Origin of the sequence: Staphylococcus caprae (assembly GCF_002902725.1) — a bacterium.
GTDB classification, from domain to species: Bacteria; Bacillota; Bacilli; order Staphylococcales; family Staphylococcaceae; genus Staphylococcus; species Staphylococcus caprae.
Map to the genome: position 1 here is coordinate 1 of NZ_PPRT01000005.1, position 57,671 is coordinate 57,671.

At 33.1% G+C, this 57,671-nt stretch carries 50 protein-coding genes and 3 pseudogenes (1 of these 53 running past the window's edge); 36 read left to right on the forward strand and 17 right to left on the reverse strand.

The features are described 5' to 3' along the window. The 4 genes and pseudogenes from CD155_RS13015 to queC all read right to left on the reverse strand — a co-directional run. Positions 1-202, reverse strand: a pseudogene (locus CD155_RS13015) (hypothetical protein); the annotation flags it as partial. A 96-nt stretch (positions 203-298) separates the two neighbouring features. Continuing rightward, positions 299-1,012, reverse strand: coding sequence for a 7-carboxy-7-deazaguanine synthase QueE (gene queE, locus CD155_RS00640; RefSeq protein ID WP_002441452.1), 714 nt, complete (start codon positions 1,010-1,012; stop codon positions 299-301). A 3-nt stretch (positions 1,013-1,015) separates the two neighbouring features. Beyond that, complete coding sequence (gene queD, locus CD155_RS00645) at positions 1,016-1,435, reverse strand: 6-carboxytetrahydropterin synthase QueD (protein ID WP_103212250.1); 420 nt, start codon at positions 1,433-1,435, stop codon at positions 1,016-1,018. A gap of 1 nt (position 1,436) precedes the next feature. After that, the gene (gene queC, locus CD155_RS00650; protein WP_103212251.1) at positions 1,437-2,108 is read right to left on the reverse strand and encodes a 7-cyano-7-deazaguanine synthase QueC; all 672 of its coding nucleotides are present in this window, start codon (positions 2,106-2,108) and stop codon (positions 1,437-1,439) included. A 306-nt stretch (positions 2,109-2,414) separates the two neighbouring features. On the opposite strand from queC, the gene CD155_RS00655 reads away from it, so the two are divergent. From CD155_RS00655 to ltaS, 7 genes are all read left to right on the forward strand, one after another. After that, positions 2,415-3,002 (forward strand): anthranilate synthase component II, encoded by a 588-nt coding sequence (locus tag CD155_RS00655; RefSeq protein WP_103212252.1) that lies wholly within the window; start codon positions 2,415-2,417, stop codon positions 3,000-3,002. Next, positions 2,992-4,152 carry an aminodeoxychorismate synthase component I gene (pabB, locus tag CD155_RS00660; protein WP_103212253.1) on the forward strand — a complete coding sequence of 387 codons (1,161 nt, stop codon included), beginning with the start codon at positions 2,992-2,994 and terminating at the stop codon, positions 4,150-4,152. Before CD155_RS00655 ends, pabB begins: the two co-directional genes overlap by 11 nt. Before the next feature lies 1 nt (position 4,153). Next, entirely contained in the window at positions 4,154-4,762 is a 609-nt protein-coding gene (locus CD155_RS00665; RefSeq protein WP_037541173.1) for an aminotransferase class IV, read from the forward strand. 44 nt (positions 4,763-4,806) lie between these two features. Further along, a complete protein-coding gene (locus CD155_RS13180) occupies positions 4,807-5,013 on the forward strand; it encodes a hypothetical protein (protein ID WP_037541174.1) in 207 nt (68 codons plus the stop codon). Positions 5,014-5,031: 18 nt separating this feature from the next. Further along, the gene (locus tag CD155_RS00675; protein WP_002441464.1) at positions 5,032-5,748 is read left to right on the forward strand and encodes a 5-oxoprolinase subunit B family protein; all 717 of its coding nucleotides are present in this window, start codon (positions 5,032-5,034) and stop codon (positions 5,746-5,748) included. Continuing rightward, positions 5,726-6,730 carry a 5-oxoprolinase subunit C family protein gene (locus CD155_RS00680; RefSeq protein ID WP_103212254.1) on the forward strand — a complete coding sequence of 335 codons (1,005 nt, stop codon included), beginning with the start codon at positions 5,726-5,728 and terminating at the stop codon, positions 6,728-6,730. The genes CD155_RS00675 and CD155_RS00680 overlap by 23 nt, the downstream gene beginning before the upstream one ends. Before the next feature lie 600 nt (positions 6,731-7,330). Beyond that, complete coding sequence (gene ltaS / locus CD155_RS00685; RefSeq protein ID WP_103212255.1) at positions 7,331-9,271, forward strand: polyglycerol-phosphate lipoteichoic acid synthase LtaS; 1,941 nt, start codon at positions 7,331-7,333, stop codon at positions 9,269-9,271. 175 nt (positions 9,272-9,446) lie between these two features. Here ltaS and CD155_RS00690 read toward each other — a convergent pair whose 3' ends face one another. Further along, positions 9,447-10,262: a ZIP family metal transporter gene (locus CD155_RS00690; protein ID WP_103212256.1), complete on the reverse strand. Its 816-nt coding sequence runs from the start codon at positions 10,260-10,262 to the stop codon at positions 9,447-9,449. Positions 10,263-10,383: 121 nt separating this feature from the next. Here CD155_RS00690 and CD155_RS00695 point away from each other — a divergent pair, with 121 nt between their 5' ends. The 6 genes from CD155_RS00695 (at position 10,384) to CD155_RS00720 (ending at position 18,737) form a co-directional block, all read left to right on the forward strand. Beyond that, complete coding sequence (locus CD155_RS00695; protein WP_172605874.1) at positions 10,384-12,273, forward strand: ABC-F family ATP-binding cassette domain-containing protein; 1,890 nt, start codon at positions 10,384-10,386, stop codon at positions 12,271-12,273. Between the two features lie 10 nt (positions 12,274-12,283). After that, on the forward strand, positions 12,284-14,065 hold the full coding sequence (gene recQ, locus CD155_RS00700) for a DNA helicase RecQ (RefSeq protein ID WP_103212258.1): 1,782 nt from the start codon (positions 12,284-12,286) through the stop codon (positions 14,063-14,065). Between the two features lie 305 nt (positions 14,066-14,370). Further along, positions 14,371-15,348 carry an ABC transporter ATP-binding protein gene (locus CD155_RS00705; RefSeq protein ID WP_103212259.1) on the forward strand — a complete coding sequence of 326 codons (978 nt, stop codon included), beginning with the start codon at positions 14,371-14,373 and terminating at the stop codon, positions 15,346-15,348. Beyond that, complete coding sequence (locus CD155_RS00710; protein WP_103212260.1) at positions 15,341-16,855, forward strand: ABC transporter permease/substrate-binding protein; 1,515 nt, start codon at positions 15,341-15,343, stop codon at positions 16,853-16,855. The genes CD155_RS00705 and CD155_RS00710 overlap by 8 nt, the downstream gene beginning before the upstream one ends. 142 nt (positions 16,856-16,997) lie before the next feature. After that, positions 16,998-18,053, forward strand: coding sequence for a histidinol-phosphate transaminase (gene hisC, locus CD155_RS00715; RefSeq protein ID WP_103212261.1), 1,056 nt, complete (start codon positions 16,998-17,000; stop codon positions 18,051-18,053). Between the two features lie 150 nt (positions 18,054-18,203). Continuing rightward, complete coding sequence (locus tag CD155_RS00720; RefSeq protein ID WP_002441473.1) at positions 18,204-18,737, forward strand: 5' nucleotidase, NT5C type; 534 nt, start codon at positions 18,204-18,206, stop codon at positions 18,735-18,737. A 168-nt stretch (positions 18,738-18,905) separates the two neighbouring features. Here the strand turns inward: CD155_RS00720 and CD155_RS00725 are convergent, their stop codons facing one another. The 4 genes from CD155_RS00725 to CD155_RS00740 form a co-directional block, all read right to left on the reverse strand. Continuing rightward, entirely contained in the window at positions 18,906-19,829 is a 924-nt protein-coding gene (locus CD155_RS00725) for a diacylglycerol/lipid kinase family protein (RefSeq protein WP_103212262.1), read from the reverse strand. Positions 19,830-19,974: 145 nt separating this feature from the next. Beyond that, a complete protein-coding gene (locus tag CD155_RS00730) occupies positions 19,975-21,480 on the reverse strand; it encodes a peptide MFS transporter (RefSeq protein WP_103212263.1) in 1,506 nt (501 codons plus the stop codon). A 241-nt stretch (positions 21,481-21,721) separates the two neighbouring features. Beyond that, positions 21,722-22,222 carry a preQ(1) synthase gene (gene queF, locus CD155_RS00735; RefSeq protein WP_002441476.1) on the reverse strand — a complete coding sequence of 167 codons (501 nt, stop codon included), beginning with the start codon at positions 22,220-22,222 and terminating at the stop codon, positions 21,722-21,724. 13 nt (positions 22,223-22,235) lie between these two features. Further along, positions 22,236-23,102: a DMT family transporter gene (locus tag CD155_RS00740; protein ID WP_002441478.1), complete on the reverse strand. Its 867-nt coding sequence runs from the start codon at positions 23,100-23,102 to the stop codon at positions 22,236-22,238. Between the two features lie 1,028 nt (positions 23,103-24,130). On the opposite strand from CD155_RS00740, the gene nrdI reads away from it, so the two are divergent. From nrdI to CD155_RS00775, 7 genes are all read left to right on the forward strand, one after another. After that, complete coding sequence (nrdI, locus tag CD155_RS00745; protein ID WP_037541178.1) at positions 24,131-24,529, forward strand: class Ib ribonucleoside-diphosphate reductase assembly flavoprotein NrdI; 399 nt, start codon at positions 24,131-24,133, stop codon at positions 24,527-24,529. Further along, positions 24,492-26,597: a class 1b ribonucleoside-diphosphate reductase subunit alpha gene (gene nrdE / locus CD155_RS00750; protein ID WP_037541181.1), complete on the forward strand. Its 2,106-nt coding sequence runs from the start codon at positions 24,492-24,494 to the stop codon at positions 26,595-26,597. The genes nrdI and nrdE overlap by 38 nt, the downstream gene beginning before the upstream one ends. 120 nt (positions 26,598-26,717) lie before the next feature. Continuing rightward, positions 26,718-27,686, forward strand: coding sequence for a class 1b ribonucleoside-diphosphate reductase subunit beta (gene nrdF, locus CD155_RS00755; RefSeq protein WP_002441483.1), 969 nt, complete (start codon positions 26,718-26,720; stop codon positions 27,684-27,686). A 261-nt stretch (positions 27,687-27,947) separates the two neighbouring features. Then, a complete protein-coding gene (locus CD155_RS00760) occupies positions 27,948-28,922 on the forward strand; it encodes an ABC transporter permease (RefSeq protein WP_103212264.1) in 975 nt (324 codons plus the stop codon). Then, the gene (locus CD155_RS00765) at positions 28,906-29,865 is read left to right on the forward strand and encodes an iron chelate uptake ABC transporter family permease subunit (protein ID WP_070832354.1); all 960 of its coding nucleotides are present in this window, start codon (positions 28,906-28,908) and stop codon (positions 29,863-29,865) included. Before CD155_RS00760 ends, CD155_RS00765 begins: the two co-directional genes overlap by 17 nt. Then, complete coding sequence (locus CD155_RS00770) at positions 29,862-30,641, forward strand: iron ABC transporter ATP-binding protein (protein ID WP_103212265.1); 780 nt, start codon at positions 29,862-29,864, stop codon at positions 30,639-30,641. Before CD155_RS00765 ends, CD155_RS00770 begins: the two co-directional genes overlap by 4 nt. A 110-nt stretch (positions 30,642-30,751) precedes the next feature. Continuing rightward, the gene (locus tag CD155_RS00775) at positions 30,752-31,798 is read left to right on the forward strand and encodes a ferrated catecholamine ABC transporter substrate-binding lipoprotein SstD (protein ID WP_103212266.1); all 1,047 of its coding nucleotides are present in this window, start codon (positions 30,752-30,754) and stop codon (positions 31,796-31,798) included. A gap of 86 nt (positions 31,799-31,884) precedes the next feature. On the opposite strand, the gene CD155_RS00780 is transcribed toward CD155_RS00775, so the two are convergent. The 3 genes from CD155_RS00780 to CD155_RS00790 all read right to left on the reverse strand — a co-directional run bounded on the left by CD155_RS00780 (position 31,885) and on the right by CD155_RS00790 (position 33,807). Then, entirely contained in the window at positions 31,885-32,199 is a 315-nt protein-coding gene (locus tag CD155_RS00780; RefSeq protein WP_002441494.1) for a CHY zinc finger protein, read from the reverse strand. A 24-nt stretch (positions 32,200-32,223) separates the two neighbouring features. Further along, the gene (gene murB, locus CD155_RS00785) at positions 32,224-33,156 is read right to left on the reverse strand and encodes a UDP-N-acetylmuramate dehydrogenase (protein ID WP_002441495.1); all 933 of its coding nucleotides are present in this window, start codon (positions 33,154-33,156) and stop codon (positions 32,224-32,226) included. Between the two features lie 132 nt (positions 33,157-33,288). After that, positions 33,289-33,807, reverse strand: coding sequence for a GrpB family protein (locus CD155_RS00790; RefSeq protein ID WP_103212267.1), 519 nt, complete (start codon positions 33,805-33,807; stop codon positions 33,289-33,291). Positions 33,808-33,927: 120 nt separating this feature from the next. Here CD155_RS00790 and CD155_RS00795 point away from each other — a divergent pair, with 120 nt between their 5' ends. The 3 genes from CD155_RS00795 (at position 33,928) to CD155_RS00805 (ending at position 36,709) form a co-directional block, all read left to right on the forward strand. Then, the gene (locus tag CD155_RS00795; protein ID WP_037541183.1) at positions 33,928-34,818 is read left to right on the forward strand and encodes an EMYY motif lipoprotein; all 891 of its coding nucleotides are present in this window, start codon (positions 33,928-33,930) and stop codon (positions 34,816-34,818) included. 147 nt (positions 34,819-34,965) lie between these two features. Beyond that, positions 34,966-35,286 (forward strand): bacillithiol system redox-active protein YtxJ, encoded by a 321-nt coding sequence (gene ytxJ / locus CD155_RS00800; RefSeq protein ID WP_002441501.1) that lies wholly within the window; start codon positions 34,966-34,968, stop codon positions 35,284-35,286. A 298-nt stretch (positions 35,287-35,584) separates the two neighbouring features. Beyond that, positions 35,585-36,709, forward strand: coding sequence for a glycerate kinase (locus tag CD155_RS00805; RefSeq protein WP_103212268.1), 1,125 nt, complete (start codon positions 35,585-35,587; stop codon positions 36,707-36,709). A 65-nt stretch (positions 36,710-36,774) separates the two neighbouring features. Here CD155_RS00805 and pepT read toward each other — a convergent pair whose 3' ends face one another. The 4 genes from pepT to gdpS all read right to left on the reverse strand — a co-directional run bounded on the left by pepT (position 36,775) and on the right by gdpS (position 40,609). Continuing rightward, positions 36,775-38,007 (reverse strand): peptidase T, encoded by a 1,233-nt coding sequence (pepT, locus tag CD155_RS00810; protein WP_103212269.1) that lies wholly within the window; start codon positions 38,005-38,007, stop codon positions 36,775-36,777. A 20-nt stretch (positions 38,008-38,027) separates the two neighbouring features. Then, positions 38,028-38,522, reverse strand: coding sequence for a threonine/serine exporter family protein (locus CD155_RS00815; RefSeq protein ID WP_002441510.1), 495 nt, complete (start codon positions 38,520-38,522; stop codon positions 38,028-38,030). Positions 38,523-38,537: 15 nt separating this feature from the next. Further along, positions 38,538-39,299 (reverse strand): threonine/serine exporter family protein, encoded by a 762-nt coding sequence (locus tag CD155_RS00820; RefSeq protein WP_002441511.1) that lies wholly within the window; start codon positions 39,297-39,299, stop codon positions 38,538-38,540. Between the two features lie 239 nt (positions 39,300-39,538). Next, positions 39,539-40,609 (reverse strand): GGDEF domain-containing protein GdpS, encoded by a 1,071-nt coding sequence (gdpS, locus tag CD155_RS00825; RefSeq protein ID WP_002441514.1) that lies wholly within the window; start codon positions 40,607-40,609, stop codon positions 39,539-39,541. A 412-nt stretch (positions 40,610-41,021) separates the two neighbouring features. On the opposite strand from gdpS, the gene CD155_RS00830 reads away from it, so the two are divergent. Then, positions 41,022-42,107 carry a glycosyltransferase family 4 protein gene (locus CD155_RS00830; RefSeq protein ID WP_037541531.1) on the forward strand — a complete coding sequence of 362 codons (1,086 nt, stop codon included), beginning with the start codon at positions 41,022-41,024 and terminating at the stop codon, positions 42,105-42,107. A gap of 80 nt (positions 42,108-42,187) precedes the next feature. Here the strand turns inward: CD155_RS00830 and CD155_RS00835 are convergent, their stop codons facing one another. Further along, positions 42,188-42,829, reverse strand: a complete 642-nt coding sequence (locus CD155_RS00835; protein WP_103212270.1) for a YigZ family protein — start codon at positions 42,827-42,829, stop codon at positions 42,188-42,190. 144 nt (positions 42,830-42,973) lie between these two features. Here CD155_RS00835 and fakB1 point away from each other — a divergent pair, with 144 nt between their 5' ends. From fakB1 to uvrA, 12 genes and pseudogenes are all read left to right on the forward strand, one after another. Beyond that, entirely contained in the window at positions 42,974-43,840 is an 867-nt protein-coding gene (gene fakB1, locus CD155_RS00840) for a fatty acid kinase binding subunit FakB1 (protein WP_103212271.1), read from the forward strand. Positions 43,841-43,989: 149 nt separating this feature from the next. Continuing rightward, positions 43,990-45,246: a DEAD/DEAH box helicase family protein gene (locus CD155_RS00845; protein WP_172605853.1), complete on the forward strand. Its 1,257-nt coding sequence runs from the start codon at positions 43,990-43,992 to the stop codon at positions 45,244-45,246. Next, entirely contained in the window at positions 45,239-45,919 is a 681-nt protein-coding gene (locus CD155_RS00850) for a ComF family protein (RefSeq protein WP_103212272.1), read from the forward strand. The genes CD155_RS00845 and CD155_RS00850 overlap by 8 nt, the downstream gene beginning before the upstream one ends. A gap of 61 nt (positions 45,920-45,980) precedes the next feature. Then, positions 45,981-46,556 (forward strand): ribosome hibernation-promoting factor, HPF/YfiA family, encoded by a 576-nt coding sequence (hpf, locus tag CD155_RS00855; protein ID WP_103212273.1) that lies wholly within the window; start codon positions 45,981-45,983, stop codon positions 46,554-46,556. Between the two features lie 557 nt (positions 46,557-47,113). Then, a pseudogene (locus CD155_RS12855) lies at positions 47,114-47,692 on the forward strand (N-acetylmuramoyl-L-alanine amidase); the annotation flags it as partial. A 620-nt stretch (positions 47,693-48,312) separates the two neighbouring features. Further along, the gene (gene secA / locus CD155_RS00865; protein ID WP_103212274.1) at positions 48,313-50,847 is read left to right on the forward strand and encodes a preprotein translocase subunit SecA; all 2,535 of its coding nucleotides are present in this window, start codon (positions 48,313-48,315) and stop codon (positions 50,845-50,847) included. A gap of 379 nt (positions 50,848-51,226) precedes the next feature. After that, a protein-coding gene (gene prfB / locus CD155_RS00870; protein WP_103212275.1) for a peptide chain release factor 2 occupies positions 51,227-52,343 on the forward strand; the annotation gives its coding sequence in 2 pieces (ribosomal slippage) (positions 51,227-51,298 and positions 51,300-52,343; 1,116 coding nt in all). A gap of 480 nt (positions 52,344-52,823) precedes the next feature. Then, a pseudogene (locus CD155_RS00875) lies at positions 52,824-53,471 on the forward strand (COG3942 and LysM peptidoglycan-binding domain-containing protein); the annotation flags it as partial. A 394-nt stretch (positions 53,472-53,865) separates the two neighbouring features. Next, the gene (locus CD155_RS00880) at positions 53,866-54,507 is read left to right on the forward strand and encodes a YfbR-like 5'-deoxynucleotidase (protein WP_037541189.1); all 642 of its coding nucleotides are present in this window, start codon (positions 53,866-53,868) and stop codon (positions 54,505-54,507) included. A gap of 5 nt (positions 54,508-54,512) precedes the next feature. Then, on the forward strand, positions 54,513-54,749 hold the full coding sequence (locus CD155_RS00885) for a CsbA family protein (protein ID WP_002441536.1): 237 nt from the start codon (positions 54,513-54,515) through the stop codon (positions 54,747-54,749). Between the two features lie 290 nt (positions 54,750-55,039). Further along, positions 55,040-57,025, forward strand: a complete 1,986-nt coding sequence (gene uvrB / locus CD155_RS00890) for an excinuclease ABC subunit UvrB (protein ID WP_103212276.1) — start codon at positions 55,040-55,042, stop codon at positions 57,023-57,025. A 7-nt stretch (positions 57,026-57,032) separates the two neighbouring features. Further along, a protein-coding gene (gene uvrA / locus CD155_RS00895; protein WP_103212277.1) for an excinuclease ABC subunit UvrA crosses the window boundary here: on the forward strand, positions 57,033-57,671 show its 5' end (the start). Its footprint extends 2,196 nt past the window's final position; 639 of the gene's 2,835 nt are visible here — the first part of the coding sequence; its start codon is at positions 57,033-57,035; its stop codon lies beyond the right edge, outside the window.

Sequence of the window (57,671 nt, forward strand, 5' to 3'; positions counted from 1 at the left end):
AAAATGTCCATATTAAAAATAACAATACAGTAGATAAAGTAATGAAATTAAACTTATCTATCACATAAATATCAATAATACTGTTAAGCGATATCGCTAATAATATGGAGCTAAACTTAAGTTGATTGAATTGATGCCGATAAAGGTCAAAGCCAACAATAAGCAAGACGACGGCTATATTAACTAATATATATATAATCATGTTGAACTCCTATCCACAATTCTTCATTTCAACATTATATCAATTAACATAAACTTAATCATTACAAAACACTCAATAAGTCTTAACTTAATTATTTTAAACGCCTTTTTTATTACTCCACAATAATGTATGTAATTGTGGAAGTACATATACATGATTCATATCACTACTTTCCATGACACGGTCAACTAATTTTTCATATCTCTCTAGTAGTTTGTAAGTATGATGCTCGACGTCATCCTCTAAATAAGGATTACCCACTTGGAGATAAAATGGAATGGATGGGTAACGATGGTGAATCATTTTCGCAAATTCATAATCTTCCTCATTAAATATGACAACTTTTAGATTGAGAGTATGGTGTACACATTGTTCTATTACTGAATCTAAAATATCTAAATTAGGTTTCATTGTGGAACTTGGTGGTTTAGGACTGATCGTTAAATCATTAATTTGTGTCATCCACGGTTGGAATTTACTGCCTTGCGTTTCTAGAGCTGTATAAATATTCTTTTCCTCGAATAAGTCGACTAAATCTTGAATACCTTTAATCAAGGCAGGATTTCCACCTGAAATCGTGACATGGTTAAAATTATCTCCACCAACTTCGCGTAATTCTTCATATATTTCTTCGGCAGAGAGAAGGCGTATATCTTCTTTAGCGCTTCCATCCCAAGTGAAAGCAGAATCGCACCAACTACAGCGGTAATCACAACCTGCTGTACGCACAAACATGGTTTTACGTCCGATCACACGACCTTCTCCTTGTATTGTAGGGCCGAATACTTCTAAAACAGGTATTTTAGCCATGATTTACTTCGCTTCCTTTGGTTGGTAGACAACATAACTTGTAGGAGTTTCGCGTAAATATACTTGTACACATTGAGGTTGGTTATCACGATCGCTTAAATAATCTTGTACCATATTGTAAATCGTTTGTGCGACGATTTCTGTAGAAGGACTTTTTCCTTTAAAAGGTGTTAAGTCATTCAGCAAGTAATGGTCAAATTGATCATGTATTAACTTTTTCAAATCACTAAAATTCACTAAAAAACCATTATGATCCAACGTATCTCCTGCAATTGTTATATTAACGAAATACGTATGGCCATGCGTTCTCATGCATTTACCAGCATCTTCACTTGGAATGTAATGTGCTGCAGAAAAGTTGAAATCTTTATTTAATTCAAATTGATAGGGATGTGTGACACTTGGATAAATTTGTTGCATCATGCTATTCAGCTCCTTTACTTTCGAGGTAATGATGTAAACCACGGGCTCTTAATTTACAAGCAGGACACTCGCCACAACCATCACCGATGATACCGTTGTAGCATGTCAGCGTATTGTAACGAATATAGTCTAATACACCTAATTCGTCACTTAATTCCCAAGTCTGGGCTTTATCCAACCACATCAGTGGTGTATGGATGACAAAATCTTTATCCATCGAGAGGCTAAGCGTAACATTCATAGATTTAATGAAGCTATCTCTACAATCTGGATATCCTGAGAAGTCAGTTTCACAAACACCAGTAATGATGTGTTTTGCGTTGATTTGATAGGCTAATGCACCTGCAAAGGATAAGAATAATAAATTACGTGCTGGGACAAATGTATTGGGGATACCGTCTTCATTTTCTTCAATGTCTAAATCATGTTGTGTAAGTGCATTGGGTGTGAGTTGAGATAATAATGACATGTCTAAGATGTGATGTTTTAAACCTTGCTCGTTGGCAATTTTTTTCGCTACTTCAATTTCGGTATCATGTCTTTGACCATAATTAAATGTAACGAGTTCAACTTCTTTAAAATGTTTCTTAGCATAAAACAAACATGTCGTACTATCTTGGCCGCCACTAAATACGACAATTGCTTTATCTTTGTTTAAGTCACTTTCAGTCATTAGTATAGCTCCTTATCGTTATTAATTTTGTGCATAAAAAAAGTCTATCTCTATAAAAAAGATAGACGTGAAGATGTAAGGACACATATCATTTTAATGTTATAACTAAAAGTATATGTATACTCGCATTCATAGTAGTAGAATACTTGTCTAGTTTTTTATAGAGGGTTTCTGCTAGGAACCTCTTTTTATTTATTTTTGTACGCAAAATAGAATAAACGATATACTATATAAAATCAAGTCACGTTCTGTGATAATAGAGTGACAAAAGTAAAAATGATTAAAATTTAACTACGGAGCACATTTATGATAGTAATGATAGATAACCATGATTCATTTACATATAATTTAATAGATTATCTTACAGTCCAAACAACTGATGACGTTCAGGTCATATCCGTTGATCAAGTCACGATTCCAATGCTTAAACAATTAGACCCTCAGGCAATTGTTATTTCTCCTGGGCCTGGTCGTCCAAGTGATTATCCTATACTTTCAACTATACTCACGGAATATTATCGAGATGTGCCTATATTAGGTGTATGTTTGGGTTTTCAAGTCATCGTTGAACACTTTGGCGGGCAAATTATACATAATGATAAACCAGTTCACGGTCATACCACAACGTTGCATCATTCAAATGAAGGAATCTTTAAGGACCTTCCTTTGTACTTTAATGTAATGCGATACCATTCGCTTATGGCCGACCCATTACAAATACCTCATTCACTAAAGGTTACTGCTTATAATAATGAAGGAATTGTTATGGCCGTACAGCACCGCGATTTTCATGTTTATGGTGTTCAATATCATCCAGAATCTATATTAAGTGAGTATGGACACGAACAGCTTAAGTTATTTTTAAATGAGGCAGGCGTTCAATATGCATATTGAATTCAATTATCGATATTACGAAGATGAGAATCAATCTAAAGATTATCATTTAATTATGGAAGAATGTTTAGACTCTGCAATTGCTTATCACCTTGATGAAGTGGGAGAGGTTGTTAATTTTGCGGAAAATGAACAACAAAAAGGGCGTTATGTGGCATTATATATGACGTACGAAGCGGCACCTTATTTTAATGATAAAATGAGCGTCAATATAATAGAAGAAAATCAAATATTGGCAGTAGCTTATTCATTTAAAGATATTCGGCATAAAAAAGAAAATGCTAGTGCAAGTCACAACAGAAAATTAAATTCCACAAAACAAAAGCATCATTTTAAATTTCATGAAAGTGATGATGTTATGATGAGAAAAATTAAATTAATACAACAAGCAATTGTAGAAGGGCACACCTATCAAGTGAATTATACGACACGTTTGTATTCGGCCATTCATTTTCCTATAACAGCATTATATGACAAACTAACAGCACATCAGAATGGACACTACACAGCTTTATTAGATACACCAGAGATACAAGTGGCTTCGATTTCACCAGAGTTATTCTTCCAAAAAGGAGATTTCAAAGAGCATGACAATGTCATCTTAAGTAAACCGATGAAAGGCACGATGCCAAGAGGTCGGTCAATCGAGGAAGATGAACAGTTATACTACGCTTTGAAGCATTCAGCAAAGGATAGAGCCGAAAATGTCATGATAGTGGATTTACTTCGAAATGATATTACTCGAATTTCGCAAAGTGGCACGATAAACGTTGATCAACCATTTATGATTGAATGTTATGATACCGTATTTCAAATGACGAGTATGGTGAGCGGTCAATTAAAGCCACAGACAAATTTAGTCGATATCATGCGCGCACTATTTCCATGTGGTTCTATCACTGGTGCGCCTAAATTAAGTACCATGAAGTATATTCAACAGTTGGAAACATCGCCTCGATCAATTTATTGTGGCACGATTGGTGTGTTGTTGCCAGATGGCCGTATGATATTTAATATTCCTATACGTACAATTGAATATAGAAATCAAGAGGCGATTTATGGGGTGGGCGCTGGTATTACCATTGATTCTATCCCTGAAAATGAAGTGCAAGAATTTCACGATAAAACTAAGATTTTGGAGAATTTATAAGATGCAATTATTTGAAACAATGAGACTTGAAAATGGTGATATTCCAAGATTAGATTATCATTTTAAAAGAATTCAAAAGTCTAGTGCAGATTTAAAATTTAATTTAAATACTCAAAAATGGCATGAATTAATACAATTGATAAGAGAAACATATCCAAAAGGCGAATATCGGTTAAAAGTAACTTTGGAGCGCGATGGACACTTAGATTATATTATTGCACCTTTACCGGAAAAGACACTATTCACTGCTCGTTTAGTTCAAAGAACACATCACGTTAATCAGAAATATTTAGTGAATAAAACTTCAGAACGTCATTATTTAGAACATAATCATGAAACAGATTTAATTCTATTATATGATGAAACAGGAAAAATATTAGAATTCGATATTGGCAATATTATGATAGGTGAGGGGAATGACTTATACACTCCAACTTATCATCAGGACTTTTTACTTGGATGTATGAGACAATCTCTTCTTGATCAAGGTAGAATGATAGAGAAAGATATTTATGTTGATGATTTAAAAAAGAAGATTCAAGCAAATCAAATTAATCTCTACTTAATTAATAGTTTACGAGAGGTTGCCGATGTCAAAATTTATATATAAAATTAGAATGAAAGATAATTTTAATAATTAAAAAGAGGTAGCCTATGGCATTATTATGGTTCGTTATATTGGTAGTGCTGGTAAGTCTAAATAAATATATTATACAAAAGTTGATGGCGAAACAGAGACACCTAAGTGCAAGAATGACTGCCACTATAACTTGCCTTTGTGCGTGTGTATTGGTTTATCTTTTAATAAAATCACTGATGCCACATGTCATTGATTTAATGAATGTGTTTTATCATCACTAATATGTATGAGGTGGAAATATGAAAGTATACAGTCAAGGCGATCAAGCCATTGTTGTATCTATAGAAAAAGATGTATCTCAAAAACTTACAGAAGATTTAATAGCGCTTAGATCATACTTAATTGATAAAGCATATCCATTTATTACTGAAATTGTACCTACTGAGTCTGATTTAATGATTTGTTATGATGCGAGAGATATGATTAAACATCACAATATACAATCACCATTTCTATATATGAAGGCTTTAATTGATTCTGTGCAATTAGAAATTAAACACAACGATGAAGCCCAACAACCATTAGAAGTGCCTATTGTTTATGGAGATGAGTTTGGACCTGATTTACCTGAATTATTGAAATACCTTAAACTTAAATTATCCGATTTTATCCAGTTACATACTGGCGAACAATATTTTGTTTCAATGATGGGATATTCTCCTGGATTTCCTTATTTAACAGGAATGCATAAAAAATTACACGTGAATCACACAAGTAAACAGAAAAAGTTTATTCCTGCTGGTTCTGTGATAATTGAAGGGAAAAAATGTGGCATCGTTACAACTGATACATACAACGATTGGTTAGTGATTGGTTATACGCCACTTCAGTTATTCTTTCCTGACCGTGAAGACTTCACATTATTAAAATTAGGAGATAATGTAAAGTTCGTTGCGAAAGAGAAAAATGAAATAGAGCTAGGAGATTTTAAATATGTCGATCATAATAGAAAATAGTGGTCTATTCAGTAGCTTTCAAGATTTTGGGAGAAATGGTTATGAGCATGATGGTGTAATCCCAGGTGGTGCGCTCGACGATTTAGCACATGAGATTGCAAATCGACTTGTAGCAAATGATAAGAATGAAGCTACACTTGAGATGACGCATAAAATGGCTGAAATTCGTTTCACTGAACCTGCACTTATTGCTTTGACAGGTGGAAACTTTAAAGCCGAAACACAAAACATCACAATCTATCCTAATAAATTATATCTTATAGAAGAAGGCGAAATACTCAAATTTAGAGAAACAAGTCGTACTTCACGAGTTTATTTAGCTGTTGGTGGGGGTTTCAAGTTAGATAACTGGCTCAATTCTACGTCGACTGATTTTAATGTGAAAATTGGTGGTTTCAAAGGAAGAAAGCTTGAAAAAGGCGATGAGATTGAACTTAAACGAGCATATTCAAAGCGACATAAAAAGTTATTTGAAAATTTAGGTGAAACACGTACGACTGATTGGGGAATAGATGGATATGCATTATCCTTCAATTATATGTCAGATGTCTTCCATATTATTAAGAATAAAGGCACAGAAGACTTTAAAAAAGATGTAATTAATCGTTTTACTCTATCCGAATATAAAGTGTCGAGTAAGACCAATCGTGTAGGGATGTTGTTAGACGGCCAAAAAATTAAAGCTTATTACGACGATATGCCAGCGCATCAGTCTGTAAAAAAGGGAACAGTGCAAGTTAAAAGAGATGGTACGCCCATTGTGTTATTGAATGATCACTATACATTGGGCAGTTACCCACAAATTGGAACCATCGCAAGCTATCATTTAACGAAGTTAGCTCAAAAGCCACAAGGTTCAAAATTGAAATTCCAATTTATAGATATTGAAACCGCAGAAAAGAATTTAGTTAAATACAGTAATTGGTTAAATCAACTATTTCATGGGATAGAATATCGCATGCAGTTGGAAATGATGAAATAAAGCGCGCATGGTTTAAAAAAATTTATTGATCACTAATAATATGCTAGTCCTAAAGTATGATGAAATGATAAACATTAATCATTATAATTAGATATTGTTTTTATAAAGAAACTAAGCAAGTTGTTTAAGGGTATAGACTCCCTTGAACTTTAAAATTACACTTTTATATCATGTTTTTGCTTGATATTTGTGTGACATTACTATATATTTATAAATTGAACTATGTATTATTATTACAATTTGGTTACAAACTTCATTATTTCTTAATAATAAGTTAACAACCTTAAAGTATAAGTGAGTTCACTCGTGTAGTGTTACTCGCTTGCATTGTTGTGTTAAAAGGTTAAATAACCTAATGAACGATGATGATCACAAATAAAACTGAGCCAATGGAACATAAAATTTTGTAAAACAACCAATAAAAATTGAATTGTCCGAAAGCGACAATATATCATTTTGATAATTAAATAATCATCTCAAAGTGACGTATCAAGTTTTGTAATTAATTTTTATCTAAAAACTTTGAAACTTTTTATTTAATTACATGACATTGGGATAAATGTTCAAAATGATTTATTACTATTAACGGAGGAAACAAACATGAGTTTACCCAAAAAGAAAATTAGTCTTTTTGCGTTTTTCTTATTAACGGTATTCACCATTACCTTAAAGACGTATTTTTCATATTATGTTGATTTTTCTTTAGGTGTTAAGGGGCTAGTACAAAACTTAATATTACTTATGAATCCTTACAGTTTAATCGCACTTACATTGAGTGTGCTATTATTCTTCAAAGGTAAGAAAGCTTTCTGGTTCATTTTTATTGGAGGATTTCTATTAACATTTTTACTTTATGCGAATGTCGTGTACTTCCGATTCTTCTCAGATTTTTTAACTTTTAGTACACTGAACCAAGCTGGTAACGTTGAGTCAATGGGTGGCGCTGTAGGTGCTTCGTTTAAATGGTATGACTTTGTTTATTTCATTGACACAATTATCTACCTTATTATTTTAATTTTTAAACGTAATTGGTTAGATACTAGAGCATTTAGTAAGAAATTTGTTCCAGTTGTTATGGCTGCATCAGTAGCTTTATTCTTCTTAAATTTAGCATTTGCTGAAACAGATAGACCAGAATTATTAACAAGAACGTTTGACCATAAATATCTTGTTAAATATTTAGGACCATACAACTTCACTGTTTATGACGGTGTAAAAACAATCGAAAATAATCAACAAAAAGCGCTTGCATCAGAAGATGATCTAACAAAAGTACTTAACTACACGAAACAAAAGCGTACTGAGCCAAATAAAGAATATTATGGTGTAACGAAAAAGAAAAATATCATTAAAATTCACTTAGAAAGTTTCCAAACTTTCCTAATCAATAAAAAGGTAAATGGTAAAGAAGTCACACCATTCTTGAATAAATTATCAAGTGGTAAGAAAGACTTTACTTATTTCCCTAACTTCTTCCATCAAACTGGACAAGGTAAAACATCAGATGCCGAGTTTACAATGGATAATAGTATGTATGGATTACCACAAGGTTCTGCATACTCACTAAAAGGCGATAACACTTACCAATCGTTACCAGCCATTTTAGACCAAAAGCAAGGTTACACATCTAATGTTATGCACGGTGACTATAAAACATTCTGGAACCGTGATCAGGTCTATAAACACTTTGGTATTGATAAATTCTACGATGCAACATATTACGATATGTCTGACGATAATATTGTTAACCTTGGTCTTAAAGATAAACCATTCTTTAAAGCATCAGCGGATTATCAATCTAAGATGAAACAACCGTTCTACTCACATATGATTACATTAACAAATCACTATCCATTTACATTGGATGAGAAAGATGCTTCAATCGATAAACCTAATACAGGTGATGCAACAGTAGACGGTTATATTCAAACGGCACATTACTTAGACCAAGCATTAGAAGAGTACATTACTGATCTTAAGAAAAAAGGTCTTTATGACAAGTCAGTAATTATGATTTATGGTGACCACTACGGTATCTCTGAAAATCATAACAACGCAATGGAAAAACTATTAGGTGAAAAAATCACTCCAGCTAAATTCACAGACTTGAACCGTACTGGTTTCTGGTTGAAAATACCTGGTAAACCAGGTGGCGTGAATAAAGAATATGCTGGTCAAATGGATGTAATGCCGACAGTACTACATTTATTAGGTATTGATAGTAAGAATTACTTAATGTTTGGTACAGACATGTTCTCAAAACAACATAATGATGTTGTTCCATTTAGAAATGGAGATTTCATTACCAAAGATTATAAATACGTAAATGGTAAGATTTACTCTAATAAAGACAATGAATTACTCACTAAGAAACCTAAGGACTTCGACAAGAATAAGAAACAGGTTGAAAAAGATCTTGAAATGAGTGACAGTGTTCTTAACGGTGACTTGTTCAGATTCTATAAAAACCCTGACTTCAAGAAAGTAAACCCATCTAAGTATGAATACAAAGCAGGTCCTAAAGGTAACGAGAAAAAATAATAATCTAACATCAATCTGGATTGAGTCGCTTAACTAAGTTTACTCAATCCAGATTTTTCCTTTCTACACAAAAGAGGACTATCAGATCCTTCGCTATTCGCGAAACATGTTATCTGATAGTCCTCTTTTTTTAATATAAGCGATTTGCAATCTAGCAAGAATGAATCATAACCACTTAACCAAGTGCAACATCAAGAATCATCATAATCGTAAATCCAAACATGAGGCTCATTGTAGCTAAATCTGTATTATTACCAGATTGAGAATCTGGAATAAGTTCTTCAACGACAACGAAAATCATTGCACCTGCAGCAAAGGCTAATGCATAAGGTAAAACAGGATTGACCACTAAAATAGCCGTAGCACCAATTGTTGCAAAGATAGGTTCAACAATTGCCGAAGCTTGTCCGTAATTAAACGATTTCCAGCGAGATGCACCCGCAGCTCTAATTGGCATAGAGAGTGCTGCACCTTCTGGAATATTTTGGATACCGATACCGATGGCAAGTCCAATGGCACCTAGAAATGTAGCTTGACCATTTCCTGATGCAACGCCACCAAAGGCGACCCCAATAGATAATCCTTCAGGAATGTTATGAAGCGTGATTGCTAAAACAAGCAATGCATTTTTACTGAGAGAGGTTTTAACACCTTCTCGTTGTTGGTTTTTATCCTGAGCATTTTGATGAATATGAGGAATCACATAATCTAATACTCGTATAAATATACCTCCAAGTACAAAGCCAATAGCGGCTGGAAGCCATGGTAATGAACTTCCTTTACTTGATTCGATTGCTGGTTGTAATAATGACCAAAAACTTGCTGCAATCATAATTCCGGCTGCAAAACCCTGCATAGAATTTAAAACTTTGTCATTTACTTTCTTAAACACAAACACAGCTGCAGCTCCAAGTGCAGTAAGTAACCATGTGATGATACCAGCTATGAGTGCTTGAATGTAAGGAGGCAAGTTTTCGAAGATTTGTGCCATAAGTAGGTCTCCTTGTATCATTTAAGCTTAAAAAGGTGTATAATATATAGAACTGAATTAAGCTTAACAAAATTATTTTAAAAATTCGATAGTTGACAAAATTCGATATTTGAAAAGGAAGATAAGCATGGAAGCATACAAAATTGAACATTTAAAAAAATCCTATGCAGACAAAGTGATATTCGATAATTTGAACTTATCCATTTCTGAACACGAGAGAATTGGACTTGTTGGCATCAATGGAACAGGTAAGAGTACATTGCTCAAAGTCATTGGTGGATTAGATGAAGATTTTACTGCGGATATTACACATCCCAACCATTATCGAATTCGTTATTCTTCTCAGAAGCAAGATTTAGATGGGGGAATGACTGTGTTTGAAGCGGTATTAAGTTCAGATACGCCAACTTTACGAGTGATTAAAGACTATGAGAAAGCTGTGAATGCTTACGCAATCGACCAAAGTGAAGCACAATTCAATGCGATGATGAAAGCTCAAGAAGCCATGGACCAAAGCGAGGCGTGGGATTATAATGCTGAAATTAAAACGATATTATCTAAATTAGGTATTAATGATACGACTAAATATGTTCGGGAACTATCAGGTGGACAACAAAAGCGAGTAGTTCTTGCCAAGACATTGATTGAACAGCCTGATTTATTATTACTAGATGAACCGACTAACCATTTAGATTTTGAATCGATTAACTGGCTAATTAATTATGTGAAACAATACCCACATACAGTTTTATTTGTAACTCACGATCGTTACTTTTTAAATGAAGTATCGACAAGAATTATTGAATTGGATAGAGGTAAGTTAACAGCATACCCAGGTAACTACGAGGATTACATAGCAATGCGTGCTGAAAATGAAGTGATTGAACAAAAACAACAAGAAAAACAAAAATCACTATATAAGAAAGAACTAGCATGGATGCGCGCAGGCGTTAAAGCTAGAACTACAAAGCAACAAGCACGTATCAACCGATTCAATAATCTTGAAAGTGAAGTGAAAGGTCAGCATACTCAAGATAAAGGTGAATTGAATCTCGCGTATTCTAGATTAGGTAAACAAGTTTATGAATTAGAGCATGTGACGAAATCGATTAATGATAAAGTGCTATTTAAAGACATTACGGAAATTATACAGAGTGGACAACGTATAGGTGTTGTAGGGCCAAACGGCGCAGGTAAAACGACACTACTTAATATCTTAAGCAACGAAGATCACGACTTTGAAGGTGTATTAAAGATAGGTCAAACAGTAAAAGTTGCCTATTTTAAACAAACGGAAGAAACACTGGATCGTGATATACGAATGATTGATTATCTTCGTGAAGAAAGTGAAGTGGCTAAGGAGAAAGATGGCACTTCAATTTCAATCACACAACTATTAGAGCGCTTTTTATTCCCAAGTTCAACACACGGTAAGAAAATTTATAAACTTTCAGGTGGCGAACAAAAAAGGCTCTATTTATTAAGATTGTTAGTCCATAAACCTAATGTACTTTTATTAGATGAGCCTACAAATGACCTAGATACTGAAACGTTAACAATATTAGAAGATTATATTGACGATTTCGGTGGTTCAGTTATTACTGTAAGTCACGACCGTTATTTCTTGAATAAAGTTGCACAAGAATATTGGTATATTCATGACGGTTACATGGAAAAGATTATAGGCACATTTGAAGATTATGAAAAGTATAAAAAAGAACAAGAACGTCAGGCTGCATTAGCTAAACAATCAGCACAACAGTCAAAGCAAAAAACACAAGTAAGAAAGAAAACAGGGCTTTCTTATAAAGAGAAATTAGAATACGAAACATTAATGACACGTATTGATGAAACGGAAACAAGATTAGAAGAAATTGATGAAGAAATGGTGGCAGCAAGTGCTGACTATGCAAAGATTAAAGAATTAAATGAAGAAAAAGAACAGCTTGAACAAACATATGAAACAGACATCACAAGATGGAGTGAACTTGAAGAAATAAAAGAACAATAAGGGGACTGTAATCATGCAAGAAACTTTATCGCATTATTTTGGTTACGAAACATTTAGGCCAGGACAAAAGGAGATTATAACCAAAATATTAGACCATCGTAATACACTCGGAGTACTTCCAACCGGTGGCGGTAAATCAATATGTTATCAAGTACCTGGACTCATGCTTGGTGGTACAACTATAGTCATTAGTCCACTTATTTCATTAATGAAAGACCAAGTTGATCAGCTTAAAGCAATGGGGATTGAAGCTGCATACTTGAATAGTAGTCTAACTCAGAAGCAACAAAAAGATATTGAAGATAAACTTAAGCAGGGTGACATTCAATTTTTATATGTTGCACCAGAGCGATTTGAGAACACATTCTTCTTAAATTTACTTAGAAAGATTGATATTCATCTTATTGCTTTTGATGAAGCACACTGTATTTCAAAATGGGGACATGATTTTAGACCAAGTTATCAAAGTGTGATTCATAAAGTATTCACTTTACCTCAAGATTTCACGATAGTAGCCTTAACAGCTACTGCTACTGCTGAAGTTCAACAGGATATTATGGAAAAGTTAAATATCGGCAAGTATGATGAAATTAAGACAAGTACGAAACGCCGTAATTTAATTTTCAAAGTGAATCCAACCTACCAACGCCAAAAATTTGTTGTCGACTATGTCACTAGCCATGATGGACAAGCTGGGATTATTTATTGTTCTACACGTAAACAGGTAGAGGAACTTAATGAAGCATTAGAAAATGAAAAAGTTAAAAGTACAATTTATCACGCAGGTTTAACGAATAAAGAGCGTGAGGCTGCACAAAATGATTTCTTATACGATCGTGTGGATGTTGTTGTAGCAACGAATGCGTTTGGTATGGGTATTGATAAATCTAATGTGAGATACGTGATTCATTATAATATGCCTGGAGATATTGAATCATATTATCAAGAAGCGGGACGTGCTGGTCGTGATGGATTGAAGAGTGAATGTATCCTTCTTTTTAGTGAACGTGATAAGGGATTACATGAATATTTTATTACAGTTTCTCAAGCAGATGATGATTATAAAGATAAAATGGGCGAAAAACTCACAAAGATGCTTCAATATACGAAAACTAAGAAATGCTTAGAAGCTACGATTGTCCATTATTTTGAACCAAATGAAAAGTTAGAAGAATGCGAACAATGTAGTAATTGCGTGCAAGAAAATAAAACATATAACATGACACGTGAAGCTAAAATGATTATTAGTTGTATTGCAAGAATGAAACAACAAGAAAGCTACAGTGTGATTATTCAAGTTTTAAGAGGCGAAATCACAGATTACATTAAATACAATGATTACAATCAACTCACAACACATGGCTTAATGAAGGATTATACAACTTCAGAATTAGCACATCTGATAGATGAATTACGATTTAAAGGTTATCTTAACGAAAATGATGAAATACTCATTTGCGATAACTCTGTGAAAAAGCTACTTAACGATAGTACAAAAGTTTATACCACACCATTTAAACAAAAGAGTAAAGAAAAAGTATACATCAATACTGTTGAAGGCGTAGACCGAGCACTCTATGGTGAACTTGTAGCAGTGCGTAAACAGTTAAGTGATAAATTAGGCATTGCACCGGTCAGTATCTTCTCAGACTATACACTTGAAGAGTTTGCGAAACGTAAACCCGAATCTAAACAGGAAATGATTTCCATCGATGGTGTAGGAAGTTATAAATTAAAACATTACTGCCCTAAATTTTTAGAAAAAATCCAAACCTATAAAACAAGTATTTAAAATGACGATAAAGTAAAATAAATGAACGTTTTATCAACTTAACAACGGCTAGATCTAATATATTTTAGATTCAGTCGTTGTTTTTTATTAGAGCGACTTTTAGAAATAGAAATGAACCATCTAATTTTTCGCTAAAATTTGGGACTTTCCATTTGTGTTTTTATACTATTTTCAATATGTGTAGAAGATTTAGAATCTTTAATAATATAATTCACGTTAAAATGTTATTTTTTAATTAAAAGTGATTTAATAGGGAATATAGTTTAAAATTGTCTACTTTTTGTAGGACGAATGAAGGTGAAATTGTGATTGAATTTAAGAATGTTACGAAACGATATGGAAATAATATTGCAGTAGATAATGTGAGTTTTAACATAAAAGAAGGGGAATTTTTTGTATTAATTGGACCATCAGGTTGCGGAAAAACAACCACACTCAAAATGATTAATCGCCTAATCCCATTAAGTGAAGGGTACATCTATTTTAAAGAGAAACCAATCAGCGATTATCCAGTTTATGAAATGCGTTGGGATATTGGCTATGTACTCCAACAAATTGCATTATTCCCACATATGACTATTAAAGAGAATATTGCTCAAGTTCCTCAGATGAAAAAATGGAAAGATAAGGATATTGATCAACGCGTCGATGAATTATTAAGTATGGTTAATTTAGAACCTGAGAAATTCAAAAATAGAAAGCCAGACGAATTATCAGGCGGTCAACGTCAACGTGTAGGTGTTGTGCGTGCATTAGCAGCTGACCCACCTGTAATTATTATGGATGAGCCTTTTAGTGCACTAGACCCTATTAGTAGAGAGAAACTACAGGATGATTTAATTGACTTACAAACAAAAATTAAAAAGACGATTGTTTTCGTGACACATGATATTCAAGAAGCAATGAAGTTGGGAGATAGAATTTGTTTGTTGAATAATGGTCATGTTGAACAGATTGATACCCCACAAGGTTTTAAAGATCATCCGCAGAGTGAGTTTGTTAAACAATTTATGGGAAGTCACCTTGAACAACAGAATGGCGATTCACTTGCACAAATTCAAATTAAAGATTTAAATGTTCACCGTCCGCTTAATGAAATGTCTGCTACTTCCAACTACCCTGAAGTAAATGAAAGTCAGAATATCGAAAGTATTTATCATTTATTAGCACAAAATGATGGTGTGATTATTTTAAATAGTAACAATCAAGCGCAGTACTTATTAAAACGTGAAGACATTTTCAATTATTTATCGGAAAGAAAGGAGCGTATCACACATGCATGAATTTCTAAGCACGTTAAGTGATAGAAAAGGACAACTCCTTTCTACGATTATTGAACATATTCAAATATCTTTTATCGCATTACTTATTGCAACAATTATTGCGGTACCTCTAGGAATACTTTTAACAAAAACTAAAAAACTATCAGAAATCGTGATGAATATTGCTGCGGTGCTCCAAACTATACCTTCATTAGCATTATTAGGATTGATGATTCCTATATTTGGAATCGGACGTGTACCTGCAATCATCGCGTTAGTCGTTTATGCATTATTACCAATATTGCGGAATACATATACTGGTATTAAAGAGGTTGATCCGTCATTAGTCGAAGCGGCTAAAGGTATTGGTATGAAACCATTCAGAAGACTGACTAAGGTAGAATTACCTATAGCGATGCCGGTCATCATGGCAGGTATTCGCACTGCAATGGTATTAATTATTGGTACTGCTACGTTAGCAGCTTTAATTGGTGCTGGTGGTTTAGGGGACCTCATTCTATTAGGTATTGATCGTAATGATAGTTCGCTTATTTTAATTGGTGCGATTCCAGCAGCTTTATTAGCTATCATTTTCGATTTAATTCTTAGATATATGGAGAAGCTTTCTTACAAAAAACTATTAATCACACTAGGTGCGATTGTGTTAGTGATTCTATTAGCAATTGTGATTTCATTATTCGCGCAAAAGGGTGACAAAATTACCCTCGCAGGTAAACTCGGTTCAGAACCTTCAGTGATTACTAACATGTACAAAATTCTAATAGAAGAGGAAACAGATGATACTGTGGATGTTAAAGATGGAATGGGGAAAACATCGTTCCTATTCAATGCATTGAAATCTGATGATATCGATGGTTATCTCGAGTTTACTGGAACAGTTCTTGGAGAATTGACAAAAGAAGATTTAAAATCTAAAAAAGAGCCAGCCGTTTATAATCAAGCGAAAACAAGCTTAGAGAAAAAGTATAAGATGACAATGTTAAAACCAATGAAGTATAACAACACATATGCGTTAGCAGTGAAGCGTGACTTTGCTAAGAAAAATAATATTAAAACAATTGGCGATTTACAAAAAGTTGAAGATAAGCTTAAACCAGGGTTCACTCTAGAGTTTAATGATAGACCAGATGGCTTTAAAGCAGTGAAAAAAGCCTATGATCTCAACATTTCAAATGTGAAAACAATGGAACCTAAATTACGTTATACTGCTGTTGAAAAAGGCGATATTAACTTAATCGACGCTTATTCAACAGATGCTGAATTAAAACAATATGACATGGTTGTATTGAAAGATGATAAACATGTATTCCCACCATATCAAGGTGCACCAATGTTTAAAGAGAAATTCCTTAAAGAGCATCCAGAAATTAAGAAACCGCTCAATCAATTAGCTGGTAAAATTACGGATGAACAAATGCAAGAAATGAATTATAAAGTAACTGTTAAAAAAGAAGACCCTTATAAAGTGGCAAAAGCTTACTTGAAAAAAGAAGGGCTTGTTAAATAATCAAGTTGAAATTCCTGGCATTGAATTGTCAGGAATTTTATTTATAAATAGGTTGAATGTCATTGATTTTAAATTACTTCATTGTATATAATGGGTATTAAGTTTTTTAAAATTTCAGTCAATTCAAGGGGAGAATTCGATTATGAAGAAACAATTAGAGCAACTATCAGCTTATGAACCTGGACTTTCTCCAGAAGCATTGAAAAACAAATACGGCATTGAAAGGGAGCTATTTAAATTAGCGTCTAATGAAAATTTATACGGTCCTACGCCTAAAGTGAAAGAAGCAATTAAACAGCACCTAGACGAATTATATTATTATCCTGAGTCAGGCTCACCAGGTCTTAGAAAGGCATTGAGTGAGCATTTAAATGTTGATGAATCACGTATTCTTTTTGGAGCAGGTTTAGATGAAGTGATATTAATGATTTCAAGAGCAGTGTTAACTCCAGGTGATAAAATCGTGACAAGTGAAGCTACGTTCGGTCAATACTATCATAACGCTATTGTTGAATCCGCAGATGTAGTACAAGTCCCGCTTAAAGATGGTGGATTTGATTTAGAGGGAATTTTACAAAGCATTGATGAACATACTGCGTTAATTTGGCTATGTAATCCTAACAATCCTACTGGTACATATTTCAACCATGAAACCTTATTCCATTTCCTAGAACGTGTTCCGAGTCATATCCCAGTGTTAATTGACGAGGCTTACGTCGAATTTGTAACTGCTAAAGACTTTCCTGATACATTAAAGTTGCAGGAAACATTTGATAATGCGTTTTTATTGCGCACATTTTCTAAAGCATATGGGCTTGCAGGCTTAAGAGTAGGGTACGTGGTAGCTTCTTCAGACGCTATTGAAAAGTGGAACATCATTAGACCACCATTCAATGTGACTAGACTTTCAGAGTACGCAGCTATTGCTGCTTTAGAAGACCAAGCGTATTTGAATGAAATTACTCAAAAATATGCCGAAGAACGCGAGAAATTCTATGCAATCCCTCAAAGTGAACACTTTTTACCAAGTCAAACTAATTTTATCTTTGTGAAAACGACGAATAGTAAGGCGCTATATGATGAATTGTTAGAAGTAGGATGTATTACACGTCCATTTCCTACTGGAGTAAGAATTACTATCGGTTTCCCTGAACAAAATCAAAAAATGATAGAAGTACTTCAAAACTTTAATTATTAGAAGAATTAAACTTTACTATTTATTTTAAAACGAAGTAGTATAGTCAAATTAGAGGCATTTTCTGAATTTGTTATTTCTGTGCTTAGCTTTAATTTTTGCTATACTAATATCTAAATTGAATTTTTATTATCAATAGGGAGTGCAAATGGAATGACGCGAGAAAAAATTGCGATAGATATGGATGAAGTCTTAGCTGATACACTAGGTGAAATCATTGATGCAGTAAATGAACGAGCTAATCTAGGGATTACTATCGAGGCTCTAAAAGGTAAAAAATTAAAACACATGATGCCTGAACATGAAGGATTGGTAACTGAAGTATTAAGAGAACCGGGCTTCTTTAGACGTTTAAAAGTGATGCCACATGCTCAAGAAGTAGTTAAGAAATTAAACGAGCATTATGATATTTATATTGCTACAGCAGCAATGGACGTCCCAACATCATTTCATGACAAATATGAATGGCTTTTAGAATTTTTCCCATTTTTAAATCCTCAACATTTTGTATTTTGTGGTAGAAAAAATATTGTCAATGCCGATTATCTCATCGACGATAACCCTAGACAACTTGAAATCTTTGAAGGTAAACCCGTTATGTTTACAGCATCTCATAATATTAATGATGATAGATTTGATCGAGTAAGCGGTTGGAGAGACGTAGAGAATTATTTCCTAGGAAATTAAGTAGGGACATTCAATGTGATATACGACACCCTTATAGAGCTTGGAATATCGTTCCAAAAATAATAGCAGTAAGATGATTTCAATTAGAATCGTCTTACTGCTAATTTTTATATTTAAAACTTAGTTGAGTATGACTTCACGTGCGTAGAGCGCCGTCGTGTCACTTTTTTAATTGGTAGGGTCTGGGAAAGTAAGAAGTTGAATCGCTTTAGGTAAAACTTCAATCTCGATAGGCGTTTCTAAGCTGATTTCACCATCAATATCGACTTTCATATTAGGCTCAGTAGAGAGCGTGAAATGTCGACCTGGAATATGCCCAATACCTTCAGTAATCTCATTCCAATTCATACTATCTCTTTTCTTGAAAATATCATTCAAAATACTAAAGCTTTGCTCATCAAATATGAACGCATTTGCTTCACCATCTTGAGGAGATAAATCGGTTAAAGGTATACGTCCGCCTCCAATATTAGGACCATTAGCTATGAGAAGCATAGAAGTATGTCCTTTTTCTTCTCGACCATCGACATTGAGCGTAAAGTCAAATTTACTAGGGTTCATCAATGTCTTAACTGTAGACCCTATATAACTTAACTTTCCAAAAACATCTTTAGAACCTTCTTGGACATTTTCAGCATTTTGAACAATTAATCCTAAGCCCACAAAGTTTAGCACATATGTATCATTTACTTTCAATACATCATAAGATCCAACCTGTGCCGATAGCAATTGTGAACTTGCATTTTTAAAATTAGAATCTAAATTCAATGTCTTAGTAAAATCATTAAATGTGCCTCCAGGAATAATGCCGATAGGGAGGCTTAAATCATGTCGCATGACACCATTGACTAATTCATTGACTGTGCCATCTCCACCTAAGATAAATAAAATGTCGATATCTGTACCATATTCATGGTTTTTAATGGATTCACAATATTTAATAATGTCTCCTTCGTTTTCACTTAATTGTATTGATAAGTGTATACACATTGAACTTAGAGATTTCGTTACTTCGCCAAGTCCTTCATATATATCTTTCAAACCACTATGTTCGTGGTAAAACAGGACGCCATGGTTATATTTATTTTCCATTATGCATGCCTACTTTCGTAAAATTCTCTTAATCTATTAATTACCCTTTTTAGTAAAATAATAGCAAATGATTAGAAGTTATACCCATTATAAAATAAAAAAACTGCAAGTCGAAAATAATCGAATCGCAGTCATGATAAATTGATTAACGAATACCTTTCATCGCTTTAATGATTTTAGGACTAAAGGCAAGAATGATGAAGGTAATCATAGCTGTAGTAATACCTAAGAATATGAAATAATTTGTTTGACCTAGTGGATCAATTAATTTTACTAACGTACCATTAAATGCTTGAGCAGATGCATTTGTTAATAGCCATAAACTCATCATTTGTGCATTGAATGCTTTCGGTGCTAATTTAACTGCCGCACTGTTACCAGTAGGAGATAAGCACAATTCACCAACGACACAAATAATATATGAAAGGATAACCCAGTTGACTGAGAAATGTGCGCTGCCATAAATGCTACCGATAATACCCATCATGATATAAGATGCACCTGCCATTAAAGCACCTATAACAAATTTGATAGGTAGACTAGGTTGGCGTCTTCCTAATTTTTGCCATACCGCTGACACTACTGGTGCAAATAATAGGATAAATAATGGGTTAATAGATTGGAATATGGCTTCGCCGAAATTCGTTTTCCAACCAAATAGATTTAATTTCATGTCGGAATGTTCAATTCCGTATATATTGAGAACGTTAGAACCTTGTTCTTGAATCGCCCAGAAAAGCATTCCTAAAATAAATAAAGGGATAAATGCTTTAACACGAGAACGTTCTGTATCTGTGACTTCTTTACTACGGATCATTGTAGTGAAATAAACAATTGGAAGTGCGATACCTAATATAAGGACTGTGTTACTTACTAAATCGAATGATAATGTATGTGTAATATAGGAAACAATCACTACAATAGCAATGATTGCTACGATAGCTCCAACAATTAAACTATATTTTTTCTTTTCGTCAGGTGAAAGTGGGTTAGTTGGCTTCATACCAACTTTACCAAGATTTTTACGATTAAATAAAACGTACCATACTAAACCAAGCGCCATACCAATTGCTGCGATTAAGAATCCACCGTGGAAATTTTTAACATTAATGAAGTGTTGTAAAATAATTGGTGAAATCAGTGCACCGAAGTTGACTGACATATAGAAAATAACGAAACCAGCATCCATACGTACATCATTTTCAGGATATAAACGACCCACAATATTTGAAATATTTGGTTTCATCAAACCTGAACCAATAATAATAAAGAACATTGATGCGAATAATCCAAACATTGCGAACGGTAAACTTAGACAAATATGCCCAAGGATAATTAATACTGCACCTATTAAAGTTGCACCACGTGTTCCTGTAATTCTATCTGCTATCCATCCTCCTGGAATAGAAGACATGTATATTAATGCACCGTATACGGACATAATTGACATTGCCGTAGTTTTGTCGATACCAAGTCCGTGATCTTGAATCGCAAAATACATATAAAAAATAAGCATTGCTCTCATACCGTAGTAGCTGAATCGCTCCCAAAACTCTACGAAAAAGAGTACGCCTAAACCTCGAGGATGCCCGAAGAATCCATGTTGAGGTATTTCTTGAACTGCTTGTTCATGGGAATTATTTGTTGACATAATATCATCCCATCCTTTCTTCCCCTAATAACCATATTAAATTGTTTAAAAATGATTGTACTATTGTGGATAATAATTTTCAATAATTTTCAAAAAATAAAAATAATATGAATATTCAGTCTATTTATGAATTTCATTACATTTATATGACAATTTGTGTCTTTATTTATATCAAATAAGAAAATAATTTTTATAACAAAAACCTCCATTGAATAAACACTTTCAATGGAGGGCGATATATTTAACGATTATCAATTTTTTCTGGGTACATATCATGATTCATTAAGCGATGTTCTGCCATTTTTTCATATTTTGAATTCGGGCGACCATAGTTTGTATAAGGATCAATTGAAATGCCACCTCTAGGAGTGAATTTACCCCAAACCTCAATATAGTGTGGATCCATTAATTCAATTAAATCATTCATAATAATATTCATACAATCCTCATGGAAATCGCCGTGATTTCTAAAGCTGAATAAATATAGCTTTAATGATTTAGACTCCACCATTTTGATATTAGGAATATATGAAATATAAATTGTTGCAAAATCTGGTTGGCCTGTAATAGGGCATAACGATGTAAACTCTGGGCAATTAAATTTAACGAAATAGTCACGCCCCTGATGCTTATTATCGAATGTTTCTAAAACATCTGGTCTGTAATCAAAATCATACGTATTGTTTTGATTTCCTAGTAATGTAATATCTTGTAATTCATCTTTTTGACGTCCTTGTTCCATTATATTGGCTCCTTTAACTTTCTTTTATACTAGATTCTCTTCGTGCCTTTTCAAACATATAGTAACTTGCACCGATAATCACAACATAACCTACAGTCGCAAACATATCAGGTGTTTCTCCGAATAAGATAAAGCCGAATAATGCTGTGAAAATGATTGAAGCATACGTAAAGATTGAAATATCTTTTGCAGGAGCAAAACCATATGCTAGTGTGATACCAATTTGTCCAACGGCTGCTGACAATCCTGCACCTAGTAGATATAAGATTTGCACTGTTGTCATAGGTTCAAATGTAAAAATTGAGAAAGGTATCAATACGACCACCGAGAATAAAGAGAAATAAAATACAATTGTATATGGTTTCTCACGAGTGCTTAGTGCACGAACGCATGTATAAGCTGATGCGGCAAAGATACCTGAGAATAATCCTGCTATTGAAGGGATAACAGAAGAAGAAAATTCTGGTTTTACAATTAATAACATACCTAATATGGCTATAATCATAGCTGATATTTGATATTTACGTACCTTTTCATGTAGGAAAATTAGACTTAAAAGAATCGTCCAAAATGGATTTAATTTCATAAGTGTATCGGCATCACTTAGAACCATATGGTCAATAGCATATATATTTAGTAATACACCTATTAGACCTAAAGTTGAGCGAGATATGAGTAGAGGTTGACTGCTCAACTTCCCAAACATTGGTTGTTTATATTTAAAAATAAAAAATAATGGTATAAACATAGCTACAAAATTTCTAGCGAGTGATTTCTGAAATACAGGTAAATCTCCTGCAAGCCTGAAAAAGACTGACATAAAGCTAAATCCCACTGCAGAAATTAAAATAGCAATAATACCTTTTACTTTTGGATTCAATATTATCGCCTCAATACTATAAGATTAACGTAACTATATTAGCATAAATAAAATGGCTATGCATAAGTCCTTGCAAAATAAAAAATAGAGTTATATAATCTAAATACGAACACACGTTCTATTTTAGAGGCGTTATATCTTATAAGAATTTAATTGTGATTAATGAAAACATAAAGGTATAAAATACTTGTTGTTGTAGGTTGTATGAAACTTCTGTGCGAGATTTTGACCTCAAGTGCATCGTAGAGGGGCATGATTATTTTTGATTAAAAAGCAAGTAAATACCCTTGAAAAAATTTTTTATTTCAGAATAATGAGCTCTAATAACGTAGTGGTGCACTTTCTGAAAGATTAACTATTTTTCGTCAATAAACTTTAACTTTCATAAATTTGAGCACTTATGTATAATGAAACACAGAATATAGTATTAAATTTCAAAATCAAACACTACATATTGTGTTTACGAATTAAAAGTTAATATGTGAAATACAATCATTTTAATGCAAATTCACACTAAAGAATATGATAAATTATTGCTATTTTAGTAATCAGTTACAAAAAAGATAATTTGTCATATCGTGATGATTTAAGTTTTGACTACTATATATAGGGGTTATTTACTTATAGAGATACTAAAAGCATTAAAAAGGGAGTAGAACTGAAATAAATTAGTAAAATTAATTTCGTTGTTCCACATCCAACTTGCATTGTTTGCAAATTTCTTTATTAAGAAATTTTCTATGTTGGGACCCTGACGGCATGGATGACTAGGATTGAGAGCAACTTGATATAAGCAACTTTCATTTCAGACATCGACTGCTCATATATTAAATGAGGCTAAGTTAATCAATGATGTCCCAGTCGCATTTATAGATATGCTTTTCGATACAGTAAATTTAAGTATCAAAACTTTTAAATACAAAATTATATCGATGTACACCTCTATTTTAGTGGTGATTTTATTTTTTGAGCTAGTGAGTACTCGATATAACCATGACAGCTAAAGATTGAGGAAAGAAGGTGATCCAATGAAAGTAGTATATTTCTCATTTTCAGGCAATGTCAGACGCTTTATTCAAAGAGCAGGAATTGATGACACGATGGAAATTACTCAAGATAATTGTACAGAATCAGTAAGTGAACCTTATATCTTAGTTACTGGCACTATTGGATTTGGAGAAGTGCCACAACCCGTTCAATCTTTTTTAGAGGTAAATCACGCTCAATTACAAGCGGTAGCTGCAAGTGGAAATCGCAATTGGGGACAAAATTTTGCGAAAGCAGGCCGCACAATCTCAGAGGAATATAATGTTCCGTTATTGATGAAATTTGAAGTACAAGGCACGAATAACGATGTAATTGAATTTAAGGATAAGGTGGGTAATTTCAATGAAAACCATGGACGAGAAGAAATACAATCATATTGAATTAAATAATGAAGTAACTAAGCGAAAAGATAATGGTTTTTTCGACTTAGAGAAAGATCAAGAAGCTTTAAAAGTTTATCTTGAAGAAATCCATGATAAGACTATATATTTCGATGACGAAATCGAACGTTTACATTATCTTGTAGATAATAATTTCTATTTTAATGTGTTTGAAAAATATACTGAAGAAAGTTTAAGAGAAATTACTGAGTTTGCTAAATCAATCCATTTCCAATTTGCTAGTTATATGTCTGCAAGTAAGTTTTATAAAGACTATGCTCTAAAAACAAATGATAAAAGTCAATTTTTAGAAGATTATAACCAACACGTAGCAATTGTTGCCCTCTATTTGGCAAACGGTGACACTAAACAAGCTAAACAATTTATTTCTTCTATGGTTGAACAACGTTATCAACCAGCAACACCAACTTTCTTAAACGCAGGACGTGCGCGTCGTGGAGAACTTGTTTCATGTTTCTTATTAGAAGTAGATGACAGTTTAAACTCTATTAACTTTATTGATTCAACAGCTAAGCAATTGAGTAAAATTGGTGGCGGTGTTGCGATCAACTTATCTAAACTACGTGCACGTGGCGAAGCTATTAAAGGGATCAAAGGCGTTGCTAAAGGTGTATTACCAGTGGCAAAAGCACTTGAAGGTGGATTTAGTTATGCGGATCAATTAGGTCAACGTCCGGGTGCTGGCGCTGTATATTTAAATATTTTCCATTATGATGTGGAAGAGTTTTTAGATACTAAAAAGGTAAATGCTGACGAAGATTTACGTTTATCTACAATTTCAACTGGTCTTATCGTTCCATCTAAATTCTTTGATTTGGCTAAAGAAGGCAAAGATTTCTATATGTTTGCACCACATACGGTTAAACAAGAATATGGTGTAACTTTAGATGATATCGATTTAGAGAAATATTATGATGATATGGTTGCTAATCCAAATATCGAGAAGAAGAAAAAAGATGCTCGTGAAATGTTAAATACAATTGCCCAAACGCAATTGCAATCTGGATATCCATATCTTATGTTTAAAGACAATGCTAATAAAGTACATGCGAACTCTAATATTGGCCAAATCAAAATGAGTAATTTATGTACTGAAATTTTCCAACTACAAGAAACATCTGTTATTAATGATTACGGTACTGAAGACGAAATTAAGCGTGATATTTCTTGTAATCTTGGTTCTTTAAATATTGTTAACGTGATGGAATCAGGTAAATTCAGAGATTCAGTCCATACTGGAATGGATGCTTTAACTGTAGTGAGTGATGAAGCTAATATTCAGAATGCACCAGGTGTTAAAAAAGCAAACAGCGAATTACATTCAGTTGGTTTAGGTGTAATGAATCTTCATGGCTATCTTGCTAAAAATAAAATCGGTTATGAATCTGAGGAAGCAAAAGATTTTGCTAACATTTTCTTCATGATGATGAACTACTATTCTATTGAACGTTCAATGGAAATTGCTAAAGAACGTGGAGAAAGATATCAAGATTTTGAGTCTTCAGATTATGCTAATGGTAAATATTTTGAATTTTATACTTCACAAGAATTTGAACCTCAATTTGAAAAAGTTCGTCAATTATTTGAAGGTCTAGATATTCCAACATCAGATGATTGGAAAGCATTACAGAAAGAAGTTGAACAATATGGACTATATCATGCGTATAGATTAGCGATTGCGCCTACACAAAGTATTTCATATGTTCAAAATGCAACAAGTTCTGTAATGCCAATTGTAGATCAGATTGAACGTCGTACTTATGGCAATGCTGAAACGTTTTATCCTATGCCTTTCTTGTCACCTGAAACAATGTGGTATTACAAATCAGCATTTAATACTGACCAAATGAAATTAATTGATTTAGTTTCAACAATTCAAACTCACGTAGACCAAGGTATTTCAACTATTTTATATGTTAATTCAGAAATATCTACACGTGAACTTTCAAGATTATATGTTTATGCACATTACAAAGGATTAAAATCACTTTATTACACAAGAAATAAACTATTAAGTGTAGAAGAGTGTACAAGTTGTGCAATTTAATTAGATAACTCAAACAAATCAACCACTAGAGAATATTTCAATCACTTAGAAATGATGACATTCATCCATTTCTATGATTGAAATGCTCTATATTATACATAAACAGACAGGAGGATTTTCATGAAGGCAGTCAACTGGAATACCCAAGAAGATATGACGAATATGTTTTGGCGTCAAAATATCTCACAAATGTGGGTAGAAACAGAGTTTAAAGTTTCAAAAGATATTGCAAGTTGGAAGACACTATCAGATTCTGAAAGAGAAACATTTAAAAAAGCATTAGCAGGGTTAACTGGTCTAGATACACATCAAGCAGATGATGGTATGCCTTTGATTATGTTACACACGACTGATTTAAGAAAAAAAGCTGTGTATTCATTTATGGCTATGATGGAACAAATTCATGCTAAGAGTTACTCTCATATTTTTACGACATTACTTCCATCTAGTGAAACAAACTATTTACTAGATACATGGGTTATTGAAGAACCTCATTTAAAATATAAATCAGATAAAATTATCGATAATTATCATAAACTCTGGGGAAAAGAAGCTTCAATCTTTGACCAATATATAGCGAGAGTTTCAAGTGTATTCTTAGAAACATTCTTATTCTATTCTGGTTTCTATTATCCTCTTTATCTTGCTGGACAAGGTAAAATGACAACTTCTGGTGAAATTATTCGTAAAATTTTATTAGATGAATCAATTCATGGCGTATTCACTGGCTTAGATGCGCAAAGTTTACGTAATGAACTTTCAGAAAGTGAAAAGCAAAAAGCTGATCAAGAAATGTATAAATTATTAAATGAACTTTATGATAATGAAGTTTCATATACGCATTTACTATATGATGATATTGGTTTAACTGAAGATGTTCTAAACTATGTACGTTATAACGGTAATAAAGCATTATCTAACTTAGGATTTGAACCATATTTTGAAGAACGTGAATTTAATCCTATTATTGAAAATGCATTGGATACATCTACTAAGAACCATGACTTCTTCTCAGTTAAAGGTGATGGCTATACGTTAGCGTTAAACGTAGAGGCTTTACAAGATGAAGACTTTATCTTCGATAAATAAGATGACATATATTAAGGAGATTCCTATTAAAATGAGTAGGAATCTCCTTTTTTGCGTGTAAAAAGTCATAAATGATAAATAATGTTAATTATTACGAACTATCGTATAGAAATATTTATAAAGAAAATTTCAAAAAATGTGAAAAGCTATTGAAAAACGATAACATAATCTATAATATTAATGGTAATGATAATCATTATCATTATCATTTAAGTCGGTTATTAACTTCGCATCATACATATTTAGCAAGGAGAATGACTAATGAAATTTATATTTAAAGGTTATACCTTATTTATTTTATTAGTGATTTTAACTATTGTCTCTTTATTTATAGGAGTGAGTCAGCTCTCTCTCTTAGATATTTTCCATTTAGATGATGAACAAATGAACATTTTGCTTTCAAGCCGTATTCCTAGAACGGTGAGTATCCTCCTTTCAGGAAGTTCACTTGCATTAGCAGGATTAATTATGCAACAGATGATGCAAAATAAATTTGTAAGCCCTACCACTGCAGGTACTATGGAATGGGCGAAATTAGGTATTTTAATTTCACTACTGTTCTTTCCAAATGGACATATTTTAATCAAATTATTATTCGCTGTTGCTTTAAGTATTATTGGGACTTTTATATTTGTTCGATTAATTAATCTTATACGTGTAAAAGAGGTCATTTTTGTTCCACTCTTAGGGATTATGATTGGTGGTATTATATCCAGCTTTACCACATTTATAGCGTTAAGAACAAATGCGTTACAAAGCATTGGCAATTGGTTAACTGGAAATTTTGCCATTATAACGAGTGGTCGTTATGAGGTATTGTATCTCACTATACCTTTACTTATTCTAGCGTTTGTTTTTGCAAATCATTTTACAATTGCAGGTATGGGAAAAGACTTTAGTCATAATTTAGGTGTAAGTTATGAAAAAATCATTAATATCGCATTATTTATTACTGCAACGCTAACAGCTTTAGTCGTTGTTACAGTAGGAACGCTACCATTTTTAGGATTAATTGTACCGAATATTATCTCTATTTACAGAGGTGATCATTTGAAAAATGCATTACCGCACACACTCATGCTCGGTGCGATTTTTGTATTAATTGCTGATATTATTGGCAGAATCATTGTTTATCCTTATGAGATTAATATTGGGTTAACGATAGGTGTATTTGGCACAATTATTTTCCTAATCTTGCTGATGAAAGGTAGGAAAAATTATGCAAATGAGCTCTAACAAAAAAATAAGTATACTAGTCGTTATAGCAATTTGTATGGCCATTTTTTATTTATTTGTAGGTTTAGACTTTAATATATTTGAATATCAATTCCAAAGTCGTTTTAAAAAATTCATTCTTATCCTATTAGTAGGTGCAGCAATAGGAACCTCAGTAGTTATTTTTCAATCTATTACTACAAACAGATTATTAACTCCTTCCATTATGGGACTTGATTCAGTTTATTTATTTGTCAAAGTATTACCCATTTTTATATTAGGTGAGCAAGCTGCCGTAGTCACAAACATTTATCTTAATTTTTTAATTACCTTGATTGCTATGGTGTTATTTTCATTACTACTATTTCAAGTCATATTTAAACTAGGTCACTTTTCAGTCTATTTTATCCTATTAGTCGGCGTGATATTAGGAACATTCTTCCGTAGTATTACAAGTTTCCTCCAACTTATAATGAATCCAGAATCTTTCTTAGCGGTTCAAAGTGTCATGTTTGCTAGCTTTGAAGCATCAAATTCTAATTTAGTAAGTGTCTCAGGCATATTGTTAGTTATCTTAATTGTTGTAACAATTATACTTCGACCTTATTTAGATGTACTTCTATTAGGGCGAGCGCAAGCAATTAATTTAGGTGTATCTTATGAAAACATGACGCGGTTGTTACTTATTTTGGTTGCCTTACTTGTCTCTATATCCACTGCATTAATAGGCCCTGTAACGTTTCTTGGTTTATTAACAGTCAACTTAGCACATGAATTCATGAAGACCTATGAACATAAATATATTTTACCTACGACAATACTTTTTAGTTGGATCAGTTTATTTATGGCGCAATGGGTAGTTGAAAACCTATTTGAAGCAACCACTGAATTCAGTTTAATAGTGGATTTAGTAGGTGGTAGTTACTTCATTTATTTACTTGTTAAAAGGAGAAGTGCAAATTGATTCAAATTCAAAATTTAGACAAAACGATTGAGAATAAACCTATTTTAAAGGATATTAGTGTTGATATTGAAAAAGGGAAACTGACTTCTTTAATAGGACCTAATGGTGCTGGCAAAAGTACATTATTATCTGCGATGAGTCGCTTATTTAACTGTGACAATGGCACAATTTCGATTGAAGACAAAGTAATATCAGATTATAAAACTGATGATTTAGCTAAAAAATTAAGTATTTTAAAACAATCCAATCATACTGAAATGAATATTACTGTTGAGCAATTAGTTAACTTTGGTCGTTTTCCATATTCGAAAGGACGAATGAAGAAAGAAGACCATGACAAAGTAGATTATGCCTTAGATTTATTACAACTAAAAGAAATTAGAAATCGTAATATCAAAACACTATCAGGAGGTCAGCGTCAGCGTGCATATATTGCTATGACGATTGCTCAAGATACTGATTATATATTATTGGATGAACCTCTAAATAATTTAGATATGAAGCACTCAGTACAAATTATGCAAACGTTACGAGAATTGTGTCGTAAATTAAATAAAACAATCATTATCGTATTACACGATATTAATTTTGCTTCTTGTTATTCAGACAATATTATTGCACTTAAACAGGGTGAAATTGTTAAAGCTGATGTTAAAGATAATGTTATTCAGTCTGACATATTGAAGAAATTATATGAAATGGATGTCCGTATAGAAGAAATAAGAGAGCAACGTATTTGTTTTTTTTATGATGAAGCTACTTTTGACTCAGTTTAATCTTAGTAATTTAGACTCATAGTTAAAGGGGTGATGCATGTACAGAGATAAAAAGAAGAGTTTAAATGTAACGCTGCACTTAGGTCAAATTTTATTAAGGAGTCGTACAAATGAAAAAAACTGTCTTATTTTTATTATTATCTTTAGTTTTAGTTTTATCGGCTTGTAGTAATGGTTCGAATAATAATGATTCAGATTCTAAGAATAAAAATAGTGATTCAAAAGAAACTATAACCATCAAGAATAACTTTGAAGCAAACGGTAAGGAACGTGACGGAAGTGATGCTAAAAAAATATCTAATACTGTCAAAGTTCCAAAGAATCCTAAAAATGCCGTAGTATTAGATTATGGTGCACTTGATGTGTTAAACGAATTAGGTGTGGCAGATAAAGTAAAAGGCTTGCCTAAAGGGGAAAATAATCAATCTTTACCTAAATTTTTAGATAAATTTAAAGATGATAAGTATATCAATACAGGGAATTTAAAAGAAGTAAACTTTGATAAGGTTGCATCAGCGAAACCAGAAGTTATCTTCATTTCAGGAAGAACAGCTAATCAGAAAAATTTAGACGAATTTAAAAAAGCTGCACCAGATGCCAAAGTAGTATATGTCGGTACAAGTGATGATAACTTAGTTAAGGATATGAAGAGAAATACAGAGAATTTAGGAAAAATCTATGATAAAGAAGATAAAGCCAAAAAAATTAATAAAGACCTAGATAAAAAAATCTCTGGAATGAAAGATAAAACTAAAGGCTTTAATAAGAAAGTAATGTACTTATTGGTAAATGAAGGTGAATTATCAACATATGGTCCAGGAGGACGTTTTGGTGGTTTAGTATTTAATACATTAGGATTTAAACCTGCTGATAAAAAGGTAAGCAATAGTCCGCATGGTCAAAACATTAATAATGAATATATTAACAAACAAAATCCAGATGTAATTTTAGCAATGGATCGTGGGTCAGTTGTAGGTGGTAAATCAACGACTAATCAAGTTCTAAAAAATAAAGTTATTAAAAATGTAACAGCAATTAAAAGTAATAATGTATATGAATTAGATCCTAAACTATGGTACTTCTCTTCTGGTTCTTCAACGACTACTATCAAACAAATTGATGAATTAAACAAAGTAATCGATAAAGCAGAAAAGTAATTTTATAAAAAAGCTCCTAAACTGATTTTTTAATGAAATCCAGTTTAGGAGCTTTAATATTATAATCAACGTCTTATCACGTTTTTCTATATTTCGAAATATAAATGGTAATGAAATTTACATCTGCTATTAAAATGTGCTTTGCAGTTGGGGCACATTTCAACCATCATATAATCATGTATACTCATTTCATGGTTACAAACGCCACACATAATCACTTTTTTATCAAACTCTTTTTCTGTCCATCTTTTTATAGCATGAGATTCATGCTCCTCATGACATTTGTAACACGGATAATATTTATTACAACATTTAAACTTAATAGCAATAACATCTAAAAAAGAATGATAGTGAGTACATCTGGTCTCTTTGTCTATAACTGATCCATATATTTTAGGCATAGATAGATGTACCTCCTTACAGAATTAGCTCTCAGGATGCTCTCCAATAATACGTACTTCAGTATTAAGTTCAACATCAAATTTTTCTTTTACTGTCTTTTGTACGTAATGAATTAAGTCTTCATAATCCGTAGCTGTACCATTATCTACATTGACCATAAATCCAGCATGTTTCTTAGAGACTTCTACGCCACCAATACGGTGACCTTGTAACTCAGAATCTTGAATAAGTTTTCCAGCGAAATGACCTGGAGGACGTTGGAATACACTTCCGCACGAAGGATATTCTAACGGTTGTTTTGATTCACGACGTTCAGTTAAATCATCCATTTTAGCTTGTATTTCATCTAATTTACCTGGTTCTAATGTGAAAGCAGCTTCAAGTACTACGAGGTGTTTCTTCTGAACAATACTATTTCGATAATCAAGTTCTAATTCTTCGGTAGTGAGTTTAATTAAGTCGCCTTCTTCGTTCACACAAAGTGCGTAATCAATACAATCTTTAACCTCTCCACCGTAGGCACCAGCATTCATAAATACTGCGCCACCAATTGAACCTGGAATTCCACACGCAAATTCTAGACCAGTTAATACATAATCACGTGCCACTCTTGAAACATCAATAATTGCAGCGCCACTACCAGCTATAATTGCATCGTCTGAAACATCAATATGATCTAAAGAAAGTAAACTTAGAACGATGCCCCGAATACCACCTTCGCGTATAATAATATTTGAACCGTTTCCTAAGTATGTAACAGGAATATTATTGTTATAAGCATATTTAACAATCGATTGTACTTCTTCGTTTTTAGTGGGTGATAAATAGAAATCCGCTTCTCCACCTGTTTCAGTATAGGTATAACGTTTAAGTGGTTCGTCCACTTTAATAATGTCTTCGGGAATAATTGACTTTAAATCACGTAAGATGTCATTTTTATTCAACGTCTTGAACATCCTTTCTCAACTTCTTAATATAAGTACTATTATATCAACTTTAAAAGTTATTTGCGAAATTTGAATATATTATTTTAACATTATATAGACACATAGGGATGATGTATCTTATGTTTTATATATCAACTTAAATTAACTTAATTGCTTATGTATCTTTTCAAATAAGTTTTGTTTTTGATTTTCATACATACGAATCGTCTGGACATGTTTCAATATATCTTGCTTTTTCTTTGAAAATAATTGTGAAATTTCATTATCTTGAGATAATACTTTATCAACATTTTGATATTGTTCAAACAAAGGAGTATTTAACTGTATGATATGTAATCTTACTTCTTGTTTAAGTTCGCTAAAGTTATTAAAACGTGCCATCATCACTTTCTTTTTATAAGAGTGGTGTAATCGATAAAAACCAGCATAGTTTAATCGTTTCTCATCTAGCGCTGTAATATCATGTAAATTATCTACACCGACAAGCACGTCTAGTATAGGTTCTGTTTCATAATTAAAATGACGTGTACCACCGATATGTTGCGTGTATTTGACTGGTGAATCTAACAAGCCAAACAAAATATTTTTAACGCGAAGATATTCTTTCTCAAAAGATTTATGAGACTCATTTTTAACTAAAGGTTGGACATATGCGTACATAAATTACTCCTTAAAAATTAATCATTCTCAAAAATACAGTAAAGTCTGACATACTATAACACAATTCATTTTCATAATAAATACGTTTATGTATAATGTTTAATGATAAGGGGTGCAGATATGAAAAAATTACTATTTATCACTACAATTGTTATTTTTGCTATTACTTTGACTGCATGTGGAAGTAAATCAACTAAAGATTTAAAGGATTTTGAACATCAATATAAAGATGTTAAGCAAAAGCAAGAAAATGTTGAAGAAGTTATAGATAAGATACATTTAAAAGAGTTAGATAATTTGAGTAAAACAGATACGACCGATAAAAATAAAAAAGAATTTATTGCACTTCAAAAGGATATTAATAATTATCTCATTCCCGAATTTAAAAAATATAAGAAATCTACACAACAATTACCGGCAAAAACAAATGATGTTAAAAAACTCCGCGCAACTTATTTAGAAAGTGTGAAATCAAAAGAATCTTCAATCAAAGATTTAAAATCATTTGTCGATTTATGTAATCGTTCAATTAAAGACAATGAAGACATATTAGATTATACGAAACTTTTCGAGAAGAATAGATCGCAAGTAGAGTCCGACATCAATAAAGCTACAAATAAAAGTGATGCAGATCAATTAACGTCTAAGCTAGAGGCAAATAATAAACAATTAAAATCTACAGCTAAAAAATATCTCGATTCTTCTACAACTGATTCAGATTCAGCTAAGAAAGCAATCAATGATCACATTTCACCGTTGATTGACAAGCAAATTAAAGATATTAACCAAACAAATATATCTGATTCACATGTAGATAATGCGAGAAAAAATGCGATTGAAATGTATTATAGTTTACAAAATTATTATGATACGCGTGTAGACACAATTGAAGTAAGTGAAAAATTATCTAAAATTGATGTCGATAAACTTCCAAAAGAGGGTAAAGATATCTCTAACAAAGATAAAGACTTCAATCAACAATATAATGAGTTAAAAGAAAAAGTAAATTAGATGAGATTTATATTAAATAAAATAAAAATTGATGGTTAACATTACACAGCAGAGTGTGTATAATTGTACCCACTGAGATGATTTTTGGGATATGAATATCACGCATATGCTCATAAAATGTGATAAATATTTTTAGAGGTGAATAGAATGGCTATTAAGCTGAGTTCAATTGACCAATTTGAACAAGTCTTAGAAGAGAACAAATATGTTTTTATATTAAAACACAGTGAAACTTGTCCAATTTCTGCAAATGCGTATGATCAATTCAATAAGTTTTTATATGAAAGAGATATTGATGGTTACTATTTAATCGTACAACAAGAGCGTAAATTATCGGACTATATTGCTGAAAAAACAAACGTAAAACATGAATCACCACAAGCTTTCTACTTTGTAGATGGTGAAATGAAATGGAATGCAGATCATGATGATATTAACGTTTCTCAACTTGCACAAGCTGAGGAATAAATCAAATCATTATTTTTAAAGAAATAGAGCTTGTCATAGATATCGTTTGACGATAGTTTATGGCAAGCTTTTCGTATATTATGAAAATCCGACGTAAAATATGTATAATGTGATAATGAATAAGTGTTAGCGCACAGTTCGTTTTTATAAATTTAAAAATGAAATGTAAACGATAATGTTAATGATTATTTGAACTTAACATATTGTTTATCATTCATCATCGAATAGAGAATATTTTATATTATTTAAGTTGTAAATCATTTTCCAAAAAGAGAAAAGATATAAGGTGGTTAAGACAATGAAAGTTTTAGTAGCCATGGATGAATTCAATGGAATTATTTCTAGTTATCAAGCGAATAGATATGTTGAAGAAGCGGTAGCAAGTCAAATTGAAGATGCAGATGTTGTTCAAGTTCCTTTATTTAATGGACGTCACGAGTTAATGGATTCTGTATTTCTTTGGCAATCTGGAAGTAAGTATCGCGTTAAAGCACATGACGCTGATATGAATGAAGTCGAAGCGATGTATGGACGTACTGATAGTGGAATGACCGTGATAGAAGGGAACCTATTCTTAAATGGGAATCAACCTATCGATAAACGTTCAAGTTATGGTTTAGGAGAAGTTTTAAAAGCAGCACTCGATAATGATGCGAAACACATCATCATCTCTTTAGGTGGCATTGGCAGCTTTGATGCTGGTGCAGGAATGTTACAAGCACTTGGTGCAAAATTTTATGATGATGAGGCCAATATTGTTGATGTAAGTGAGGGCGCTTATAAGATTAAATACATTAGAAGAATGGATTTATCTAATATTCATCCTCAACTTGCAGAGGCGCGATTACAATTAATGTCTGATTTTTCAAGTCGTTTATATGGTAAACAAAGTGAAATCATGCAAACGTACCAAGCACACGGATTAACTCAAAATGAATCTGCGGAAATTGATAATTTAGTATGGTATTTTAGTGAATTATTCAAAAGTGAACTTAAATTAGCTATTGGTCCTATTGAACGTGGTGGCGCGGGCGGTGGTATTGCTGCTGTCTTGAAAGGATTGTATCAAGCTGAAATTTTAACTAGTCATGAACTTGTTAATCAAATTACGCATTTAGAAGATTTAATTGAACAAGCTGATTTAATCATTTTTGGTGAAGGATTAAAAGAAGATGATCAAATTCTTGAAACGACGACATTACGAATTGCAGATTTAACATCTAAATATCATAAACCTGCAATTGCAATTTGTGCGACAAGTGATAAGTTTGATTTATTTGAGTCACAAGGTGTGACAGCAATGTTTAATACATTTATAGATATGCCAGAAACGTATACAGATTTCAAAATGGGTATTCAAATTCGACACTATACTGTTCAAGCACTTAAATTACTCAAAACGAGTTTAAATCAAAAAAGTTAATCAATTCTAAAAAAGTCGGGCGAAACTCTAAATGTTTTCGCCCGACGTTTTACTATTTATACACTTTAATTACTTTCTTTTTTAGCAACCTCTTCGGCAATTCCCACTACAACTTGAACTGCTTTTTCCATTACATCAATAGAAGCATATTCAAACGGACCATGGAAGTTACCACACCCTGTGAAGATATTTGGAGTAGGTAATCCCATAAATGATAATTGTGAACCATCTGTACCACCACGTATAGGTTCTGTGTTAGGGGTGATATCTAATTTCGCAAATACACGTTTAGGAATATCGATGATGTGATGTAAAGGTTTAATCTTTTCAGCCATATTGTAATATTGATCGTGAACATCAACTTTAACAGGATAACCTTCATAGTGTGTATTAATATCGTCGCGAATTTCCATCAAACGTTTTTTACGTAAGTCAAATTCCTTTTTATCGTGGTCACGAATAATATATTGAAGTGTTGCTTTCTCAACATTTCCTTCAAATTTCATCAGATGATAGAAACCTTCATAACCTTCTGTGCGTTCAGGGACTTCCTTAGGTGGAAGTAGGCTATTAAATTGTTGGCCTAAACTAATTGCATTGACCATCGCATTTTTAGCTGAACCAGGATGCACATTCACACCGTGACATGTCACCGTCGCTTCTGCTGCGTTAAAACTTTCAAATTGAAGCTCGCCAAATTGACTTCCATCCATTGTATAAGCGAAATCAGCATTAAAGCGTTCAATATCAAACTTATGAGGGCCTCTGCCAATTTCTTCATCCGGTGTAAATCCTATACGAATGCGTCCGTGTTTAATTTCTGGGTGCTCTATTAAATATTTAATACCTTCCATAATTTCTACCACACCGGCTTTATCGTCAGCTCCAAGTAATGAAGTTCCGTCTGTAACCATGAGTGTATGTCCGATAAGGTGATTTAATTCTGGAAAGACGCTCGGGTTAAGCACACGGTTTGTTTTACCTAATTGAAGTGCTTGACCATCGTAGTTTTCAATGATTTGTGGGTTGACGCCAGTTGCATTAAAGTCTGGAGATGTGTCTACATGTGCTAAGAAACCGATTGTAGGTACGTCATAATCAACATTGCTTTCTAACGTCGCAAACAGGTAACCGTATTCGTCTATATCTGTAGATAATCCCAAAGTTTGAAGTTCACTTTCTAATAATCGTAATAAGTCCCATTGCTTTTCTGTAGAAGGTGTAGATTCTGAATTTGGATCAGATTGTGTGTCGATTTTTACATATCTTGTTAATCTGTCTATGATTTGTGCTTTCATTGTAATCATCCCCCTTAGAATTATACTCTGTTGTTCATATTATAAGATTTCTTATAAGTTTTACCTTTGATTTTACCATAATACTGTTTGATACGTGTGTAGATGTAGTAGATGATTTCTGAGACAAGAATACCAAAGGCGATGGCTCCGGAAATTAATGTGACTTCTAAGAAGGTGTTTACTGCGTTAGTATAATCGTTTGAAACTAAGTAACGTGTAGCTTCATATGCAGCGCCTCCTGGCACAAGTGGAATGATTCCTGGAACAATGAAGATAATGACAGGTCTTTTATAACGTCTGCTCATCGTATGGCTCATTAATCCTAATATTAGACTTCCTAGGAAAGAAGCGCCCACTTTCCCTAAGTCCATCCCAACAGTAAGTTGATAAATTGTCCAAGCGACTGCACCTACAAAACCGCAAGCGACAAGTAACTTTTTAGGGGCGTTAAATATAATTGAAAAAAGGACTGTGGAAATAAAGCTAATTGTAAAATGAAATAAGTAAAATAACATCGTTAACAGCCTTTCTTATAATAGTAATAATACAATTGCCACGCCGGCACCAATCGCAAAGGCAGTGAGTGCAGCTTCCACGCCACGTGACATTCCCGCAAGTAATTCCCCAGCTAATAGGTCACGGATTGCATTGGTAATCAAAATTCCTGGAACGAGGGGCATTACACTGGCAATCGTAATAATATCTTGATTCTGAGCAATTCCTAATTTAGTGAAAATGGCAGCAATACTAATGACAACTGCTGATGCTACAAATTCTGAGAAGAATTTAATTTGAATGTATTTTTGTACAAAACTAAATGTTAAAAATGCTGCACCTCCAGCAATACATGCAATCCAGAAATCGGAAGCGGTTCCTCCAAACATAAATAAGAAAAAGCCACAAGCTACAAATGATGCGATGATATTCATTAAAAATGAATATTGTAATGATGCCTTTCTTAGGTGAATTAATTCAGTTTTAGCTTCATCAATTGTAAGTTGATTGTTGGAGATTTTTCGTGACAAACTGTTTGTTAGTGCGATTTTTTCTAAATCTGTGGTACGTTCGCGAATACGTATAAGTCTTGTACTTGTTCTATCATTAAGTGAAAAAATAATCGCAGTAGACGTAACGAAACTATATGTATCATGTAAACCGTAACTATGTGCAATACGATTCATTGTATCTTCAACGCGGTATGTTTCTGCGCCCGCTTCAAGTAAAATTCTACCTGCAATCAAGACTACATCAATCACTTTATTTTCATCGATAATAGTGATTGAATCTGACATACACGTTCACCTCCAAGATCGTTTTATTTTTTTATGAACAATTGAAGTTTACAACTTGCGCCTGTAACTTTCAATAGACACCATGATTTTGATAAATGATTTCATATAAGTAAATGTGGTTTCTTATTTGAATAGGGATGACCGTAATCCGCTTAATAAATTTAAAAAAACTGCTATGCATAGATGGTATTTCAACACGTAGTTGAACATTCCTACATCTATGATAGCAGTATAATGACTTATAATTTAACTATAGGGTTAAACATGACTTTATTACGTCCTTCATTTTTAGCAACATGAACCATATCATCGGCATCTTTAAATACCTTACGTTGAGATTTGCGATCTTCTTGCGTTAAGTAACCAACACCAATTGAAACGGATAGTTTAATGACTTCTTTGTTTGGAAGATGGAATGATGATTTCTCCACTCCTGAACGAATGTTTTCTGCTAATTTAACACTTTGATCTAATGTATAATCACGAATTACAACAGAAAATTCTTCGCCACCGTTTCTGAAAATTTTAAACTGATTTGGAACATAATTTTTTAATAGCTGTGACATTTGTTTAAGTACAGCGTCGCCTGATTGGTGTGAATAGGTATCATTAACATCTTTGAATCCATCAATATCAATCAGTAATAAAGCTAAGCTTTGATTCTTCTCTTCAGCTTGACTTGAAACTTCATTTAAATGTCTATCAAATTCTTTAACATTGCCTAAACCTGTGAGGTAGTCGTATTTGTCTTCATTTTCATAACGGTTAACCAATGAAAAGAAATGCCATATATCAACAAATGTTATAGCGGAAGAGATTGTGATGATTAATGAAATTGGAATAAGTACAAGAATCTCGATTAAATCATAAATTGGGCTCACTAACGCTAAAATTAATAGAATAATGATACTTATTACATTTAAAATGAGTAAAGAGATGATGTCGTTTTGCTTTAAGAATGGTCCTACTGCGCTCACAATACCAGCTATGACGACTAAAGTGATGCCATAAATAATTGAATTGCCAAATATGAACACATCGACTAATGCTACAATAAATGCTGAGGCGAGTGTATAAATCATATTTGTATAGCGTCCTAAGAATAGTAATGGAACAAAAGTTAAGTGAACGAGATATTCGTTTTTAAATGGAATGGGATATGCAGCTAAAAGTAAAGAAACGAGTGTCATTAAAACTGTTACATATTCTTTAGAAAACACCATTCTTTTGTTCTCTGAATATTGTAATCTGTGAAATAAGTATATACCTGCAACCATGACAGATATGTTGTAAACGATTGCTTCAAACATTTCTTAACCGACTCCTTCGTTGACCATTAGCTATTGTAAGTGAAAACTTACAATTTGTCATCACTTAGCATCAGAAATTTCATACATAAAATGGTATTTAATGTTAAAATGGTCGCTTAAATGGTATGATAGAAAAAATGTATTTGAATTGAAATTCGAAAGTGTATGATAATTTTTTTATTATACCTTAAGTTATAATTGAAAACTTTATCGGGAAGGGCATTCCGATAGAAATGATACTAGGCTATAGGGGAGGGAGCGTTACTTACTCATTGTGGTAACGCTGATACGTCTAGAGGTAGTAACTAAAAAGAATTGTGTAGAAATGTCAACGCTATATCGTTGAAGAGATGGTGAGAGCTACACAATAAATATTTAGATATTGATTAACTTATTTGATGAAGGTGAACTGATGTATACTTTACTACTCATAGCATTTACCATGATAGTCAGTTTAATAATTACGCCCATTATCATTGTAGTATCGAAGAAATTGGATTTGGTAGATCGGCCTAATTTTAGAAAAGTACATACCAAACCGATCTCAGTGATGGGTGGAACAGTCATACTATTCTCCTTTTTAATAGGCATTTGGTTAGGCCATCCTATTGAAAGAGAGGTTAAACCGCTCATATTAGGTGCTATTATTATGTATCTTGTAGGGCTTATCGATGACATATATGATTTGAAACCGTACATTAAACTTGCAGGTCAAATTGTTGCGGCAGGCGTTGTAACATTTTATGGTATTACGATAGATTTTATCTCATTACCAATGGGACCTACAATTCATTTTGGTATTTTTAGCATACCGATTACTATTATTTGGATTGTGGCGATTACGAATGCGATTAATTTAATCGATGGATTAGATGGTTTGGCATCTGGTGTTTCAGCAATAGGTTTAATGACCATAGGATTTATTGCAATTTTACAAGCTAATATCTTTATCATCATGATATGTTGTGTGCTTCTAGGCTCACTACTAGGGTTTTTATTTTATAATTTCCACCCAGCCAAGATTTTCTTAGGCGACAGCGGCGCGCTCATGATTGGTTTTATTATTGGCTTCTTATCTTTACTTGGTTTTAAGAATATTACGTTTATTGCGTTATTCTTCCCTATTGTAATCCTCGCTGTACCATTCATCGATACGCTGTTTGCAATGATTCGTCGAATGAAAAAGGGTCAGCATATTATGCAAGCTGATAAATCACATTTACATCATAAGTTACTAGCACTTGGATATACACATAGACAAACAGTGTTACTTATATATTCCATTGCAATTATGTTTAGTCTTTCGAGTGTGATTCTTTACTTATCACAACCACTCGGTGCGCTCATGATGTTTATCTTGATTATTTTCACAATAGAATTGATTGTAGAGTTCACAGGCCTAATAGATGATAATTATCGTCCAGTTTTAAATTTAATCACTAGAAAAGGAGACCGTAAGCAACATCGATATGATGAGCAACAGCCTCCTAAATCATAAGAAACACTATCGCGTGTGAGGAAAGTTGAGTAGAACACCTCATTCGCAATAGTGTTTTTTTAGGTTAATACTTTATTTCATTATGTTGTAGCAATATCAAAAGGAAGAAGTTTAATATCTTCTTTTTCAATATCGTAATTACCTGCTGTGATTCGGTTTAAAAAGTGAATGAATGCTTCGTAATCTTCCTTTACGACATCAATTTGATAACTTACTTTATCGGTATAAAATTGATTTCTTAGTATATAAGGTGTTGAGGCAAGTTCATATTCAAATTTGCCAGTTTGATCATAACTAAGTGTTACGGTTACTGGAACCGCTTCTTTTAATTCCACTCTTCCGGCATCGTAAATCACATCTCTTACTGCACCGCTATAGGCACGAATGAGTCCGCCACCACCTAATTTAATCCCGCCAAAATAACGTGTGACGACTACACATACATCGTGAACATCAAGTTTCTTTAATATTTCAAGCATAGGTATACCTGCTGTACCACTGGGTTCGCCATCATCGTTAGCTTTCTGGATATTCATTTCGGGACCAACTGTATAGGCTGAACAATTGTGTGTGGCATCTTTATGTTTAGATTTAATTTCGTTAATAAATGATTTTGCTTCATCTTCAGAATGGACTGGTTTGATATACGCAATAAATCGAGATTTATTAATGACATTTTCAATCGAATGCGCTTCTTTAATTGTAATCAATGGGTTCGCCATTTGTCTTTGTCACCTGCAATTCCGTTCAATTTTCACTAATATTATTATACACATAACTTTCGTGTGTCTAAATCATTTAAATAAGATTTTCTTTTTCAAAAAAATATTGTATTATGACTATGAGTATAATTGAGGAGGACTAGTATGAAGATTGCAGTAATGGCCGATTCAACAGGTTATTTACCACAAGAAATCATTGATAAATATAATATACCGATTGCTCCGTTAAGTGTGACATTTGATGACGGACAAACATTTACAGAGAACGATGATTTCTCAATTGACGAATTTTATAAGAAAATGGCTTCATCTAAGACAATTCCAACTACTAGCCAACCAGCAATAGGTGAATGGTTAGAAAATTACGAGAAACTAAAAAACGAAGGATACACTGATGTTATTGTGATAAATTTATCTAGTGGTATTAGTGGCAGCTATCAATCTGCAACACAAGCAGGTGAGATGATTGAAGGTATCAACGTACATACTTTCGATTCAAGATTAGCGGCAATGATTGAAGGTAGCTTTGTGATTTACTCACTACAATTAGTAGAAAAAGGGTATACAGCTGAGGAAATTATTAAAGAATTACATGAAATCAGAGAACACATTGGTGCATATCTTATTGTTGATGATTTGAAAAACTTACAAAAAAGTGGCCGTATTACTGGTGCACAAGCATGGGTCGGCACTTTATTAAAAATGAAACCTGTGCTTCGCTTTGAAGAAGATGGTAAAATTCATCCACATGAAAAAGTGCGTACTAAAAAACGTGCCCTTAAATCGTTAGAAAATAACATCTTTGAATTAATAGAAGGTTTAGATGAAGTTACAGTATTCGTGATTAATGGCGATAAAACTGAAGAAGGAAAGGCATTCTTGCAACAACTTAAAAATGATCATCCTCATGTGAATGTTCAGTATTCTGAATTCGGTCCAGTAGTTGCTTCTCATTTAGGTTCTGGTGGTTTAGGTGTAGGTTACTTCCCTAGAAAAATTGAAATTAATTAATATTTTGAAATAAAGTCTGAGACATGAATAAAGATTAAGTTTTTACGACGTAAGTTTAGTGAAATCTTAATTTTTAAAGTTGTTTCAGGCTTTTTTTGTGAAAGAAGTGATATGAAATCAAACATTACGGTAAACTTATTTTTCCTACGGTGCAGTTAAATGGTGAGAAGATTGCTTACCATACAAAAGGGATTATCGATAAAGATGGTCATCATTATTGTATTCAGTGCAGTAATGAAGATCATGATTACTTTTCCACTTATTATTCTTCATATTTAAAAGATGAAGTAATCTACTGTAGACGGTGTCTTCAATTAGGAAGGATAGATAGTGTCACAGAATATCGAATTACAAAGAGTGTTCAGAACATCACGGATGGTGCGTATGAGATTCCCTTTGCATTGTCAGAACAACAACAATTTGCATCGAAATCAATTGTTAATGCAATCAAACATTCAAAGAATCTCTTATTATATGCGGTTACAGGCGCAGGTAAGACAGAAATGATGTTTGAAGGCATACGTTTAGCACGTCAGCTTGGTCATAATATAGCTATCCTTTCACCTAGAGTCGATGTGGTCATTGAAATTAGTCATCGAATCAAAGATGCTTTCAAAAATGAAGAGATTGATATTCTTCATCAGAAACGTTCTCAAGAATATAATGGTCATTTTGTGATCTCGACTGTTCATCAATTATTTAGGTTTAAACAACATTTCGATACTATTTTCATCGATGAGGTCGACGCCTTTCCTTTATCGATGGATCCCCAACTCACCATTGCTATTCAAACTGCTTCCAAATCTATTCATTCTCACATTTACATGACGGCCACGCCTCCACGTCATTTACTACAACAAATGTCTTCGAACCAAGTAATTAAACTTCCTGCCCGTTTCCATAGATATCCGCTTCCAGTACCTCAATTTAAATATTTCAAATTAAATCAATCACGTGTGCAACCGCAATTATTAAATATTTTTCAGAAACAAATGGATCAACAACGGTATACGTTAGTATTTTTTAATCATATTGAAACGATGCACCAGACCTATCTTAAATATCGAACATTGATACCTAATTTAATATGTGTTTCTAGTGAGGATGCGCACAGGTTTGAAAAGGTAGAAGCATTACGACGCGGAGAACATTTAATCGTATTTACTACGACTATACTAGAAAGAGGTTTTACTATGGCGAAGTTAGACGTCATAGTTATGAATGCTGAAACTTTTGAAAAGGCTGCATTAGTACAAATTGCTGGACGAGTTGGACGTAAAATAGAAGCACCTCAAGGCCTTGTTTTATTTCTTCATGAAGGGGTCAGTCTATCTATGATTTTGGCTAAAAGAGATATTGTAGCGATGAATCGTTTAGGAATAGAAAAAGGGTGGTTAGATGTCTAGGTGTTTACAATGTATGAATCCCATTAATGACGTGTTACATATTTATAATTTTTTTAAACCACCTCGACAACTTTGTGAGGAATGCGAAAAAAAGTGGGCAGCAATTAAATTACTCAATGATGATGAAGAGAGATGTGTCCGATGTCTTAACTTGAAGACGACTGATACACAGGTTTGTCTAGATTGTCAGTTTTTGGAAAATGATTTCCGCTTAATGGAACAATTATATTGTGACTATAAATATCAAGGAATAATGAAAGAAACAATACATCAATATAAATTTATGAGGGATTATGAACTTTCAAAAGTGTTGGCACAAAAATTAAAATTACCTCGAACAGACTATGATATGATCGTGCCTATTCCTTCTCCTTATGAGAGAGATGTAGAACGTACATTTAATCCAGTAGCAACTGTTCTTGATAATATGGGAGTTAAATATGTGAATATTTTAGGAACAAATCTACGCCCAAAACAATCTAAATTAGGTAAATTAGAACGAGCGAAAGCGATGAATCCTTTTTATATCAAAGATGAAAGGATGGATTTAAGCGATAAAGTAATTTTACTTATTGATGATATTTATACTACAGGGTTAACAATACATCATGCAGGGTGTAAATTATCAGCATTAAATGTCAGAAAATTCAAAGTGTTTGCGTTTGCACGATAGACTAAACGTGATAAAATATAGTTAAGGATTACCAATATTCGAGGTTAAAGGAGAGATGACTATGATTAGATTTGAAATTCATGGAGATAACCTCACTATCACAGATGCTATTCGCAACTATATTGAGGAAAAAATTGGTAAGTTGGAGCGTTATTTTAACAATGTGCCTAATGCAGTCGCACACGTTAAAGTTAAAACTTATTCTAACTCAGCTACTAAAATTGAAGTCACTATTCCATTAAAAGACGTTACATTAAGAGCTGAAGAAAGACACGATGATTTATACGCTGGCATTGATTTAATTACAAACAAATTAGAACGTCAAGTACGTAAATATAAAACACGTGTAAATCGTAAACATAGAGATCGTGGAGATCAAGAAGTCTTTGTAGCTGAAGTCCAGGAAGCTACACCCGAAGAAGTTAGTGGTGCCGAAGAACCTGATAATGACAACGATATTGAAATTATCCGTTCAAAACAATTTAGTTTAAAACCTATGGACTCTGAAGAGGCAGTATTACAAATGAACTTATTAGGACATGATTTCTTTATCTTTACGGATAGAGAAACAGATGGTACAAGTATTGTTTATCGTCGTAAAGATGGTAAATATGGATTGATTGAAACAACTGAATAATTATAATTTGAAATTGATATATAATTCTGTAGCTCGTCTGCAGTTAGTTTGATGAGAGAGGTTTCTATTTAATCGAATAGAAACCTCTCTTTTTTATATTTTATAGATAACTCATAACGATTCATTCCATTATTACGAGAATACAAACTTTAATTGCAATATTTCAATAAGTATAGAGGTATCGAATTAGCGAATTTCAAAAGGACATAAATATTTCACTTTTAAAGAAATAAAACACTTGACTTTTGACAGCTTTTAATAGATATTATTAATATAAATATTTTATATTCTTTTTTAAAAGTTTAAATATAATTTGAAAGGAGTGTCACTTATGTTAAAAGCTTTTTCCCTAGTTTCAACAGCATCTATCGCTTTAATGTCACTATCGCTTTTTTTATGCCCCTGATACCAATGCTAAAGGTTTATCTCATGAAAAATCAGAATTTTCAGCAAATGGACAAAAACCAACTAGCTCCCAATCGAGTACCCAAGCTAATGCTTTAAAAAAGGTTAATGAAAAGAATTTAACTAGTAATCCAGATGATCCATCTCTCCCTAAAGATTCAAAGGTAAATAGGTACATAATTGAAAATCATCTCCAACATTCAAAGATTGTGAAAGATCCACGAATGAATAACCTCCCTAAAAACCCATATAAATTTAAATCGTATATTGGTATTGTGATTCATGAAGTAGGTGAAGACCATCGTTCATTACAAGACTGGGTAGATCAAATGTATAGAACGTTCGATAGAGCATTTGTACATGCATTTGTAGATAATAATGAAATTCATATTACTGCACCTTCTGAATACTATGTATGGGGTGCGGGCGCAAAAGCTAATCCGTACTTTTATCAAATAGAACTTGTACGTCAGTATACATTTGAAGACTTTGCTAAATCTGTAAATAATCAAGCGTGGCTTGCTGCGTACATGTTAAAACAAAATGGTATTAAACCAACACTTGCAGATGACAATGAAGGCATAGGCTCTATCATTAGTCATAACGCAGTTTCTCAATATTGGGGTGGCACAGACCATGTTGACCCAATAGAGTATTATGCAAGATGGGGTTATGATATGCATCAATTATTCGAACTCGTAAAATATCACTACGACAATATCCCAGGATAAATTCAAAGAGAGAATTTCCAGAAGAATTTGAACACGTATTAAGAATACAAATTAAATCTAAATTTCATATGCTCCCTTCTGAAGTAGACATTGTATAAATGGAAACTTAGGAGGGGGTTATTTTATGTGAAATAGATGTTAAATAAATGATTGTGGTTAGCTCAAATCAACATTTATAAATATCGATTTGAATTATGAAACGCTTTATCAGTGTAGTCTCTTTTTTATGATTTAAATATAATTAATGGACACTAGAGATGACACTGTGCTATTGTGACTTGATGTTTTAAATAGAGGGAATTTCAATTTTTATTACTCAAATATCATGTTTTATAATATATTCGAAAATTATTTATTTATGACAAGAAAAAATTGTTTCAACCGTGTTAAAATAAACATGTTGTCAATTTAAATAAATTGAATTGAAAGTATAATTAGGAAGAGTTTTAATTTAACTTTCTAATAGTAATTGAGAGTTTCATTTTCAGAGGAAGAAAATTGTTAAAGTATAACTTTCAAGTTACCAATCGTATGAGTATATAAGTATAATTTTAATGGGATAAATGATAAGATAAATTGTTGTAAGCCAAACAGTTTTAGCTAAAGGAGCGACGCATGTAATGGGATTTTTATCGAAAATTGTTGACGGCAATAAAAAAGAAACGAAACGCTTAGGAAAATTAGCAGACAAAGTACTCGCATTAGAGGAAGATACTGCTTTATTAACTGATGAAGAAATTCGTGAAAAAACGAAAGCGTTCCAAAAAGAATTATCAGAAATTGAAGATGTTAAAAAACAAAATGATTATTTAGATAAGATTTTACCAGAAGCATATGCACTTGTGCGTGAAGGATCAAAACGTGTATTCAATATGATTCCGTATAAAGTACAGGTCATGGGTGGTATCGCGATTCATAAAGGCGATATTGCTGAAATGAGAACAGGGGAAGGTAAAACATTAACAGCTACAATGCCTACGTATTTAAATGCGTTAGCTGGACGTGGCGTTCATGTCATTACTGTCAATGAATATTTGGCAAGTTTTCAAAGTGAAGAAATGGCTGAACTATACAATTTCTTAGGTTTATCTGTAGGACTTAACTTAAATAGTAAATCTACTGAAGAGAAACGTGAAGCTTACGCTCAAGATATTACCTACAGTACAAATAACGAACTTGGTTTCGATTATTTAAGAGATAACATGGTGAACTATGCTGAAGAAAGAGTCATGCGTCCATTACATTTTGCAATCATTGATGAGGTTGACTCCATTTTAATCGACGAAGCAAGAACACCTCTGATTATTTCAGGAGAAGCTGAAAAGTCTACTTCTTTATACACGCAAGCGAATGTTTTCGCTAAAATGCTTAAAGCAGAAGATGATTATAATTTTGATGAAAAAACAAAAGCAGTTCATTTAACTGAACAAGGCGCTGACAAAGCTGAACGTATGTTCAAAGTAGACAATTTATACGACGTTCAAAATGTTGAAGTCATTAGCCATATTAATACGGCTTTACGTGCGCATGTAACGTTACAACGTGACGTCGATTACATGGTTGTTGATGGCGAAGTATTAATCGTTGACCAATTTACAGGTCGTACGATGCCGGGTCGTCGTTTCTCTGAAGGATTACACCAAGCTATCGAAGCTAAAGAAGGCGTAACTATTCAAAATGAATCTAAGACAATGGCATCTATTACGTTCCAAAACTATTTCAGAATGTATAACAAATTAGCAGGTATGACGGGTACAGCTAAAACGGAAGAAGAAGAGTTCCGTAATATCTACAATATGACAGTTACTCAAATTCCTACTAATAAACCTGTTCAACGTGTGGATAAATCAGACCTTATTTATATCAGTCAAAAAGGTAAATTTGATGCAGTTGTAGAAGATGTTGTCGATAAACACAAAAAAGGACAACCTGTTTTACTTGGTACAGTTGCAGTTGAAACGTCAGAATATATTTCTAATTTACTTAAAAAACGTGGTATCAGACATGATGTATTAAACGCGAAAAACCACGAACGTGAAGCGGAAATTGTTGCTAATGCAGGTCAAAAAGGCGCTGTTACAATTGCAACAAACATGGCAGGTCGTGGTACTGATATCAAACTTGGCGATGGCGTAGAAGAATTAGGCGGCCTTGCAGTTATAGGTACTGAGCGACACGAATCACGTCGTATCGATGACCAATTACGTGGTCGTTCTGGACGTCAAGGTGATAGAGGTGACAGTCGATTCTACCTCTCATTACAAGACGAATTAATGGTACGTTTCGGCTCTGAACGTCTTCAAAAAATGATGAATCGTTTAGGTATGGATGATTCTACGCCAATTGAATCTAGAATGGTTTCAAGAGCGGTTGAATCAGCTCAAAAACGTGTTGAAGGTAACAACTTCGATGCGCGTAAACGTATCCTTGAATATGACGAAGTCTTACGTAAACAACGTGAAATTATCTATAATGAACGTAACGAAATTATCGACAGTGAGAATAGTTCACAAGTTGTCGATGCTATGCTTCGTTCAACATTACAACGTGCGATTAATTATCATATTCACGAAGATGACGATAATCCGGATTATGCTCCATTCATTAACTATGTGAATGATGTCTTTTTACAAGAAGGCGAGCTAACGGATTCTGAACTCAAAGGTAAAGATTCTGAAGATATCTTTGAAGTGATTTGGGCTAAAATAGAAAAAGCCTATGCCAAACAGAAAGAAACTTTAGGCGATCAAATGAATGAATTTGAACGTATGATATTATTACGCTCAATCGATAGTCACTGGACTGACCATATCGATACGATGGATCAGTTGCGTCAAGGTATACACTTACGTTCATATGCACAACAAAACCCACTTCGTGATTATCAAAATGAAGGTCATGAATTATTTGATATGATGATGCAAAATATCGAAGAAGATACATGTAAATATATCTTGAAATCTGTTGTTCAATTCGAAGATGATATTGAACGTGAGAAAACGAAAGACTTAGGTGAAGCTAAGCACGTCACAGCAGAAGATGGTAAAGAAAAAGTAAAACCTCAACCTATTGTCAAAGGTGATCAAGTAGGACGTAATGATCCTTGTCCATGTGGCAGTGGTAAAAAATATAAAAATTGCCATGGTCAAGCATAATTGAAAAATAAGTTATATATAGTAGGGAGGCTGGGACATCATTTATTGTCTTAGCCTTCTTTAATATATGTAGTAGATGTCTAAATTGAAAGTGTGCCTATATCAAACTTCTTTCAACCTCTAGACATCCTTGATGGTGAGGCTCTTACACAGAGAATTTTTTAAGAAATTTTGCCAATAAGACAAGGTGGTGGGAGACAAGTAAATTTATTTTGCTTAATGATTCTTCTTTCACACTTCATTTATTATTGTTGTTTTTAAAATGTGATTGCATATATTAAAGTTGTTGCCTTAATTTTCAAAAATATGAATTTCATGTATGATGTAAATGATACGTGTATAAAACTGCTAAAGATTGTATTAATAGGAGAGAAAATCAATGGAATTATCAGAAATTAAACGTAATATTGATGAATATCAAAATAACCTTAACCAAATTAGGGGGTCTCTTTGACTTAGAAAATAAAGAGACAAATATTCAAGAATATGAAGAAATGATGGCAGATCCAGGATTCTGGGATGATCAAAATAAAGCACAAGATATTATCGATAAAAATAATGCATTGAAATCTATCGTCAATGGTTATCATGATTTAGCCAATGAAGTTGAAGATATGAGTGCGACAAGAGAATTGCTTCAAGAAGAATATGATGAAGATATGAAAGCAGAACTTGAAGAGGAAGTTATCCAATTTAAAGAGAAAATGGATCAATATGAGTTGCAATTATTACTTGATGGACCGCATGATGCGAATAATGCGATTCTTGAACTTCACCCTGGTGCTGGCGGTACAGAATCTCAAGATTGGGCGAGCATGTTATTAAGAATGTATCAGAGATATGGTGAACAAAAAGGCTTTAAAGTTGAAACAGTTGATTACCTTCCAGGAGATGAAGCTGGAGTAAAGAGTGTGACACTGTTAATTAAAGGTCACAATGCATATGGCTATTTGAAAGCTGAAAAGGGTGTTCATCGATTAGTAAGAATTTCTCCATTCGATTCTTCAGGTAGACGTCATACATCTTTTGCATCTTGTGATGTAATTCCTGATTTTGATAATGATGAAATCGAAATAGAAATTAATCCGGATGATATTACAGTAGATACATTTAGAGCTTCGGGTGCAGGCGGTCAACATATTAATAAAACAGAGTCTGCGATTAGAATTACGCACCATCCAACTGGTATCGTCGTTAATAACCAAAATGAACGGTCCCAAATTAAGAACCGTGAAGCCGCAATGAAGATGTTGAAATCGAAGTTATATCAACTTAAGTTGGAAGAACAAGAACGTGAGATGGCTGAAATTCGTGGTGAACAAAAAGAAATAGGTTGGGGCAGTCAGATTCGATCATACGTGTTCCATCCATATTCAATGGTTAAAGATCACCGCACAAATGAAGAAACAGGTAAGGTTGATGCTGTAATGGATGGCGAAATCGAGCCATTTATTGAAGCATATTTAAGAAAAGAAATGGATAATCAAGATTCATAATTTAAATATCACCTCATTTATTAGTTATTTATTGCTAGTAAATGAGGTTTTTTCTTGTCAGGAACATGTTCGAGTGGATAGTTAGAGATATTTAATTTTAAATAATAATATGTAGTCTGCAACTTATAATGTTACTGGAGCGTTTTGTTTATTCTCAAAAGTAACCCTTTACTCCTTTATGATAGTAATAGTTAGCCACAATTATGTAGGTAACATGATGAAATTTACTTTTTAACTGTTATATTACATCGCTATAACAATACACTTTTCAAAAAGGCATTGTGCTATATTAAGACTTGTAAATTTAGAACAAACTAGCAAAGGAATGACAACTAGATGAAAAAATCGCTAACTGTAACTTTTAGTTCGATTGCAGCTTTTTTTGCAATCAACACTGCAGCTAACGCTCAAGAAACAGAGGCGTCTCAACAAGACGTAAATTCACCAGACGTTGTTTCAACGAATCAATCTAACTTAGGTACTTATATCGTAAAAGCAGGAGATTGCTTATATAATATTGCTTTAGACCACGGTATTACTTTAGATCAATTATATGCATTAAACCCAGGTATTCAACCACTTATTTTCCCTGGAGATAAAATCGTAGTTTCTGAAAATGCAGCAACTGCTCAATATCATGTGACTTCTACAGAAAGTAATGAAACACCAGTTTCTCAAGCATCTTTTGAATCTACAGCAACAGATGAATCAGGCGTAACATATGAAAATTATGAAACACCAATTAATGTTTCACAAACATCATATGATGGCTTAAAAGGTATCTCTAATGCAGGTAACCTCTATACTGATGGGCAATGTACTTACTATGCATTTAATCGTCGTGCTGAATTAGGTAAACCAATTGGTAGTTTATGGGGAAATGCTAGCAACTGGGCAGCATCTGCGAGCCAAGCTGGTTTCAATGTTAATAACACACCTGAAGTCGGTGCAATCTTCCAAAGTGGACCAGGACAAAATGGTGCAGGTGCATATGGTCACGTAGGTGTAGTTGAGTCAGTAAATCCTAACGGTACATTAACTGTTTCAGAAATGAACTGGAACGGTGGAGTCAACGTTAAATCATATAGAACAATCTATAATCCTGGTTCATACAGTTATATTCATTAAACTATCATTTGAAATTAAGAAGTGGGACAGAAATATAATTTAGTAAAATTAATTTCGGTCTCCTGCACCCAACTTGCATTGTTTGCAGTATTTCTTAAAAAAGAAGTTCACTATGTTGGGGCTCTGCCAACAAGGATGATTAGGATTGAAAGAAGCTTGATATCAGTGAACTTTCAATTCAGTCATCTACTATCAATATGTTAAAGGAAGCTGAGATCATTATCTTGGCTTCTTTTTTGTTGAAAATAAATCTATAAAATATGAATTTACTTTCAATAATGAGATTGATTGATATAATAACTATAAGTAAAATATCTGCTTTATTAATTAAATTTGTCAATAAGCGATAACTATAAAAATTAAACTAAGTTCGTGTATGAGGAGGTATCGTGATATGGGCGTACATCAATACTTTAAAAGACTTTCAGATTTAGAAAAATTAATAAGATTGCCAGGAAAATTTAAATACTTTGAGCATAATGTGGCAGCTCACTCCTTCAAAGTAACTAAAATTGCACAGTATTTAGCAACGGTTGAAGAATATCATGGCAATGAAATCAACTGGAAAAGTCTGTATGAAAAAGCGCTGAATCACGATTTTGCAGAAGTTTTTACAGGAGACATCAAGACGCCCGTTAAATATGCAAGTAGAGAACTGAAGAAATTGTTCTCTCAAGTCGAGGAAGAAATGGTTGATACTTTTATCAAAGAAGAAATTCCTGAACAATATCAAAACGTTTACCGAGAACGACTTCAAGAAGGTAAAGATGACTCCTTAGAAGGACAAATACTTTCAGTAGCAGATAAGATTGATTTATTATATGAAACATTTGGAGAAATTCAAAAACGTAATCCAGAGCCTTTATTTTTCGAAATTTATGAAATGAGTTTAGAAACAATCATTCAATTTGACCACCTACATTCAGTTAAAGACTTTATAGATAATGTTATTCCTGAGATGTTAACTGAAAACTTTATTCCTAGAACTGAATTGCGTGAAACTACTATGACAATTTTAAATAGAAGAAATGGGTGACGATAATGATTTGGTATGCATGTGCCGCCTTTTTTCCTTGTATTTTAGTCGTGCTATTTAGCGTTGTAACGAGAAGTAAATGGATTGGCACACTATTAACACTTATATTAATAGGAACATCTATCTATAAAGGATTTTTCCATAATGAATGGATTATTTTTATAGATGTCGTAAGTCTATTGGCAGGCTATTTGATTATAGATAAATTAAAGTTTCATAAGAACCAAGAAGATTCTCGTTAGGATAATATGAATCGTAAAATAACTAAACATATCTTTTGAAGGTTTAAGAAGAATGTTTTATAGTATATTTACACATTAAAGACTTAAATTGAATAACTTTTTTAAACAAGCATAGTGCATCGCTATGTTTGTTTTTATTTTGAAAATAATCAATGATAAGCGAACAAATGTTTGCTTTAGAAGATATAAATTTGTTAAAATAGAACATAAATAAAACGTGAAAATTCAGTTCATAAACATGCATGTTAAACTAAATATAAGCGATAAATAAATAGGAGGCGTATGTCAGAATGGTCGAACACGTTCCATTTAAGTTGAATTCTGAATTCGAACCACAAGGGGATCAACCACAAGCAATACAAAAGATTGTTGATGGAGTAAATGAGGGGAAACGCCATCAAACGTTATTAGGGGCTACAGGAACTGGTAAAACATTCACCATGAGCAACGTGATCAAAGAGGTTGGTAAACCTACATTAATCATTGCACATAACAAAACATTAGCTGGACAACTTTACAGTGAGTTTAAAGAGTTCTTCCCTGAAAATAGAGTAGAATATTTCGTCAGTTATTATGATTATTATCAACCAGAAGCATATGTACCATCAACTGACACTTTCATCGAAAAAGACGCCTCAATTAACGATGAAATTGACCAATTACGTCACTCCGCTACAAGTGCGTTATTTGAGCGTGATGACGTCATTATTATTGCCAGCGTAAGTTGTATTTACGGCTTAGGTAATCCAGAAGAATATAAAGACTTAGTCGTAAGTGTGCGCGTAGGAATGGAAATGGACCGTAGTGAACTTTTAAGAAAGTTAGTCGATGTCCAATATACACGAAATGATATTGATTTCCAACGTGGTACGTTTAGAGTGCGAGGAGATGTTGTTGAAATATTCCCTGCATCTAGAGAAGAAATGTGTATTCGTGTTGAATTCTTCGGTGATGAAGTTGACCGAATTAGAGAAGTTAATTACTTAACAGGAGAAGTCATTCGCGAACGTGAACATTTTGCAATTTTCCCAGCTTCTCACTTCGTAACTCGAGAAGAAAAAATGAAAGTAGCAATTGAACGTATTGAAAAAGAATTAGAAGAACGATTAAAAGAATTACGTGATGAAAATAAATTATTGGAAGCTCAAAGACTTGAACAACGTACAAATTATGACTTAGAAATGATGAGAGAAATGGGCTTCTGTTCAGGAATCGAGAACTATTCAGTTCACCTTACATTAAGACCTTTAGGTTCTACACCATACACGTTACTTGATTATTTCGGAGACGATTGGCTTGTAATGATTGATGAATCACACGTTACGTTACCGCAGATTCGTGGTATGTATAACGGTGACAGAGCACGTAAACAAGTACTTGTAGATCATGGTTTCCGTTTACCAAGCGCGCTAGATAACCGCCCACTTAAATTTGAAGAGTTTGAAGATAAAACAAAACAATTAGTGTATGTATCTGCAACACCAGGACCATATGAGTTAGAACATACTGATGAGATGGTAGAACAAATTATCCGTCCAACAGGATTACTTGATCCTAAAGTGGATGTTCGACCAACTGAAAATCAAATTGATGACCTATTAAGTGAAATTCAAGAACGTGTAGAGCGAAACGAACGCGTCTTAGTTACAACATTAACTAAAAAGATGAGTGAAGATTTAACCACATACATGAAAGAAGCGGGAATTAAAGTGAATTACCTTCACTCTGAGATTAAAACATTGGAAAGAATTGAGATTATTCGTGACTTGCGAATGGGCACATATGATGCAATTGTAGGTATTAACTTGCTAAGAGAGGGTATTGATATACCTGAGGTTTCATTAGTAGTTATTCTTGATGCAGATAAAGAAGGATTTTTACGTTCAAATCGTTCACTTATCCAAACGATTGGTCGTGCTGCCCGTAATGATAAAGGTGAAGTTATTATGTATGCCGATAAAATCACTGATTCCATGCAATATGCAATTGATGAAACCCAAAGACGTCGGGATATACAAATGGCACATAATGAAAAATATGGTATCACGCCACGAACAATTAACAAAAAAATACATGATGTCATTAGTGCTACAGTGGAAAGTGATGAAACGAACGAACAGAAACAAACTGAACTACCTAAGAAAATGACTAAAAAAGAAAGACAAAAAACAATCGAAAATATAGAAAAAGAAATGAAAAAAGCAGCTAAAGATTTAGACTTTGAAAAAGCAACAGAATTAAGAGATATGTTATTTGAATTAAAAGCAGAAGGGTGACGTTTAAATGAAAGGACCGTCTATAGTAGTTAAAGGAGCTCGTGCACACAACTTAAAAGGGGTAGACATTGAATTACCTAAGAATAAACTTATTGTCATGACCGGGCTTTCAGGGTCTGGTAAATCTTCCTTAGCGTTCGACACCATTTATGCTGAAGGACAAAGACGCTATGTGGAATCGTTAAGTGCATATGCTCGTCAATTTTTAGGTCAAATGGATAAACCAGATGTAGATACAATTGAAGGTTTATCGCCTGCGATATCTATCGATCAAAAGACTACTAGTAAAAATCCTCGTTCAACTGTAGCTACAGTTACGGAGATTTATGACTATATTCGTCTACTATATGCTCGAGTTGGGAAGCCTTATTGTCCTTATCATGACATAGAAATTGAGTCACAAACGGTTCAACAAATGGTGGACAGAATTTTAGAGCTTGAAGAACGCACTAAAATACAATTACTTGCCCCAGTTGTGTCCCATAGAAAAGGAACGCATGAAAAATTAATTGAAGATATAGGCAAGAAAGGATATGTACGTCTTCGAGTGGATGGAGAAATCGTTGATGTAAATGAAGTTCCAGAGTTAGATAAGAATAAAAATCATACGATAGAAGTCGTTGTAGACCGTTTAGTAGTTAAAGAT

Coding starts and splice junctions, on each gene's coding strand:
- queE (WP_002441452.1), bottom strand. CDS start 1,012: ATGGCTAAAATACCTGTTTTAGAAGTATTCGGCCCTACAATACAAGGA.
- queD (WP_103212250.1), bottom strand. CDS start 1,435: ATGATGCAACAAATTTATCCAAGTGTCACACATCCCTATCAATTTGAA.
- queC (WP_103212251.1), bottom strand. CDS start 2,108: ATGACTGAAAGTGACTTAAACAAAGATAAAGCAATTGTCGTATTTAGT.
- CD155_RS00655 (WP_103212252.1), top strand. CDS start 2,415: ATGATAGTAATGATAGATAACCATGATTCATTTACATATAATTTAATA.
- pabB (WP_103212253.1), top strand. CDS start 2,992: ATGCATATTGAATTCAATTATCGATATTACGAAGATGAGAATCAATCT.
- CD155_RS00665 (WP_037541173.1), top strand. CDS start 4,154: ATGCAATTATTTGAAACAATGAGACTTGAAAATGGTGATATTCCAAGA.
- CD155_RS13180 (WP_037541174.1), top strand. CDS start 4,807: ATGGCATTATTATGGTTCGTTATATTGGTAGTGCTGGTAAGTCTAAAT.
- CD155_RS00675 (WP_002441464.1), top strand. CDS start 5,032: ATGAAAGTATACAGTCAAGGCGATCAAGCCATTGTTGTATCTATAGAA.
- CD155_RS00680 (WP_103212254.1), top strand. CDS start 5,726: ATGTCGATCATAATAGAAAATAGTGGTCTATTCAGTAGCTTTCAAGAT.
- ltaS (WP_103212255.1), top strand. CDS start 7,331: ATGAGTTTACCCAAAAAGAAAATTAGTCTTTTTGCGTTTTTCTTATTA.
- CD155_RS00690 (WP_103212256.1), bottom strand. CDS start 10,262: ATGGCACAAATCTTCGAAAACTTGCCTCCTTACATTCAAGCACTCATA.
- CD155_RS00710 (WP_103212260.1), top strand. CDS start 15,341: ATGCATGAATTTCTAAGCACGTTAAGTGATAGAAAAGGACAACTCCTT.
- hisC (WP_103212261.1), top strand. CDS start 16,998: ATGAAGAAACAATTAGAGCAACTATCAGCTTATGAACCTGGACTTTCT.
- CD155_RS00720 (WP_002441473.1), top strand. CDS start 18,204: ATGACGCGAGAAAAAATTGCGATAGATATGGATGAAGTCTTAGCTGAT.
- CD155_RS00725 (WP_103212262.1), bottom strand. CDS start 19,829: ATGGAAAATAAATATAACCATGGCGTCCTGTTTTACCACGAACATAGT.
- CD155_RS00730 (WP_103212263.1), bottom strand. CDS start 21,480: ATGTCAACAAATAATTCCCATGAACAAGCAGTTCAAGAAATACCTCAA.
- queF (WP_002441476.1), bottom strand. CDS start 22,222: ATGGAACAAGGACGTCAAAAAGATGAATTACAAGATATTACATTACTA.
- nrdI (WP_037541178.1), top strand. CDS start 24,131: ATGAAAGTAGTATATTTCTCATTTTCAGGCAATGTCAGACGCTTTATT.
- nrdE (WP_037541181.1), top strand. CDS start 24,492: ATGAAAACCATGGACGAGAAGAAATACAATCATATTGAATTAAATAAT.
- nrdF (WP_002441483.1), top strand. CDS start 26,718: ATGAAGGCAGTCAACTGGAATACCCAAGAAGATATGACGAATATGTTT.
- CD155_RS00760 (WP_103212264.1), top strand. CDS start 27,948: ATGAAATTTATATTTAAAGGTTATACCTTATTTATTTTATTAGTGATT.
- CD155_RS00765 (WP_070832354.1), top strand. CDS start 28,906: ATGCAAATGAGCTCTAACAAAAAAATAAGTATACTAGTCGTTATAGCA.
- CD155_RS00775 (WP_103212266.1), top strand. CDS start 30,752: ATGAAAAAAACTGTCTTATTTTTATTATTATCTTTAGTTTTAGTTTTA.
- CD155_RS00780 (WP_002441494.1), bottom strand. CDS start 32,199: ATGCCTAAAATATATGGATCAGTTATAGACAAAGAGACCAGATGTACT.
- murB (WP_002441495.1), bottom strand. CDS start 33,156: ATGTTCAAGACGTTGAATAAAAATGACATCTTACGTGATTTAAAGTCA.
- CD155_RS00790 (WP_103212267.1), bottom strand. CDS start 33,807: ATGTACGCATATGTCCAACCTTTAGTTAAAAATGAGTCTCATAAATCT.
- CD155_RS00795 (WP_037541183.1), top strand. CDS start 33,928: ATGAAAAAATTACTATTTATCACTACAATTGTTATTTTTGCTATTACT.
- ytxJ (WP_002441501.1), top strand. CDS start 34,966: ATGGCTATTAAGCTGAGTTCAATTGACCAATTTGAACAAGTCTTAGAA.
- CD155_RS00805 (WP_103212268.1), top strand. CDS start 35,585: ATGAAAGTTTTAGTAGCCATGGATGAATTCAATGGAATTATTTCTAGT.
- pepT (WP_103212269.1), bottom strand. CDS start 38,007: ATGAAAGCACAAATCATAGACAGATTAACAAGATATGTAAAAATCGAC.
- CD155_RS00815 (WP_002441510.1), bottom strand. CDS start 38,522: ATGTTATTTTACTTATTTCATTTTACAATTAGCTTTATTTCCACAGTC.
- CD155_RS00820 (WP_002441511.1), bottom strand. CDS start 39,299: ATGTCAGATTCAATCACTATTATCGATGAAAATAAAGTGATTGATGTA.
- gdpS (WP_002441514.1), bottom strand. CDS start 40,609: ATGTTTGAAGCAATCGTTTACAACATATCTGTCATGGTTGCAGGTATA.
- CD155_RS00830 (WP_037541531.1), top strand. CDS start 41,022: ATGTATACTTTACTACTCATAGCATTTACCATGATAGTCAGTTTAATA.
- CD155_RS00835 (WP_103212270.1), bottom strand. CDS start 42,829: ATGGCGAACCCATTGATTACAATTAAAGAAGCGCATTCGATTGAAAAT.
- fakB1 (WP_103212271.1), top strand. CDS start 42,974: ATGAAGATTGCAGTAATGGCCGATTCAACAGGTTATTTACCACAAGAA.
- CD155_RS00850 (WP_103212272.1), top strand. CDS start 45,239: ATGTCTAGGTGTTTACAATGTATGAATCCCATTAATGACGTGTTACAT.
- hpf (WP_103212273.1), top strand. CDS start 45,981: ATGATTAGATTTGAAATTCATGGAGATAACCTCACTATCACAGATGCT.
- secA (WP_103212274.1), top strand. CDS start 48,313: ATGGGATTTTTATCGAAAATTGTTGACGGCAATAAAAAAGAAACGAAA.
- CD155_RS00880 (WP_037541189.1), top strand. CDS start 53,866: ATGGGCGTACATCAATACTTTAAAAGACTTTCAGATTTAGAAAAATTA.
- CD155_RS00885 (WP_002441536.1), top strand. CDS start 54,513: ATGATTTGGTATGCATGTGCCGCCTTTTTTCCTTGTATTTTAGTCGTG.
- uvrB (WP_103212276.1), top strand. CDS start 55,040: ATGGTCGAACACGTTCCATTTAAGTTGAATTCTGAATTCGAACCACAA.